This is a genomic window from Streptomyces cylindrosporus (assembly GCF_022698165.1).
GTDB classification, from domain to species: Bacteria; Actinomycetota; Actinomycetes; order Streptomycetales; family Streptomycetaceae; genus Streptomyces; species Streptomyces cylindrosporus.
Genome location: NZ_JALDAY010000017.1, coordinates 1 through 57007 on the forward strand (window position 1 = coordinate 1; position 57007 = coordinate 57007).

At 71.7% G+C, this 57007-nt stretch carries 52 protein-coding genes (1 of these 52 cut by a window edge); 26 read left to right on the forward strand and 26 right to left on the reverse strand.

Translation table 11 applies throughout. From position 1 onward, the window contains the following. Positions 1–175: 175 nt before the first annotated feature. From MQP27_RS43380 to MQP27_RS43410, 7 genes are read right to left on the reverse strand one after another with little or no spacing between them, the layout of a single operon-like run. The gene (locus MQP27_RS43380; protein WP_242775998.1) at positions 176–940 is read right to left on the reverse strand and encodes a crotonase/enoyl-CoA hydratase family protein; all 765 of its coding nucleotides are present in this window, start codon (positions 938–940) and stop codon (positions 176–178) included. Positions 941–942: 2 nt separating this feature from the next. Beyond that, positions 943–2208 (reverse strand): FAS1-like dehydratase domain-containing protein, encoded by a 1266-nt coding sequence (locus MQP27_RS43385; protein WP_242776001.1) that lies wholly within the window; start codon positions 2206–2208, stop codon positions 943–945. Beyond that, entirely contained in the window at positions 2205–3704 is a 1500-nt protein-coding gene (locus tag MQP27_RS43390; RefSeq protein WP_242776003.1) for a class I adenylate-forming enzyme family protein, read from the reverse strand. Before MQP27_RS43390 ends, MQP27_RS43385 begins: the two co-directional genes overlap by 4 nt. Before the next feature lie 4 nt (positions 3705–3708). Then, positions 3709–4848, reverse strand: coding sequence for an acyl-CoA dehydrogenase family protein (locus tag MQP27_RS43395; RefSeq protein WP_242776007.1), 1140 nt, complete (start codon positions 4846–4848; stop codon positions 3709–3711). Further along, positions 4839–5312: a VOC family protein gene (locus MQP27_RS43400; RefSeq protein WP_242776009.1), complete on the reverse strand. Its 474-nt coding sequence runs from the start codon at positions 5310–5312 to the stop codon at positions 4839–4841. The genes MQP27_RS43395 and MQP27_RS43400 overlap by 10 nt, the downstream gene beginning before the upstream one ends. Before the next feature lie 5 nt (positions 5313–5317). Further along, entirely contained in the window at positions 5318–6517 is a 1200-nt protein-coding gene (locus MQP27_RS43405) for a cytochrome P450 (RefSeq protein ID WP_242776012.1), read from the reverse strand. Positions 6518–6542: 25 nt separating this feature from the next. Continuing rightward, positions 6543–7775, reverse strand: coding sequence for a CaiB/BaiF CoA transferase family protein (locus tag MQP27_RS43410; protein WP_242776015.1), 1233 nt, complete (start codon positions 7773–7775; stop codon positions 6543–6545). 101 nt (positions 7776–7876) lie between these two features. Here MQP27_RS43410 and MQP27_RS43415 point away from each other — a divergent pair, with 101 nt between their 5' ends. Then, positions 7877–9196, forward strand: a complete 1320-nt coding sequence (locus MQP27_RS43415) for an acyl-CoA dehydrogenase family protein (RefSeq protein WP_242776018.1) — start codon at positions 7877–7879, stop codon at positions 9194–9196. Continuing rightward, on the forward strand, positions 9193–9987 hold the full coding sequence (locus tag MQP27_RS43420) for an SDR family NAD(P)-dependent oxidoreductase (RefSeq protein ID WP_242776020.1): 795 nt from the start codon (positions 9193–9195) through the stop codon (positions 9985–9987). Before MQP27_RS43415 ends, MQP27_RS43420 begins: the two co-directional genes overlap by 4 nt. Here MQP27_RS43420 and MQP27_RS43425 read toward each other — a convergent pair. Genes MQP27_RS43425 through MQP27_RS43435 form a run of 3 tightly spaced genes read right to left on the reverse strand, consistent with a single transcriptional unit; the run spans position 9962 to position 12856 of the window. Then, complete coding sequence (locus MQP27_RS43425) at positions 9962–11005, reverse strand: phosphotransferase family protein (RefSeq protein ID WP_242776023.1); 1044 nt, start codon at positions 11003–11005, stop codon at positions 9962–9964. The two genes, MQP27_RS43420 and MQP27_RS43425, sit on opposite strands and share 26 nt — an antisense overlap. A gap of 4 nt (positions 11006–11009) precedes the next feature. Then, complete coding sequence (locus MQP27_RS43430; protein ID WP_242776025.1) at positions 11010–12530, reverse strand: class I adenylate-forming enzyme family protein; 1521 nt, start codon at positions 12528–12530, stop codon at positions 11010–11012. 14 nt (positions 12531–12544) lie between these two features. After that, positions 12545–12856: a hypothetical protein gene (locus tag MQP27_RS43435; protein WP_242776028.1), complete on the reverse strand. Its 312-nt coding sequence runs from the start codon at positions 12854–12856 to the stop codon at positions 12545–12547. Between the two features lie 101 nt (positions 12857–12957). Here MQP27_RS43435 and MQP27_RS43440 point away from each other — a divergent pair, with 101 nt between their 5' ends. Both MQP27_RS43440 and MQP27_RS43445 read left to right on the forward strand, forming a co-directional pair. Next, positions 12958–13731 (forward strand): enoyl-CoA hydratase/isomerase family protein, encoded by a 774-nt coding sequence (locus MQP27_RS43440; protein ID WP_242776031.1) that lies wholly within the window; start codon positions 12958–12960, stop codon positions 13729–13731. 88 nt (positions 13732–13819) lie between these two features. Next, positions 13820–14836, forward strand: a complete 1017-nt coding sequence (locus tag MQP27_RS43445) for an LLM class flavin-dependent oxidoreductase (RefSeq protein ID WP_242776033.1) — start codon at positions 13820–13822, stop codon at positions 14834–14836. Positions 14837–14918: 82 nt separating this feature from the next. On the opposite strand, the gene MQP27_RS43450 is transcribed toward MQP27_RS43445, so the two are convergent. Continuing rightward, positions 14919–16175, reverse strand: coding sequence for an amidohydrolase family protein (locus MQP27_RS43450; protein ID WP_242776036.1), 1257 nt, complete (start codon positions 16173–16175; stop codon positions 14919–14921). A 267-nt stretch (positions 16176–16442) separates the two neighbouring features. Between MQP27_RS43450 and MQP27_RS43455 the strand changes: the two genes are divergently transcribed. Continuing rightward, positions 16443–17921 (forward strand): aldehyde dehydrogenase family protein, encoded by a 1479-nt coding sequence (locus tag MQP27_RS43455; RefSeq protein ID WP_242776039.1) that lies wholly within the window; start codon positions 16443–16445, stop codon positions 17919–17921. A gap of 45 nt (positions 17922–17966) precedes the next feature. Here MQP27_RS43455 and MQP27_RS43460 read toward each other — a convergent pair whose 3' ends face one another. After that, positions 17967–19139, reverse strand: a complete 1173-nt coding sequence (locus tag MQP27_RS43460) for a thiolase family protein (protein ID WP_242776042.1) — start codon at positions 19137–19139, stop codon at positions 17967–17969. A 98-nt stretch (positions 19140–19237) separates the two neighbouring features. On the opposite strand from MQP27_RS43460, the gene MQP27_RS43465 reads away from it, so the two are divergent. The 3 genes from MQP27_RS43465 to MQP27_RS43475 all read left to right on the forward strand — a co-directional run bounded on the left by MQP27_RS43465 (position 19238) and on the right by MQP27_RS43475 (position 21976). After that, on the forward strand, positions 19238–20362 hold the full coding sequence (locus MQP27_RS43465) for an acyl-CoA dehydrogenase family protein (RefSeq protein ID WP_242776045.1): 1125 nt from the start codon (positions 19238–19240) through the stop codon (positions 20360–20362). 83 nt (positions 20363–20445) lie between these two features. Then, positions 20446–21210 (forward strand): SDR family NAD(P)-dependent oxidoreductase, encoded by a 765-nt coding sequence (locus MQP27_RS43470; protein ID WP_242776048.1) that lies wholly within the window; start codon positions 20446–20448, stop codon positions 21208–21210. Positions 21211–21217: 7 nt separating this feature from the next. Beyond that, positions 21218–21976 (forward strand): SDR family NAD(P)-dependent oxidoreductase, encoded by a 759-nt coding sequence (locus MQP27_RS43475; RefSeq protein ID WP_242776051.1) that lies wholly within the window; start codon positions 21218–21220, stop codon positions 21974–21976. 67 nt (positions 21977–22043) lie between these two features. On the opposite strand, the gene MQP27_RS43480 is transcribed toward MQP27_RS43475, so the two are convergent. The 3 genes from MQP27_RS43480 to MQP27_RS43490 are packed head-to-tail and all read right to left on the reverse strand — an operon-like array spanning position 22044 to position 24509. Next, a complete protein-coding gene (locus MQP27_RS43480; RefSeq protein WP_242776053.1) occupies positions 22044–22781 on the reverse strand; it encodes a hypothetical protein in 738 nt (245 codons plus the stop codon). Positions 22782–22812: 31 nt separating this feature from the next. Beyond that, a complete protein-coding gene (locus MQP27_RS43485) occupies positions 22813–23334 on the reverse strand; it encodes a flavin reductase family protein (protein WP_242776056.1) in 522 nt (173 codons plus the stop codon). Continuing rightward, a complete protein-coding gene (locus MQP27_RS43490; RefSeq protein ID WP_242776059.1) occupies positions 23331–24509 on the reverse strand; it encodes an acyl-CoA dehydrogenase family protein in 1179 nt (392 codons plus the stop codon). The genes MQP27_RS43485 and MQP27_RS43490 overlap by 4 nt, the downstream gene beginning before the upstream one ends. A 217-nt stretch (positions 24510–24726) precedes the next feature. On the opposite strand from MQP27_RS43490, the gene MQP27_RS43495 reads away from it, so the two are divergent. After that, positions 24727–25767 (forward strand): LLM class F420-dependent oxidoreductase, encoded by a 1041-nt coding sequence (locus tag MQP27_RS43495; RefSeq protein ID WP_242776061.1) that lies wholly within the window; start codon positions 24727–24729, stop codon positions 25765–25767. Positions 25768–25785: 18 nt separating this feature from the next. Here the strand turns inward: MQP27_RS43495 and MQP27_RS43500 are convergent, their stop codons facing one another. From MQP27_RS43500 to MQP27_RS43520, 5 genes are all read right to left on the reverse strand, one after another. Then, positions 25786–26394, reverse strand: a complete 609-nt coding sequence (locus MQP27_RS43500) for a GTP-binding protein (RefSeq protein WP_242776064.1) — start codon at positions 26392–26394, stop codon at positions 25786–25788. Continuing rightward, positions 26375–26749 (reverse strand): DUF742 domain-containing protein, encoded by a 375-nt coding sequence (locus tag MQP27_RS43505; protein WP_242776067.1) that lies wholly within the window; start codon positions 26747–26749, stop codon positions 26375–26377. The genes MQP27_RS43500 and MQP27_RS43505 overlap by 20 nt, the downstream gene beginning before the upstream one ends. Beyond that, positions 26746–27183, reverse strand: coding sequence for a roadblock/LC7 domain-containing protein (locus MQP27_RS43510; protein WP_242776070.1), 438 nt, complete (start codon positions 27181–27183; stop codon positions 26746–26748). The genes MQP27_RS43505 and MQP27_RS43510 overlap by 4 nt, the downstream gene beginning before the upstream one ends. Beyond that, a complete protein-coding gene (locus MQP27_RS43515) occupies positions 27180–29966 on the reverse strand; it encodes a sensor histidine kinase (protein WP_242776074.1) in 2787 nt (928 codons plus the stop codon). The genes MQP27_RS43510 and MQP27_RS43515 overlap by 4 nt, the downstream gene beginning before the upstream one ends. Positions 29967–30278: 312 nt before the next feature. Beyond that, positions 30279–31103 carry an SDR family oxidoreductase gene (locus MQP27_RS43520; RefSeq protein WP_242776078.1) on the reverse strand — a complete coding sequence of 275 codons (825 nt, stop codon included), beginning with the start codon at positions 31101–31103 and terminating at the stop codon, positions 30279–30281. A 248-nt stretch (positions 31104–31351) separates the two neighbouring features. On the opposite strand from MQP27_RS43520, the gene MQP27_RS43525 reads away from it, so the two are divergent. Next, a complete protein-coding gene (locus tag MQP27_RS43525; RefSeq protein ID WP_242776081.1) occupies positions 31352–32053 on the forward strand; it encodes a TetR/AcrR family transcriptional regulator in 702 nt (233 codons plus the stop codon). A gap of 52 nt (positions 32054–32105) precedes the next feature. Here MQP27_RS43525 and MQP27_RS43530 read toward each other — a convergent pair whose 3' ends face one another. Then, positions 32106–33416 carry a DUF3500 domain-containing protein gene (locus tag MQP27_RS43530; protein WP_242776084.1) on the reverse strand — a complete coding sequence of 437 codons (1311 nt, stop codon included), beginning with the start codon at positions 33414–33416 and terminating at the stop codon, positions 32106–32108. Positions 33417–33860: 444 nt separating this feature from the next. On the opposite strand from MQP27_RS43530, the gene MQP27_RS43535 reads away from it, so the two are divergent. Further along, the gene (locus MQP27_RS43535; RefSeq protein WP_242776087.1) at positions 33861–35273 is read left to right on the forward strand and encodes an alpha/beta hydrolase-fold protein; all 1413 of its coding nucleotides are present in this window, start codon (positions 33861–33863) and stop codon (positions 35271–35273) included. Positions 35274–35296: 23 nt separating this feature from the next. Here the strand turns inward: MQP27_RS43535 and MQP27_RS43540 are convergent, their stop codons facing one another. Continuing rightward, positions 35297–35875 carry a TetR/AcrR family transcriptional regulator gene (locus MQP27_RS43540; protein WP_242776090.1) on the reverse strand — a complete coding sequence of 193 codons (579 nt, stop codon included), beginning with the start codon at positions 35873–35875 and terminating at the stop codon, positions 35297–35299. 106 nt (positions 35876–35981) lie between these two features. Between MQP27_RS43540 and MQP27_RS43545 the strand changes: the two genes are divergently transcribed. The 5 genes from MQP27_RS43545 (at position 35982) to MQP27_RS43565 (ending at position 42608) form a co-directional block, all read left to right on the forward strand. Next, positions 35982–36440, forward strand: a complete 459-nt coding sequence (locus tag MQP27_RS43545) for a hypothetical protein (RefSeq protein ID WP_242776093.1) — start codon at positions 35982–35984, stop codon at positions 36438–36440. Further along, positions 36440–37930 (forward strand): MFS transporter, encoded by a 1491-nt coding sequence (locus tag MQP27_RS43550; RefSeq protein ID WP_242776096.1) that lies wholly within the window; start codon positions 36440–36442, stop codon positions 37928–37930. The genes MQP27_RS43545 and MQP27_RS43550 overlap by 1 nt, the downstream gene beginning before the upstream one ends. Before the next feature lie 260 nt (positions 37931–38190). Next, on the forward strand, positions 38191–39933 hold the full coding sequence (locus MQP27_RS43555; RefSeq protein WP_242776099.1) for a SpoIIE family protein phosphatase: 1743 nt from the start codon (positions 38191–38193) through the stop codon (positions 39931–39933). A gap of 255 nt (positions 39934–40188) precedes the next feature. Beyond that, on the forward strand, positions 40189–41220 hold the full coding sequence (locus MQP27_RS43560; protein WP_242776102.1) for a DUF3500 domain-containing protein: 1032 nt from the start codon (positions 40189–40191) through the stop codon (positions 41218–41220). Next, positions 41220–42608, forward strand: coding sequence for a HupE/UreJ family protein (locus MQP27_RS43565; RefSeq protein ID WP_242776105.1), 1389 nt, complete (start codon positions 41220–41222; stop codon positions 42606–42608). The genes MQP27_RS43560 and MQP27_RS43565 overlap by 1 nt, the downstream gene beginning before the upstream one ends. Here the strand turns inward: MQP27_RS43565 and MQP27_RS43570 are convergent. Next, a complete protein-coding gene (locus tag MQP27_RS43570; protein WP_242776108.1) occupies positions 42538–43917 on the reverse strand; it encodes a glycoside hydrolase family 43 protein in 1380 nt (459 codons plus the stop codon). The two genes, MQP27_RS43565 and MQP27_RS43570, sit on opposite strands and share 71 nt — an antisense overlap. A 240-nt stretch (positions 43918–44157) precedes the next feature. Between MQP27_RS43570 and MQP27_RS43575 the strand changes: the two genes are divergently transcribed. The 4 genes from MQP27_RS43575 to MQP27_RS43590 all read left to right on the forward strand — a co-directional run bounded on the left by MQP27_RS43575 (position 44158) and on the right by MQP27_RS43590 (position 47471). Further along, positions 44158–45582, forward strand: a complete 1425-nt coding sequence (locus MQP27_RS43575; RefSeq protein WP_242776111.1) for an amidase — start codon at positions 44158–44160, stop codon at positions 45580–45582. A gap of 143 nt (positions 45583–45725) precedes the next feature. After that, entirely contained in the window at positions 45726–45935 is a 210-nt protein-coding gene (locus tag MQP27_RS43580; protein ID WP_242776114.1) for an antitoxin, read from the forward strand. A gap of 21 nt (positions 45936–45956) precedes the next feature. Next, on the forward strand, positions 45957–46403 hold the full coding sequence (locus MQP27_RS43585; protein ID WP_242776117.1) for a type II toxin-antitoxin system PemK/MazF family toxin: 447 nt from the start codon (positions 45957–45959) through the stop codon (positions 46401–46403). Positions 46404–46598: 195 nt separating this feature from the next. After that, on the forward strand, positions 46599–47471 hold the full coding sequence (locus tag MQP27_RS43590) for an alpha/beta fold hydrolase (RefSeq protein ID WP_242776119.1): 873 nt from the start codon (positions 46599–46601) through the stop codon (positions 47469–47471). Here the strand turns inward: MQP27_RS43590 and MQP27_RS43595 are convergent. After that, a complete protein-coding gene (locus MQP27_RS43595; protein WP_242776122.1) occupies positions 47468–48292 on the reverse strand; it encodes a TIGR02452 family protein in 825 nt (274 codons plus the stop codon). The genes MQP27_RS43590 and MQP27_RS43595 overlap by 4 nt on opposite strands. Positions 48293–48585: 293 nt before the next feature. Between MQP27_RS43595 and egtA the strand changes: the two genes are divergently transcribed. The 5 genes from egtA to MQP27_RS43620 all read left to right on the forward strand — a co-directional run bounded on the left by egtA (position 48586) and on the right by MQP27_RS43620 (position 53605). Then, complete coding sequence (egtA, locus tag MQP27_RS43600; RefSeq protein WP_242776125.1) at positions 48586–49896, forward strand: ergothioneine biosynthesis glutamate--cysteine ligase EgtA; 1311 nt, start codon at positions 48586–48588, stop codon at positions 49894–49896. Beyond that, positions 49893–51212, forward strand: coding sequence for an ergothioneine biosynthesis protein EgtB (egtB, locus tag MQP27_RS43605; RefSeq protein ID WP_242776128.1), 1320 nt, complete (start codon positions 49893–49895; stop codon positions 51210–51212). Before egtA ends, egtB begins: the two co-directional genes overlap by 4 nt. Further along, positions 51212–52003 carry an ergothioneine biosynthesis protein EgtC gene (gene egtC / locus MQP27_RS43610; RefSeq protein ID WP_242776130.1) on the forward strand — a complete coding sequence of 264 codons (792 nt, stop codon included), beginning with the start codon at positions 51212–51214 and terminating at the stop codon, positions 52001–52003. Before egtB ends, egtC begins: the two co-directional genes overlap by 1 nt. Then, complete coding sequence (gene egtD / locus MQP27_RS43615; RefSeq protein WP_242776133.1) at positions 52000–52962, forward strand: L-histidine N(alpha)-methyltransferase; 963 nt, start codon at positions 52000–52002, stop codon at positions 52960–52962. The genes egtC and egtD overlap by 4 nt, the downstream gene beginning before the upstream one ends. A gap of 166 nt (positions 52963–53128) precedes the next feature. After that, positions 53129–53605, forward strand: a complete 477-nt coding sequence (locus MQP27_RS43620; RefSeq protein WP_242776136.1) for an iron chaperone — start codon at positions 53129–53131, stop codon at positions 53603–53605. On the opposite strand, the gene MQP27_RS43625 is transcribed toward MQP27_RS43620, so the two are convergent. Next, positions 53586–54605, reverse strand: a complete 1020-nt coding sequence (locus MQP27_RS43625) for a LacI family DNA-binding transcriptional regulator (protein WP_242776139.1) — start codon at positions 54603–54605, stop codon at positions 53586–53588. The two genes, MQP27_RS43620 and MQP27_RS43625, sit on opposite strands and share 20 nt — an antisense overlap. Before the next feature lie 109 nt (positions 54606–54714). Between MQP27_RS43625 and MQP27_RS43630 the strand changes: the two genes are divergently transcribed. Then, positions 54715–55869: a Gfo/Idh/MocA family protein gene (locus MQP27_RS43630; protein ID WP_242776489.1), complete on the forward strand. Its 1155-nt coding sequence runs from the start codon at positions 54715–54717 to the stop codon at positions 55867–55869. Between the two features lie 360 nt (positions 55870–56229). On the opposite strand, the gene MQP27_RS43635 is transcribed toward MQP27_RS43630, so the two are convergent. After that, on the reverse strand, positions 56230–57007 hold the 3' portion of the coding sequence (locus tag MQP27_RS43635) for an extracellular solute-binding protein (RefSeq protein WP_242776141.1). The gene runs 479 nt beyond the window's last position; 778 of the gene's 1257 nt are visible here — the last part of the coding sequence; its start codon lies off the right edge, out of view; its stop codon occupies positions 56230–56232.

Here is a 57007-nt window from a genome sequence, read left to right on the forward strand (position 1 = left end):
GCCCCGACACCACCACCAACCGGGCCTCCCGCGGCCACACCCGAGGCCCCGACACCACCACCAGCCGACGCCCCCGCCACCAGACCCGAGGCCCCGACACCACCACCAGCCGACGCCCCCTTCGCCAGAACCGACGCGCCGTCCAGGTCCGCGCTCCCGCCTCCCGCCCCCATCCTCAGCGTCCCTTCCAGACCGGTGCCCGTTTCTCCGCGAACGCCGATGCGCCCTCCTTCGCGTCCTCGGAGCGGAACACCGGCTCGGCGATGTCGAACTGCCTGCCCCAGGCCTCGTCCAGCGTCCAGTCGGCGGTCGAGCGGGCGATCTCCTTGGTCGCCGCGACCGCCAGGGGACCGTTCGCCGCGATGGTCCCGGCGAGTTCCAACGCCTCTTCGAGCGCCCCTCCCTCGTCGGTTAGCCGGTTGATCAGGCCGTACGCGGCGGCCCGTTCGGCGTCGATCGGTTGGCCGGTGAGGAGCAGTTCCAGGGCTATCGCGTACGGGATCCGGCGCGGCAGGTGGAGAGCCGCGCCGGCGCGGGCGACGAGGGACCGCGTCACCTCGGGCACGCCCAGCCGTGCCGTGCGGGCGGCGACGACCAGGTCGCAGGCCAGCAGGAGCTCGAAGCCGCCGGCCAGGGCCCAGCCCTCGACCGCGGCGATCAGCGGCTTGCGGGGCGGGGTCATGCTGATCCCGCACAGGCCGCGCCCTTCGATCGCGGGCGTCTCGCCGCGCAGCCACGCCTTGAGGTCCATGCCGGCCGAGAAGGTCCCGCCCGCTCCGGTGAGCACGCCGACCCGCAGCTCGTCCGACTCGTCGAGCTCGTCCACCGCGGCCGCCACTCCGTCGGCCACCGCCCGGTCCAGCGCGTTCTTCACCGTCGGGCGGTTGATCGTGATGACCTGGACCGCGCCCCGGCGTTCCACCAGCACCTCGTCGGACACGCCTACCTCCTCGCTTCGTGCTGTTGATCGCCGGTCACGGCGAATCGGGTCAGTTCATGGGCGACCATGCCGTCGAGGTCCTCGGCGGGCGGCGCCGGGAGTTCGACCGGACGGTCGCGGGTCGGCAGCAGGACGACGGCCCGGCCCGGGGTGGTGACCTCGCCGCGCTGGTTCTCGCACCGCACGTCGACATCGACCTCGTACCGCCCGTCCGTCTCCCGCTTGCCGACGACCGTGCCGCGCACCCACGTGGTGTCGCCGAGGTAGTTGAACTTGCGGTGCTCGCAGCGGAGTTTCCACAGCCAGCCGTCGTCGCCCATCCAGTCGGTGAGGAGATGGCACAGCCAGGTCTCGCGCATACCGCCGTAGTCGTAGGGGTTCGGCAGGCCCAACTCCCTTGCCCGTTCCGGCTCCCAGTGCAGGCGCTGCACGGTGTCGGGGATGTTCATCGGGTTCGGCGGGTACAGGCCGGGCGCCTTGCGCCGGACCTTCGCGGCGATCCCGAACGCCCCGGGCGGGGTGAGCTGCATGCCCCAGCCCAGATGCCAGACGACCACGTCGGTGGTGGTCAACGGGCCCTTCACGCGGGGCTGGAGCTCCTGCCCGATCTCGACGTCCTCCCAGTACCGCGGCTCGGCACCGCGCCGGGTCTCGGCCGCGTACGCGGCGTCGATCGTGGCCAACTGCTCGGCCGTATAAGGCTGTTGGACGAGGGTTTCCTTGGCCTTCCGCTTCGAGGTGTGCCGCTCGGCGTTGATCCAGGTACCCCGCCGCAGCGCGTGCATCTCGCCGCGCCCGTTGGCGTAGAGGTAGTCGCGGACCACGTGCGCGGTGCGCCCGCCGAAGCTGCTGGGCTTGAGGTGCACTCCCACCTGGGTCTGCAACACCCGGCAGCGGTCGCCGAGTTGCAGCGGGCGCCACCACTCGAACTCCATCACCGCCTGGTAGGAGCCGAGCCCGGCGAAGGGGTCGCCCTTCAGCAGCGCCTTGGTCTCCGCGTCGGGCTTCGGGGCGGCGTCCTCCCCCATCGTGTAGAGGAAGGTGGGCGGGGCGACGAGCGAGCCCCAGCGGGTACCGGCCGCGTAGTCCGGGTCGCAGTAGAGGGGGTTGTCGTCGCCGTAGCCGTACGCGAAGTGGCGTACGCCGTCCCGGGTCACCTCGTAGTTGTGCGGCGGGTTGCGCTGGGGCTCGGGGATGCCGAGGCGGCGGCGGGAGCGCTCGACCGCCTCGTCGGTCAGGACGCCGAACTGCTCCTTCGTCCGCGTCACCGCTGTTCCTCCTTCTGTCCCAGCCGGTCACGGACCAGGCCCAGCAGTTCCACGCGGCTGACCTTGCTCGACGGGGTGCGGGGCAGGGCGTCCAGGACGACGATGTGCGCCGGGACCTCGTACGGGGTCAGCCGCGAGCGGCACAGGGCGGTCAACTCGGCTGGTTCCGGGGCGGGTTGGTGGGGCTCGATCTCGACGGCCGCGACCGGGACCTCGCCGAGGCGGGTGTCCGGGAGCCCCGCCACGGCCGCCTCCCGTACGGCCGGGTGCGACTCCAGTACGCGTTTGACCGTCTCCGGCTGCACCTTGAAGCCGCCCCGGATGATGGTGTCGTCCGCGCGCCCCTCGATCCAGACGAACCGGTCGGCGTCGATACGGGCGAGGTCGCTGGTCCGCGTCCACGCCCGACCGCCCCGGGTGCTCTGCTCGGTACGGACCTCCAGCCGGCCGGTCCTGCCGACCGGCAGCTCGGTCCCGTCGTCGCCGGTCACCCGCAGTTCGACCCCGTCGAAGGCCCGCCCGGCGCTGCCCGCCTTGCGCTGCCACCACCGGTCGTGCAGCGGCAGCGTCCAGCCGACCACCGCACCGGCGAACTCCGTTGCGCCGTAGGTCATCAGGACGGGGATGCCGTACGTCCGGAAGAACGCGTCGGCGAGTTCGGCCGGGCAGGGCGCGGTGCCGGAGGTGACGACCTGGAGGCTCGCCAGCCGCTCCTTCGGCACGCCCGCGTCGAGCACGGAGCGGATCGCCGCCGGTACCAGGCTCGCCGCCCGCAGCCGGTGCGTCTCCACGGCCCGCACCCAGGGTTCGACGGCGAACTTGGGCATCAGGATCATGCGCCGCCCGGTGGCGAGACAGCCGAGCGCCCGCCACAGTCCGCCGATGTGCACGAGCGGCGCGGCCACGAGCGAGGCCGAGGAGGACAGCAGCCGCTCGGACTTCGGGATCTGTCCGCCGGAGACCAGGGCCTGGTCGAGCTGTCGGGTGCGCAGATGGACGCGTTTCGGGGGGCCGGTGGTGCCGGAGGTGAGCATCTCCACGGCGACACCCGGGTTGGCCGGGGCGTCGGCGGGTGCCGTGCCGCCGACGTGCTCCAGGGTGCCGTCCGGGCCGAGTTCCAGGGCCGCCCCGTGCGCGGTGACCGCCGCCGACACGCCCTCGCGGGCGAGGGGTTCGGCTCCGGAGACGACGACGGGCGGCCGGCAGCGGGCGATGTCGGCGGCGAGGCGCGCGGCCGGCTGCAGCGGGCTGAGCATCACCAGGCAGCGTCCGGAGGCGATCACGGCGGCGACCACGGCGACGTGTTCGGGCCGGTTCTCCAGTACGACCCCGACGCGCGCGCCGGCGTCCAGGCCCGCCGCGTCCAGGGCGTCGGTGACCTGCCGGGCGGTCTTCTGGACCTGGCCCCAGGTCCACCACTCCCCCTGGTGCTCGATCGCCTCGGCGTCGGCGGCCGCTTCGCTCAGCAGCCGGGACAGGCGGTCGCGAATTCCCACGTACTCAGCCTTTCGTCGCGGTGGCCGGAGAGATTCCGACCAGCTCGGCCAGCCGCCCGCGGTGCGTCGCTGGGCTGCCGAAGAGCTGCTCGGAGGACTTCGCGCGCTTGAGGTGGAGGTGCGCGTCGTGCTCCCACGTGTAGCCGATGCCGCCGTGGATCTGGATGTTCTCCTTGGCGGCGTGGGTGTGGGCGTCCGCGCAGTAGGCGGCGGCGAGCGCGGCGGAGACCGGCAGTTCGTCCGGGGTGTCGGCGGCCACGGACAGCGCGTGGTACGCGGCCGACCGTGCGGCCTCCACCTTGAGCAGCATGTCGGCGCACTTGTGCTTGATCGCCTGGAACGACCCGATGGGCCGGCCGAACTGCACGCGGGTCTTCGCGTACTCGACGGACGCGTCCAGGCAGGCCTGCGCCCCGCCGACCTGTTCGGCGGCCAGCGCGACGGCCGCGAGGTCGGTCACCGTGCGCAGAAAGGCGGTGGCGTCGCCCTCGGGGCCGACCCGGGTGGCCGGAGCGCCGTCGAGGTCGACGCGGGCGAGCCGCCTCGTCGGGTCGAGCGTCTCCAGGCGGGCACGGGAGACGCCTGCCGCGGTGCCGTCGACCGCGTACAGTCCGGGGCCGTCGGCCGAGCGGGCCACGACCAGCAGCAGGTCCGCGCTGTGGCCGTCGATCACGAACATCTTGGTGCCCGACACCCGCCAGGCTGCGTCACCGTGGACGGCCTCGGCCGTGACGTCGTCGATGTTCCACGACCCGCTCTCCTCGGCCAGTGCGAGCGTGCCGGTGAGCGAGCCGTCGGCGATCGCGGGCAGCCAGCGGGCCTTCGCCGCCTCGTCGCCGGACGCGGCGAGGGCCTGTCCGGCGAGGGCCACGGTGGCGAAGTAGGGCGAGGGCAGCAGGGCCCGGCCCAGTTCCTCCAGGACGATGCCCAACTCGACCGGGCCGCCGCCGAAACCGCCGTACTCCTGGGGCAACGGGAGCCCGTGTAGGCCGAGTTGGCCGGCCATCTGCTGCCAGAGCCGCGGGTCGTGGCCCTCTTCGGACTCCATGGCCCGGCGTACCGCCTCGCTCGGTGCCTTGTCGGTGAGGAAGCGGCGCAGGGTGGAACGGAGTGCCGTGTGCTCCTCGGTGAACGTCAGTGCCACGTCGGCGCCTTCGAGCGGAGGTAGGCGTCGAGGTCCGGGATCCGGGCCCGGTCCACGATCTCGATCCGCACGCCGGAGGGGGCGAGGTGGTAGGCGAAGATCGACGGTTCGCCGTCGGCGATCGCGCAGGCCTCCAGGGCGAAGCCGGCCTCCTCCAGGCGTTTCGAGGTCGTCGTGACGTCGTCGCAGAAGTAGCCGAGGTGGTGTGTGGCGATGTGCTCGGTCGCCGTCCACGGGGTTCCGGGGATCTCCTGCACGAGTTCGATGTGCGGGGCGTCCAGGGAGTAGGCGTAGCGCAGTTCCAGCACGCGTTCGCCGTCGGCCAGCCGGACCGGCAGCCGTGCGGACAGGGTCTCGGTCCACCGGTGGCCGGCGACCTCGGTCATCCGGGCCTTCCAGACCTCCAGGTCCGGGACGACGATGCCGGTGTGGTAGAGATCCGTCGCGTCGAGGGGCGGAGTCATGTGCGTCACCACTCCAGTCGCAGCGACTTGATGCCGTACATGTTTCCGTGCTGCCACAGCTCCTGGCCTTCGGCGATGCGGTAGTGGGGGATGCGGCGGTGCCACTCCTCGACGGCCACGTTGAGTTCGAGGCGGGCCAGGTGCGAGCCGAGGCAGCGGTGCGGGCCGGAGCCGAAGGCGATGTGGTTGGTGGCCTTGCGGTGCAGGTCCACCTCCAGCGGGTTGTCGTAGCGCTCGGGGTCGCGGTTGGCGACGACGATCGGCAGCATCACCATCTCGCCCGCCTTCACCGGGCAGCCGCCGATCTCGACGTCCCGGGTGGCCTTGCGTGCCGGGACGACGGGTGAGTACACGCGCAGGATCTCCTCGACGCCGGTCGCGATGAGCGAGGGGTCGGCGACGATCTCCGCGCGCTGCTCGGGGTGCGCGGCGAAGTGGTAGAGCGCCCAGCCGACGGAGATCGGCACCGTGTCGAAGCCCGCCTGGAACATCAGGACGCAGAAGCCGAGCATGTCCCGGTCGTCGATCGGTTCGCCGTCGATCGTCCAGGCCATCGCGGTGGAGAGCAGGTCGTCGCGCGGTGCCTTGCGGCGCAGGGCGATCTGCTCCTCGAAGTAGGCCGACACCTCCGCCATGGCGGTCAACTGCCGGGCGCCGTCCGGGTCCTCGCGGTGCGAGAGGTGCAGCAGTTCGTGGGTCCACGCGAGGAACGTGCCGAGGTCCTCCTCCGGCAGGCCCATCAGGCGCATGAAGATCAGGGTGGGGAAGCAGCGCGCGAACTCGTCGAGCACCTCGGCGCCGTCGCGGGTCCGCAGTTCGTCGATCATCTCGCCCGCGACCTGGCGGACCTCGGGCTCCCGGGCGGCGACGGCGCCCGGGGAGAAGAAGCGGCCCAGCAGGCGCCGCCACACGGAGTGCGTGGGCGGGTCCAGCATCTCGGGGATCCACAGGAACTTGGGATCGGGTTCCAGCACGGTCACCGACGTGCTGGAGAAGGTCCGCCAGTCCTGGAGCGCCTCCTGCACGGCGGGGCCGTCCGTGACGACCCAGAAGCCGCGGGCGACGGTGGAGCGGAAGCCGCCGTGCGTGCCGGCCATCTCGTCCCAGCGCTCGTGGTGGCTGAGGACCGGGCCGCCGAGCCGGTTGTCGAAGCGATAGGCGGGCAGCCCCTCGTGGGTTCCGTCGGGTTCGAGCGTCGTACTCATCACGGCTCCTCTCGTCGTACGTCCGTCAGGTCGCCGCGCCGTCGATCTTCAGGGCGATGAGCTCCTCGTCGCCGAGGCCCAGGGAGCGCAGGACCTCGTCGGTGTGTTCCGCGAACTGGGGTGCCCGGGTGAGGTCGGCCGGGGTCTCGTCGAACTGGACGGGGTTGGCGACCAGTTCGCGGTCGACGCCGTCGGCGTCCACGACGGGGGCGATGAGACCGTTGGCCCGCAGGGCGGGGTCCTGGCCGACCTCCCAGGCGTTCTGCACGGCCGCCCACTGGCCCTCGCCCCGGGCGAGGATCGCGGCCCACTCCTCGTAGGGCCGGGACGCGATGATCCCGGCGACGAGCTCGGCCGCCTCGGCCGCGTTGGCCATCAGTTTCTCGGTGCTGTCGAAGCGTTCGTCGGCGGCGAGTTCCTCACGGCCGGCCAGCTTGCAGAACTCGCCCCAGTACCGGCCCGGTTGCAGCATGGACAGCTCGATCCAGCGGCCGTCGGCGGTGAGGTAGGCGCCGATCAGCGGGTTGGTGGCCGAGCCGTAGCGGGGCCCGGTGGACACGGGGAGCGGGCCGCCGTTCAGCAGGGCCAGGTTGACCGTGAACTGCGTCGCCCAGGCGCCGACGCCGATCAGCGACACGTCGACCACGGAGGGCTCGCCGGTGGTGGCCCGGGAGTACAGGGCGGCGGCGATGCCTCCGGCGATGGTCATGCCGCCCATCGAGTCGCCGTAGGCGCCGGCGGGCATCCGGGTCATCCGCTCCGCGCCGGGCGGGGTGACGCCGGCGGCGCTGCCGCCGCGCGCCCAGAAGGCCGTGCTGTCGTAGCCGCCCTTGCCGGCCTCCTCGCCGCGGGCGCCGAAGCCGCTGCCGCGGACGTAGATGATGTCGGGGTTGATCGCCCGGACGTCCTCCAGGTCGATGCGCAGCTTCGCCCGTGCCTCGGGCAAGAAGTTGGTCAGGAACACGTCGCTGCGGCGGATCAGCTCCTCCAGCACCGGCCGCGCGGACGGTTTTTCCAGGGCCAGGCCGACGCTGCGCTTGCCGCGGTTGGGCCCCTCCATGATCGGGAAGAAGGACGAGCCCTCGCTGGCGGTGGCGTAGCCGAGCACCCGGCTCAGCCCGCGCTGGCCGTCGCCCCGTTCGGCGTGCTCGATCTTGATCACGTCGGCACCCCAGTCGGCGAGCACGGCGCCCGCCGCCGGGACGAAGGTGAACTGGGCGACTTCGAGCACCCGCACGCCCTCCATCGGCCTCTGCATCAGACCTCCACCTCCACGGATCATGCTATTGCGCATACCCAATGCGCCGAGTCTGCCGTCAAGTATGGACCGGGAGCCTCAAAAAGTATACTGTTTTCGGCATGCTGGATTTCACGATCGAACCCGACTTCCAGGCGAAGCTGGACTGGGCGGCGACCTTCGTCCGTACGGAGGTCGAGCCGCTCGACCTGCTCTTCCCGCACGGCGGCGACCCGTACGACACCCGCAACGAGAAGGCCCGCGCGATCCTGCGGCCGTTGCAGGACCAGGTCCGCGAACAGGGCCTGTGGGCCTGCCACTTGGGCCCGGAGCTGGACGGGCCGGGCTACGGCCAGGTGAAGCTCGCGCTGCTCAACGAGATCCTCGGCCGCTCCTACTGGGCCCCGACCGTCTTCGGCACGGCCGCCCCGGACACCGGGAACGCGGAGATCCTGGCCATGTTCGGCACCGCCGAGCAGAAGGCCCGCTATCTCCGGCCGCTGCTGGACGGGGAGATCGTCTCGACGTTCTCGATGACCGAGCCGCAGGCGGGCGCCGACCCCAAGGAGTTCGTCTGCCGGGCCTGGCGGGACGGCGACGAATGGGTGATCGACGGGGAGAAGTGGTTCTCCTCCAACGCCCGTTACGCGGCCTTCCTGATCGTCATGGCCGTCACGGACCCGGACGCGCCCCCGCACAAGCGCATGTCGATGTTCATCGTCCCGTCCGAGACGCCCGGCATCGAGATCAAGCGCAATGTCGGCACGATGGACGAGCGGGAGAACCTCGACGAGGGCATCCACGCCTACATCCGCTACCACCAGGTCCGCGTCCCGCTGGACGCCATGCTCGGCGGCCCCGGCGAGGGCTTCAAGGTGGCCCAGGCCCGGCTCGGCGGCGGCCGGGTGCACCACGCCATGCGGACGGTCGGCAAGTGCACCCGTGCCTTCGACATGATGTGCGAGCGCGCGCTGTCCCGCCGTACCCAGGGCACCCTGCTGGCGGACAAGCAGGCGGTGCAGCAGTTCATCGCGGACTCCTGGGTGGAGTTGCAGCAGTTCCGGCTGCTGGTGCTGCACACCGCGTGGATCATCGACACCCAGCCGCACGGCGCGGCCCGCACCCAGATCGCGATGTGCAAGGTGCAGACGGCGAAGGTGCTGCACGACATCATCCAGCGGGCGGTCCATGTGCACGGCTCGCTCGGCACCACGGGCGAACTCCCGCTCGCGAAGTGGTGGATGGCCGCCCCGAACCTCGCCCTCGCCGACGGCCCCACCGAGGTGCACCGCACCACGATCGCCAAGCAGCTGCTGAAGAACTACCGCCCCGCGGAAGGGCTGTTCCCCAGCGAGCACATCCCGCCGAAGCTGGAGGCCGCCCGGAAGCGGTACGCGCACATCATCGACGACGACGCGCTGACCGGCCGGGTGGACGCATGAGCGGTGAGCGCGAGACGGGCGGTGGGCGCGACGACAAGTCGATCGCCCCGGCCGACCTGTTCGACCTGTCCGGCAAGGTCGCCCTCGTCACCGGCGGCAGCCGCGGGCTCGGCCGTGAGATGGTGCGGGCCTTCGCCACGGCGGGCGCGGACGTGGTGATCGCCAGCCGCAAGGCGGACGCGTGCGAGACGGCGGCGGCGGAGGTACGTGACCTGGGCCGCCGCGCGCTGCCGGTGGCGGCCCACGTGGGCCACTGGGACGACCTGTCCCGCCTCGCGGATGCGGCCTACGCCGAGTTCGGCAAGGTCGACGTCCTGGTCAACAACGCCGGCATGTCCCCGCTGGCCCCCTCCTCGGCCGAGACCAGCGAGGAACTGTTCGACAAGGTGATCGCGGTCAACTTCAAGGGCCCGTTCCGGCTGGCCTCGCTGATCGGGCAGCGGATGGCGGAGGGCGACGGCGGCTCGATCATCAACGTGTCGTCCTCCGGCGCCCTGTTCCCCCAGCCGCGCTTCGGACCGTACGCCGGCGCCAAGGCGGCCCTGAACACCCTGACCACCGTCTTCGCCCTGGAGTACGGCCCGAAGGTGCGCGTGAACACCATCTCGGCAGGCCCGTTCCTGACGGACATCTCCAAGGCGTGGACGGAGGAGAAACGGCACAGCGCACGCAGCGCGGTGGGCCGACCGGGGCGCCCCGAGGAGATCATCAGCACGGCGCTGTATCTGGCGAGCGACGCGTCCAGCTACACGACGGGCTCGCTGATCAGGGTCGACGGCGGCCTGTACTGAGCAGTTCCAACGCCTCTTCCAACAGCACCGGCAGTGCGGGGAGCATGCGCCGGTGCATGTCGGTCAACCGGCCCGCCTTTCGGCCCCGTTTGATCAGGAGTGCGGTCGCCGCGGCCTCCTTGTACTTCGTCAGCGCCTCGAACCACTCCAGGTCCGGCAGAGCCGAGCCCCGGGCCTCCTGGTAGGCGTCGATCAGTTCCGCCTTGCCCGGCATGCCCGTCGGCTCGTCCGACACGGACGCCGGGTGGCGGGCCTCGTCCGTGAAGAAGGTCAGCCAGGTGATGTCGACGCGCGGGTCGCCGAGCGACCAGATCTCCCAGTCGATGACCGCGTTGACCGAGACTCCGTCGCACAGCGTGTTGCCGAGGCGGTAGTCGCCGTGGGTGAACACCGGCATCATCGCCCCGGGGCGGGTCGCCCGCAGCCGTGCCTCGGCCTTCTCGCAGCCGGCCCGCAGATCCTCGGGAACGGTCGTGAAGGCCCGGGCCCAGCGGTCGATCTCGGCGTCGGGTGTGACGACCGGTTCCACCGCGAGCGGTGTCCGCTTGGGGTCCGCCCGGTGCAGCCGTGCCAGCATCCGCGCCGCGTCGAGGGCCCGGGCCCGGACCTGCTCGGCCGGTACCCGCCCGCGCGGCACGAGCACCGGCTCCACGCACTCCCCCGCGACCAGCTCCATGGCCATGAAGGGCTGGCGGGCGGGCGGCTCCCCCTCGTCCAGGAACAGCACCTTCGGCACCCGCACCCCGGGCACGCCCGCCAGCACCTGCATCAGCCGTGCCTGCCGCAGTACGTCCCGGTTGCGGACCGGAGCCAGACCGGGCGGCGCCACCTTGAGGACCACGCGCTCGTACGGCGCCGGGACACCCGCCAGCCGCGCCACGTAGGTGAGACTCGACGTGCCGCCGGTGAGCGGCTCGACCGACACCACGGTGGCCCCCGGAACCCAGCCGCGCACCGCGGTGGCCGTCCGCTCGGTCAACTCCACGATCGGATCGGCACTGTTGGCGACGATGCTCATGTCCTCACCCCTGTCGGCCGACGGCCTCGCGGCCTTCGGCGGTCAGCGCTTCGACGACGTCCCGGCGCACGAGCTTCCCGGTGGGCGTGCGCGGCAGTTCGGGCCAGCACTCGATCCGCTCCGGTGTCCGGGAGCCGCGCAGCGTGCCGCGCACCTGCGCGCGCAGGGCATCCGCGTCGACCGTCACGCCCTCGCGCAGCACGACCACCGCCTCGATCCGCTGGCCCCACTCCTCGTCCGGCACGCCGACGACGACCGCGTCGAGCACGTCCGGGTGTCCCAGGAGTACGTCCTCGATCTCGGCCGGCGCGATGTTCTCGGCGCCGCGGATGATCGTGTCGTCGGCCCTGCCCTCGATGTGGAGGTAGCCGTCGGCGTCGACGTGCCCCTGGTCGCGGGTGTGGAAGAAGCCGCGCTCGTCGACGACCGGTCCGCCGCCGGCGTACTCCCCCGAGACCTGCTCGCCCCGCACCCAGATCTGCCCGGTCTCCCCGGGCGCGACGACCTCGCCGAACGGGTCGCGCACCTCCAGCTCGATGCCCGGCACCGGCAGCCCCGCCGAGCCGAGCCGGGCCCGCACCACGGGATCGTCGCTGGCCAGGGCCCTCCGGTGCTCCTCCGGTCCGAGGACCGTGATGGTGGAGGAGGTCTCGGTGAGTCCGTAGGCGTTGACGAAGTCCACGTGCGGCCATGCGCCGAGCGCGGCCTCGATGACCCGAACCGGCATCCGGGCCCCGCCGTAGGCGAGCGTGCGCAGGGTCGGCACCGAGCGGTCCAGGCCGTCCGTGTCCATGATGCGGGCGAGCATCGTCGGTACGACCATCGCGTTGGTGATCCGTTCCCGCCGTACGAGGCCGAGCCAGCCGTCCGGGGTGAACTGCTCCAGCGTCAGCGCCCGGCGGCCCGCGTACAGGTTCGTCAGCACATTGGAGACGGCCGCGATGTGGTACGGCGGCACACTCACCAGCGCCGCCTCCTCGGGGTCGGCGGCCGCGAACTCCACCGTGCCGAGCACGTACGACACGAGGTTGCGGTGGCGCAGGACCACGCCCTTGGGGGCGGAGGTCGTCCCGCTGGTGTAGATGAGGGCGGCGGGCGCATCCGGCTGCGCCGGTTCGTCGTCGGCGGCGAGTCCGGCGTTCTCGGCGGCCTGGGCCAGCCATTCGGCCGGGGTGCGCACCGGCAGCCCGGCTCGGCGCAGCGCCCCGGCGTGCTCGGCGTCGGCGATGCCCAGCGCGCGGGGGTGGTTGGCCAGCAGCGCGTCCAGCTGTTCCTCGCCCAGGCGGTAGTTGACCGGGACCAGGGGTACGGCGGCGCGGGCGGCGGCGAACAGGGCGACCGGGAGGGCCGGGCCGTTCACCGCGAGGTACAGGATCGCGTCGGCCTCGGACGCGCGCGCCAAGTGCGCGCCGCCCACGGCCAGTTCACGCAGCCGCCGGGCGGACAGCCCCTCGTCCTTGTGCCCGATGACGATCCGGTCGCCGAAGCCGTCGGCGGCCATGTCCAACAGCATCCCTATGTTCACGGGCCGCCCGCCCCTCAGTCCGAGGCCGGGAGCGGCTTGGCGGTCTTCACCGGCAGCGGGACGCCGTTCACCGCCAGCGTGCCCGGTCCGGGCTTCGTGCACAGCAGCTCGACGCCGAGATCCTCGTCCGCGTACCGCTTGCCGAGCAGCGCGCCGCCCATCAGGCCGGGGTCGGGGGTGCCGCCGGCGGCGGGCCCCGGTCCGTTCCCCTCGGCCATGGCGGCTCCGCCGCAGGTGATCTCCAGGTCCTCGTCCGGGCACCGCACGACGATCACCGCCGTCGTGTCGACCGTACTGGCGAGCATCTGCCCCACGCGTGGCCTCATCGCAGTGTCCTCCGCGGCTCTCGTGGTACCGATCAGTGGCACCGAGTAACCAGAGAAAAGTATACTACTTTCCTCGATCGCGTCGAGAACGGAGCTGTCGGATGGAACTCACGACCGTGCTGTACGAGGTCACCGATCACGTCGCCACGATCACGCTCAACCGGCCCCAGGCGATGAACGGCTTCAACCAGCCGATGCTGGAGGAGTTCTCGACCCTCTGGGACACCGTCAAGGCCGACGACGACGTTCGGGTCGTCGTGCTGCGCGGGGCGGGCGACCGGGCCTTCTGCACGGGCATGGACGTGAAGGAGGGGATCGACCGGCACCCCAACGTCTGGTCGCAGACCGACCCCGGGGAGTTCCTCTCGCCGAAGCTCAACCAGGTGTGGAAACCCCTGGTCTGCGCGGTGCACGGGATGGCCGCCGGCGGCGCGTTCTACTGGCTCAACGAGGCCGACATCCTGATCTGCTCGGAGGAGGCCACCTTCTTCGATCCGCACGTCAGTTACGGCCTGACCGCGGCCCTCGAACCCATCGGCCTGGCCCGGCGGATCCCGCTCGGCGAGACGCTGCGCATCGCCCTGCTCGGCCTCGACGAGCGCGTCTCCGCCGCGCGCGCCCTGCAGATCGGCCTGGTCAGCGAGGTGCTGCCGCGCGAGCGGCTGTGGGAGCGGGCCGACGAGATCGCCCGCATCATCGCCGCCAAGCCGCCGGCCGCGATCCAGGGCACGGTCCGCGCGATCTGGGAGTCCCTCGACTCGACCCGTACCCAGGCGCTGCGCACGGGACTGTCGTACACCCAGATCGGCAACCCGATCGGGAAGGCCGAGGTGGACCGCTCGGCGGTGCCGCGCGCAGGGTGGACCCTGCGCTGAGGCGTCCCGTCACCCCTCTCCCCACCCCAACCAAATAAGTGTACTGTTTTACGGGATTCGACTTCAGGGTGACCATCGGGAGGCTCTCATGCGGTTCGGCATGCCCTGGCCCGGCCGGGACGTCGGGCGGGAGGCCGAGCAGGCCGGCGTCGGCGCCTTCTGCGCCGGGGAGTTCGCCGACCACGACTCCTACCTGACGGTGGCCGACATCGTGGCGAACACCGAACACGCCCTGGCGGGGCCCGCCATCGCGTACGCCTTCGCCCGCACGCCCTACGCGCACGCGACGGCCCTGCGCCATCTGCACGCCCAGGCGCCGGGCCGGCTCTTCCTCGGCCTCGGCAGCGCGGCCTTCCGGATCAACCGGGACTGGCTCGGCGTACCCCCGGAGCGGCCGGTGGCCCGTATCGCCGAGACCGTCGGCGCCGTACGGGCCTGGCTGCACGCGGAGAACGGCGACCGCGTCCGCTACCGGGGCGAGTACTACGCGCTCGACGCCGACGTGCGCGCTCCGGTGCTCGGCCGGCTGGACATCCCGATCCTGCTGGCCGGGTTCAACACGCGCATGGCCGCGACCGCGGGCCGGGTGGCCGACGGGGTGATCGGGCACGGGCTGTTCACGGACTCCTGGTGGAACGAGGTCGTACGGCCCGGGGTCGAGCGGGGCGCGGGCGAGCGGGAGACGGCGGCCGACGGCCGGCTGCTCGAACACGGCTGGATCATCACCGCGGTCGACGACTCCGCGCCGGAGCGGGCCGTCGCCGACGCCCGCCGGATGATCGCCTTCTACCTCACCGTGAAGACGTACGACCCCTTCGTCGCCCACCACGGATGGGAGGAGCCGGTGGCGCGGCTGCGTGCGGCGTTCAGGGCGGGCGACACGGATGCCATGGGCCGGGCGGTCACCGACGAGATGCTCGCGGAGATCGCCGTCTGCGGCACGACCGCGGACGCGAAGGACGCCCTCGGGCGCAGGGCGGGCTCGCTCCCGCGCGACGTCGGCTACTTCGCGCCCCCGAGCTTCATGGTGAGCCCCAGGCGCCGGTCCGCCTACGCCCGGGCCGCCCTCGCACTGATCGGCGCCGTACCGGCACAGGCGGACTGAGCAGAGCCGACTCGACGAACCGGCCCCGGAGCGGTGCGCGCTCCGGGGCCGGTCCTCGTTCCAGGGAGCCGGTACCGGCCCGTCAGACCCCTTCGGAGACCGGGGCCAGCTTCTTGCTCGTGTCGAAGCCGACCACCTTGGCGAGCGTGCCACCCAGGATGGCGGCGCGGTCCTCGTCGGACACCGAGTCGTCGATGTTCTCGGCGATGCACTCGGCGCTGCTGCGGAAGGTGCCCTCGGCGTGCGGGTAGTCGTTGCCCCACATGATCGTGGACAGGCCGGTGATGTGCCGGGCCTGGACCGCGATCGGGTCGTCCGCGAACTGCACGTGGATCTGCCGCCGGATGTACTCGCTGGGCTTGAGCGGGTAGGGCCACTTGTCGTTGACCAGGAACAGGCGTCCCATGGCGGGCTGGTCCTTGGGCCCGCGGCTGTCGTCCCAGAAGCCGAGCCACCAGTCGGCGTCCTGGCCGGTGCCGGTCCGCCAGGCCTTGTCGATGTAGCCCATGAAGGAGACCAGCCAGCCGGCGCCGTACTCGATGAGGTTGAAGTGGAGGTCGGGGAAGCGCTCGCAGACCCCGCCGCCGACGAGGCCCGCGACGATGCGGCGCGGGCCGCCGTCCCCGCCGCCGCCGGCCAGGAGCCGGCCCGAGACCATGTCGTCGGTCAGCTGGCCCTTGCCCATGTTGACGGCCGTCATCATGCCGCGGACGGTGACCGCGGTCTCGGACTCGGCCTCCTTGACGCGCACCCCGCCGGTCGCGACATGGATGAACACCGGCATCCCGTGCGCCTGCGCGGCGGCCCAGACCGGGTCGTACTCCCGGGAGTAGTACGGCAGCGGCGGAGTCTCCGGCAGCAGGATCGCGCCGAGCCCCATGCGTGAGCAGCGCTCGATCTCGGCGACCGCCTCGGGGACGTCGGTGAGCGGGATCGCCGCCGTCGGCCGCAGCCGGTCCTTGTACTTGAGGAAGCGCTCGGCGATGTAGTCGTTCCACACGCGCGCGTGCGCCATCGACAGTTCGTGGTCGTCGGTGAAGAGCACGAACAGCGACAGGTTGGGGAACATGACGGAGGCGTCGACGCCGTCGAGGTTCATGTCCCGGATGATGTGCTCGGGCTCGCCGTCCGGGGTCTCGCCCCCGAACTGCCGGTACTTGGAGATGGTCCAGCCGTCGAAACCGATGGTGTGCAGCTTCTTGAACTCGGTGTGCCCGCCCTCGACGATCGGCTCGTCGAGGGTGAACTCCTCCTCCCACAGAGCGCGGTCGCGCAGCCCCTTGGGAAGCCGGTCCCTGAACAGATCCGCCGGCTCGATGATGTGCGAATCGCCGGACACGACAAATTCCTTGAACACAGGCCGTACCTCTTTCGAACCTCGTCGTTCGTGGCAGAACGCCAACCCGCCGTCCAGGCCGAAGTTAGCTGTACCGACCGGTCGAGTCAATAATTACGCATACGGAATGACGGGGTGCTTTGCTACAGGAAGCTGACAGATCCCTGACCTGCCACTGACCCACCCGCCTCCCTTCCCCACCCCCTTCTGCGGCCGTCGTAATTCAGTACACTTAAATGGACGCATTGGCTGGCGATCAGGAGACGGCACATGACGACGGCGTACTCGTTCTCTGCGCGGCTCTACATCGACGGGCGTCGCACCGACGGCCGCGCGGACACCCCGGTCCTCGTCCGCAACCCCGCGACCGAGGAGACCATCGCCGAGGTCCCCGGCTCGTCGGCGGCGGACGTACGGCTGGCCGTCGAGGCGGCCCGGCGCGCCTTCGACGAGGGGCCGTGGCCGCGGATGCGGCCCGCCGAGCGGGCGGCCGTCCTGCTGCGCATGGCCGAGGAGATGGAGCGCCGGCTGCCGGAGCTGGTGGCCGTGAACATGGCCGAGGCGGGCTCGGTCCGGGCGCTGGCCGAGTCGCTGCAGACACGGGTTCCGGTGGCCCATCTGCGGGACATGGCCGAGCGGGTGATGCCGCGCTTCGACTGGGAGCGGCCGATGGATCCGACGATCACGCCGGGCCTGGGCATCACCCAGGGAGTGCTGCGCCGCGAGGCCTTCGGGGTGTGCGCGCTGATCTCGGCGTACAACTTCCCGTTCTTCCTCAGCATGATGAAGGTGATCCCGGCGCTCGCGGCGGGCTGCACCGCCGTACTCAAGCCCGCGCCCACGACTCCCCTGGAGTCCCTGCTGATCGGCGACTTCGCGGACGCGGCCGGGCTGCCGCCGGGTGTGCTGAACATCGTGACCGGTGACGTGGAGGCGGGCCGCGAGCTGACCACCCATCCCATGGTGGACCTCGTCAGTTTCACCGGCTCGGACACGGTCGGGCGCATGGTCTACACGCAGGCCGCGGCCTCCCTGAAGAAGGTCGTCCTCGAACTCGGCGGCAAGTCCGTCAACATCGTCCGTGCCGACGGCGACCTCGACGGCGCCGTGCGCGCGGCGTTCATGGGCATCACCGCCCATGCGGGGCAGGGCTGTTCCCTGCTGACCCGCACGCTGGTGCACGAGTCCGTCCACGACGAGCTGGTCGACCGGCTGACCGCGGCCCTCGCGAAGGTGAAGGTCGGCGATCCGGCCGACCCGGCCACCACCATGGGCCCGTTGATCAGCGAGGCGCAGCGGGACAAGGTCGAGAAGCTGATCCGCGTCGGCGAGGAGGAGGGAGCCCGTCTCGTCTGCGGCGGCCGCCGGCCTCCCGGTCTCGACCGCGGGTACTTCGTCGAACCCACGCTCTTCACCGGCGTCGACAACTCCATGACCGTCGCGCGCACGGAGTTCTTCGGCCCGGTCGGCGTCGTCATTCCGTTCGCCGACGACGAGGAGGCGGTACGGATCGCGAACGACAGCCCGTACGGCCTCGCCGGCGCCGTGTGGAGCGCCGACACGGTGGCCGCGTACGAAATGGCGTCCCGTGTCCGCACCGGCTCGGTCGCCGTCAACGCGAGCAGCGCCGGAGTGATCCCGCGGGCCGCGTTCGGCGGGTATAAGCAGAGCGGACTCGGCCGGGAGTGGGGCGAGTTCGGCCTGGACGAGTACCTCCAAACCAAGACGGTGAGCTGGGCCGCGCGCTGAGCGGGCGCCGCCCTCGCCCTCAACTCCGGCTTGCAACACCGCCGTTCACACGGTCAGGACCATCGCCGAGCCCATGCCGCCGCCCGCGCACATGGCCGCGACCGCGGTCCCGCCGCCCCGGCGGCGCAGTTCGTGGGCCAGGGTCACGACCATGCGGGTGCCGGTGGTCGCGATCGGGTGGCCGAGGCTGCACCCGCTGCCGAAGGGGTTGACCCGCTCGGGGTCGAGGCCCAGCTCACGCGTGGTGGCGACGGCGACCGCGGCGAAGGCCTCGTTGACCTCGAACAGGTCGACGTCGTCGATGCCCAGTTCGGCGCGGTCGAGGGCCTTGCAGATCGCGGCGATCGGCGCGAGCCCCGTCTCGACGGGGTCCACCCCGACGCTCGCCCAGGAGCGGATGGTCGCGATGGGCGTGAGACCGTGCGCGGCGGCCAGGTCCGCACCGGCGACGACGACCGCCGCCGCCCCGTCGTTGACGCCGCTGGAGTTGCCGGCCGTGATGGAGAACCCGTCGATCTCGGGGTGCAGCACCTTCAGCGCGCCCAGTTTCTCCGCGCTGGTGTCGCGGCGCGGATGCTCGTCGGTGTCGAAGACCGAGGTGGCTCCGTCCCGGCCGGTGACCTTGACCGGCACGATCTCGTCGGTGAACCGGCCCTCGTCGATGGCCCGTACCGCCCGCTCGTGCGAGCGCAGTGCCCAGCCGTCCATCTCCTCGCGGGTGAGGCCGGCCAGCCTGGCGGTGTTCCAGCCGACCAGGACCGCCATGTCGTTGTTCGGCGCCCCGGGCCTCGGGACATGGGTCGGGGCCATCCAGGGGTCCAGCCAGTCGTCGGTGCCGGGGATGCGCCGCCGGGCCACCGGCGCGGTGGACGAGGAGTGCGTCCCGCCCGCGACGACCGCCCGGTCCATCCCGGCCCGCACGCTCGCGGCGGCGGTGGCGACGCTCGCGAGCCCCGAGGCGCAGTGCCGGTTGTGGGCCAGGCCGGGGACGTGGGTCAGCCCCGCCTCCAGCGCCGCGTACCGGGCGATGTCACCGCCTCCGGCGAGGGATTCGCCGAGGACGACGTCGTCGATGGTCTCGGGCGGCAGCCCGCTGCGTTGCGCGGCCTCGCGCACGACGACGGTGGCGAGTTCGAAGGCGTCGGTGTCCCGCAGGGTTCCCCGGCGGGCGGTTCCGATCGCGGTACGGCACGCGGAGAGAAGAACGGCATCAACCATGTAATTCAGAGTACTTAAATGGGCTGGCGGCCGATAAAGGATCGGCCATATCGCGTCTGCTTCTCGACCTCACCGGTAAAAGAGGATACCTTGCTAGGGTGAACTTCGACCTCAGCGAGGAGCAGGACATGCTGCGCGAGGCCTCGCGCGACCTGCTGTCGGACCGGGCCCCGATCGAGCACGTACGGGCGTGGGCGGACCGTGACGAGGACGTCGATCCCGAGGTGTGGCGGCTGACCGCCGACCTCGGCTGGCCCGGTCTGGGTCTGCCCGAGGAGTACGGCGGCGCGGGGCAGGGCCTGGTGGAACTGGCGCTCGTCGCCGAGGAGATCGGGCGGGCGCTCGGGCGGGGCCCGTTCGCGCCCACCGGGATCGTCGGCCGGGCGCTTGCCGCGGCGGGCCCGCCCGAACTGCGGGCCGAGGTGCTGCCGGGGCTGGCCGCCGGATCGGACTGGGCCGCCTGGGCCTTCGCCGAACCGCGCGCCCCGTGGTCGCTCGACGGCATCCGTGCCACCGCCCGGACCGACGGGGACGCGATCGTCCTCGACGGGGTCAAGACGACCGTGCAGGACGCCGGCGGCGCCCGCTGGCTCCTGACCACCGCACTTCACGACGGGGTCCCGGCGTCGTTCCTCGTCGACCGGGCGGCCCCCGGGGTCACCGTGCGCAGGCAGCAGGTCCTGGACCTGACCCGCTCGTTCCACGAGGTCCGGTTCAAGGGCGTACGGATCCCGCGCACGCGTCGCCTGGGCGGAGGGCCCGCGGAGATCCAGCGGTGCCTCGACGAGGCCTCGGTGCTGCGGTGCGCCGACGCGCTCGGGGTGATGGAGCGCATGCTGGAGCTCACCGTCGAACACACCACGTCCCGCGTGCAGTTCGGGCGGCCCATCGGCACGTTCCAGGCCGTCAAGCACGCCTGCGCCGACATGGCGCTGCTGGTGCACGGTGCGCGAGCCGCCACGGCGTACGCCGCGATGGCCGTCGACGCGGACGCGGAGGACGCCGAGCGGGCCGTCTGCGCCGCGGCCTCCTACGTCGCGTCCGGGGCCCCCGAAACAGCCGCCCGCGCGCTCCAGTTGCACGGCGGCATCGGCTTCACCTGGGAGCACGACCTCCACCTCCACCTGCGCCGCGCACGGGCCGACAGCGTGCTGCACGGCGACGCGGCCGTACACCGCGACCGCCTGTGCGGGCTGCTGCGCGGGCCTTCCGCGAAGGCATGAGGGCTCGCTCGCGGCCCCGCGTCGGCGATCGATCCGACCCGAGCGAACGATCCGCCCCGAGCTGACGATCCGAAAGGTTCCCGATGGAGATCAAGGGCAAGAAGGCCGTGGTGTTCGGCGGCGCCTCCGGCATGGGCCGGGCCACCGCCGAGCTGCTCGCGGCCCGCGGCGCCGAGGTCGCCGTACTCGATCGTCCGGCGTCGGCGGGAGCCGAGGTCGCCGCCGTGTTCGGGGGGAGCTTCCATCCCGTCGACGTGACGGAGTTCGAAGCGACGGAGAACGCGCTGGCCGAGGCCGTGGACGCGCTCGGCGGACTGCACGTGTCGGTGACCACGGCGGGCGGCGGCAGCGTACGCCGCACGCTCGGCAAGGACGGCCCGCACGACCTGGAGACCTTCCGCCGGGTGCTCGACCTCAACGCCGTGGCGACCTTCAACATCAGCCGTCTCGCCGCCGCCCACATGAGCCGCAACGAACCCGAGGACCCCGACGGTGAACGCGGTGTCATCGTCAACACGTCCTCGATCGCCGCCTTCGAGGGGCAGATCGGGCAGGTCGCCTACTCGGCGGCCAAGGCGGCCATCGCCGGGATGAGCCTCACCATGGCCCGCGACCTCGGCTCGCTCGGCATCCGCGTGGTCGCCATCGCGCCGAGCCTGTTCGAGACGGGCGCCACCGAGAAGATCCCCGCCGAGACGCGGGCCGCGCTGGTGAAGGACGCCGCGTTCCCGCGGCGGCTCGGCCGGCCCGAGGAGTACGCGAGGCTCGCCCTGGCCGTCGTCGACAACCCGATGCTGAACGGCCAGTGCCTGCGCCTGGACGCGGGCCAGCGGTTCGGGCCCAGGTGAGGTACTGATGGCGGACGACACGGAACACCGGGGCAGGGTCGCGCTCGTCACCGGAGGCGGGCGGGGCTTCGGCAAGGCCTTCGGCCAGGCGCTGTCGGCACTCGGCGCGCATGTCGTGCTCGCCGACGTCGACGGCGAGGTCGCGGCGGAGGCGGCGGCGGAGATCACCGCAAAGGGCGGGAAGGCGACGGGGGTCGCCTGCGACGTGGCCGACGAGGGCCAGGTCGACGCCGTCGTGACCGGGATCGTCGAACAGCACGGCGGACTCGACGTCCTGGTCAACAACGCCGGCCTGCACGCCGCCTACAACAGGCCGTTCACCGAGCTCGGCCTGGCCAACGTGCGGCGGGTGCTCGACGTCAACGTCATGGGCGTCATCATCTGCTCGCTCGCCGCCCGGGAGGCCATGCGGGGCCGCCCCGGCGCCTCCATCGTCAACATCTCGTCCTCGGCGGCGTACGCGAACCGCAGCATCTACGGCGTGTCCAAGCTCGCGGTACGGGGGCTGACGGTGGCCCTCGCGCGGGAGTTCGCGGACGCCGGAATCCGGGTCAACGCGATCGCGCCGGGCCTCATCCTCACCGACACGGTGCGTGCGCAGCTGTCCGAGGCCGAGGCGGAACGTGTCCTCGGTGAGCAGATCCTGCGTCGGGCGGGGCGGGAGCAGGACATCGTCGAGGCGCTGCTGTACCTGGTCTCGTCGAAGGCGTCCTTCGTCACGGGCGAGACCCTGCGGGTGACGGGCGGGTTCGCGCTCTCGGTGTGAAACACATACGACGGTGGCCGTGACCTCTTGGCGAGGTCACGGCCACCGTCGTATGCGCCGCGGAAGGTCAGACGGTCGCGGGCGCGGCCTCCGCCTGCTCGGTCGGCTCCTGCTCCTCCGACTTGATCGCCTTGAGCAGCACATAGGGAGTGGCGATCTTCCACACGAAGTAGGTCAGCGAGGGGATGACGTTGGCGAGCAGGCCGTTCCAGGCGAACGGGCCGCTGTGGACGACGAAGACGAACGCTCCCGGGATGAGCAGCACGCCCAGCACGATGCTCAGCCAGCCGTACCACCTGGGGAACACCTGCTTCTCGCGGTGGTCGATGAACGCCGTGTAGCCGATCGACCAGACCTGGAGGACGAAGATGCACGCGTTGCCGACCAGCATGAGGTTGAAGGTGTCGGTCATCGCGGACAGCACGTCGGGCGAGTGGATCTCCGGCCGGTACGCGGCGGCGGAGAGGATGGCGAGGGGGAAGAAGAAGCCCAGCGGGGCGACGACACCGGTGGTCAGCTGGATCATGGACAGCAGTCCCCAGCCGCCCTCGACGCGCTTCATCTGAAGACTCGTCACGACGACGTAGGGGTACTCGAAGGGCACGGCCAGCACCATGATCACGGTGCACCACAGGATCCCTGTGCGGTGGTCGTGCAGGAAGGCGACGAGGTCCGTGGCACTCATGTCCGGATCCACCGGGGTGAGCAGGTGGCCCGCGCCGAAGGCGGCGATGAAGCCCACCAGCAGGACGACTCCGCACCACGCGGAGATGCGCTCGAGTCTTATGTAGCGGTCTTTGCTCACTGCGGCTCCCTATCTTTCCGCCGGCCGGTGTCTACCGGCCGATCTCGTGCCAGCCCACGAGGCTGTCGAGCAGCAGTCCCGCGCTCGACAGGTAGTCGCCGTAGCCGCCCCGGAAGAACAGCAGCGGGGTCTTCGGCGATTCGACGCGCAGGTCCTGGACCCGCCCGACGACCAACAGGTGATCGCCGATCTCGACGACCTGCTCGACCGTGCAGTCGACCCAGGCGACGATCCCGTCCAGCACGGGATTGCCCAGGTCGGACGCCTGCCAGGTGATGTCCGCGAACCGCTCCTTCGCCGGGCCCGCCATCCGCCTGGACAGCCGTTCCTGGTTGCCGGCGAGCGCGTTGGCGCAGAACCGGCCCGCCGCCGTGATGGTCGGCAGCGTCGAGGAGGAGCGGTCGGCGAGGAAGGACACCAGGGGCGGGTCCAGCGAGACGGAGGTGAAGGTGCCGACGATCATGCCCTGCGGCCGGCCCTCGGTGTCCGTGGTGGTGATCGCGACGACGCTCGTGGGGAAGTTGCCGAGCACGTCGCGGAACTGCCGGCTCATATCACGGCGCGCATCGACTCGGGCACCTCAAGTCCCATCTTGGCCAGGACGTTGGCGTGATAGGCGGTGCCGGGCACGTGGATCATGTGCTGGAGCCCGACGTGGGCGTCCCGCCAGTACCGCTGGATCGGGTTGGAGCGGCGGATCGCGTTGCCGCCGGAGCGGGCGAAGATCTCGTCCAGCGCGGAGACGGCACGCCAGGCACAGCGGACCTGGTTGCGCCGTACGTCGGCGCGGTCCTCGATGGTGACCGGCTTGCCGGCCTCCACCTTGTCGTACAGCCGGCTGATGCCGTCGATGAGCTGGACGCGCGAGGCGGCGATCTCGGCGGCCGCCTCGCCCGCGGCGTAGAGGACGTACGGGTCGTCGCGGACCTGGACGCCGGTGACGGCGACGCGGTCCTTCTGCTGGGCGAGGTGGACGGCGAGGGCGCCCTCGCAGATGCCGATGACCGCGGCGGTGATGCCGAGCGGGAACATGGAGGTGAACGGCAGCCGGTAGAGCGTGTCGAGCCCGGCCGCTCCCGCCGCGGCCCCGTCCTGGACGGCCTCCTGACGGATCGTGCGGTACTCGGGGACGAACGCCTTGTCGACGACGACGTCCTTGCTGCCGGTGCCCGCGAGGCCCACGACGTCCCAGGTGCCGTCGATGATCTCGTAGTCGTCACGAGGCAGCACGACGTGCATCACGGTGATGGGCCCGGCGGGCCTGCCCTTGCCGTCTCCGAGGAGGGCGCCCAGGAAGTCCCAGCGGCAGTGGTCGCTGCCGGAGGAGAACGGCCAGCGTCCGCTGAGGACGTAGCCGCCGTCCACCGGGTCGGCGACGCCGTTGGGCATGTAGGGCGAGGCGATCCAGGTGTCCGGGTCCTCGTCCCACACCTCGTGGGCGAGGCGCGGGTCCATCTGGGCCAGCTCCCAGGGGTGCACGCCGACCACACCGCACACCCAGCCGGCGGCGCCGTCGTGCCGGGCGACCGCCATCACCGCTTCGGCGAAGTCCCGGGGGTGGGCGCCGAAGCCGCCGAACTCCTTGGGCTGCAGGAGCCGTATGACACCCGCGGAACGGAGCAGTTCGACGGTCCGGTCGCTCAGCTTGCCGAGTGACTCGTTCTCGTCGGCGAGCCCGGCCAGTTCGGCACCCAGTTCCTCGACACGGCCGACCACTTCATGCGTCACTCCGCACACCTCCCGGTCACTGTTCCCACGCTGTGCCGCACGTCGCCGGCGGCCAGACGGCCTCAGTGTCGGGGCGTACGAGGGGCCCTCGCCGAGCGCTTTCCGCTGACCGGGACTGAGCGAGGGCCGCGAGGGCATCCCTGCCAATCCGCGACCAATAGAGTGTACTTTATTGCCACTATGTTGACGCTATCGCGGCGAGAAGGGTGGGGTCTGGATGCGAATCGGTATGCCCTTGAGCTACAGCGGCGGCTTCAAGGATGCCGTCGCCGAACTCGGTGACTACGAGAAGGCCGGGCTGGACATCGTCTTCGTGCCGGAGGCGTACTCCTTCGACGCGATCAGTCAGCTCGGGTTCATCGCGGCGCGCACCGAGCGGCTGGAGATCGCCTCCGGGATCCTGCAGATCTACACCCGCACGCCCACGCTGACCGCGATGACGGCGGCCGGGCTCGACCATGTCTCCGACGGCCGGTTCACGCTGGGCATCGGCGCCTCCGGGCCGCAGGTGATCGAGGGCTTCCACGGGCAGCCGTACACCGCTCCGCTGGCCCGGACCCGCGAGATCGTGGAGATCTGCCGGTCGGTGTGGCGCCGGGAGAAGGTCGTGCACGAGGGCCGCCACTACCGGATCCCGCTGCCGCCCGGGGAGGGCACGGGGCTCGGCCGGCCGCTCCGGCTGATCAACCACCCGGTGCGCGAACGCATCCCGGTCGTCCTGGCCGCCATCGGGCCGAAGAACGTGGCGCTGGCCGCCGAGATCGCCGAGGGCTGGATGCCGATGTTCTTCCACCCCGAGCGGGCGGCCGAGGTGTGGGGCCCGGCGCTGGCCGAGGGCTCGGCCCGGCGGGACCCCGCGCTCGGCGCCCTGGACGTGGTGGTCTCGCCGCCGCTGGCCATCGGCGAGGACGCCGACGACCTGATCGACCTGACCCGGCCCCAACTCGCCCTGTACATCGGCGGGATGGGGGCGCGCGGCCACAACTTCTACAACGACCTCGCCCGCCGTTACGGCTACGAGTCCGCCGCTGCCACCATCCAGGACCTGTACCTCTCCGGCCGCAAGGACGAGGCCGCGGCCGCCGTGCCCGCCGACCTGCTGCGGGCGATCTCGCTGGTCGGGCCCGCCTCCCACGTCGCCGAACGGGTCGCGGCCTTCCGCGCCGCCGGGGTCACCACCCTCCAGGTCCGCCCGCTGGCCCCCACCACGGCCCGGCGGCTGGCCGACGTCGAACGGCTCAGGGCGATGGTGTCCTGAACCGTCCCCTCCGCGCGGTCACCAGGTCGCCGAGGCCTCGACCGCCAGCCCCCGCATGACGTGTTCGAGCAGCGCCAGCACCACCGACTTCACCGACTCCCGGTCGCGGGCGTCGCAGAGCACCAGCGGTACGTCCGGGCCGAGGTCGAGCGCCGCGCGGATCTCGTCCTCGTCCTCCTCGCAGCGGCCGTCGAAGCAGTTGACGCCGATGGCGAAGGGGATCCCGCGGTGCTCGAAGAAGTCGACGGACGGGAAGCAGCTCTCCAGCCGCCGGGTGTCCGCCAGGACGACCGCGCCGAGCGCCCCGCGCGAGAGGTCGTCCCACATGAACCAGAAGCGGTCCTGGCCGGGGGCGCCGAAGAGGTAGACGATCAGGGCCGGGCTGAGGGTGATCCGGCCGAAGTCCATGGCGACCGTGGTCGTGGTCTTGCGCTCCACGCCGGCCAGGTCGTCGATGCCGACGCTGGCCTCGGTGATGAGCTCCTCGGTGCGCAGGGGCTCCGTCTCGCTGATCGCGCCGACCAGGGTGGTCTTGCCGACCCCGAAGCCGCCGGCGACGAGGATCTTGGCCGTGGCCGCGTCGGGCGCGAGCGCGGTGCGGCCGGGGTCAGAGTCTGCGTATGCCATCGATCACTGCCTGGATGAAACGGGCGTCGGTGGAACCGACCGCGGAGGGCGGGGAGACGGAGACGAGCTGATGGTCCAGGAGGTCGTCGAGGAGGACCCGGACGACCGCGACGGGCAGGTCGAGCCGGGCGGCGACCTCCACCAGTGCGGTCGGGGTGCGGCACAGGGCGAGCAGGCGGTTCTGCTCCGGTTGCAGCCGCTGGTCGCGGGTCGGCGGCCGGACGGTGCTGATCAGTGAGATCAGTTCGAGGCCGGGGCGGGCGGACGAGGTCCGGCCGCGCGTGACGGTGTACGGGCGGACGAGCGGACCGGGGTCGTCGTCCGCCCAGGGGTCTTCCTCCGACCAGTGCCTCATTCATGCTCACCCGCGAAGGCCGCGCCGTCGTAGTCGGGGAACCGTGGGGCGGCGCTGAGGAACTGGCCGACCTGGCGCACCAGCATGGTCATCTCGTAGCCGACGTTGCCGACGTCCACCGCGGAGGTGGCCAGCACGGCGAGCCGGGCGCCGCCGCCCGCGGTGGTGACGAAGAGGAAGAGGTCGTCCATCTCGATGACGGTCTGCTGCACCCGTCCCCCGCCGAAGTGCCTGCTGGTGCCCTGCGCCAGCGAGTGCACACCCGAGGCGATGGCGGCGAGCTGCTCGGCGTCGGCCCGTTCAAGGTCCGCGGAGCCGCCGACGAGCAGGCCGTCCTCCGACAGGACGATCGCGTGCAGCGTCTCCGGGATCCGTTCGATCAGGCTGTCCAGAAGCCAGGCCAGTCCGCCGTGCGTGGTGTTGGTCGCTGTCATGGGGTGTTCCTTGTCGGGCGGTTACGGGTGGGCAGCGGACGCCGCTCGGACGGGGCCGAGGGCCAGACGGGTGCGGGGACTTCCTCCTGGGCCCGGGCCCGGCGGGTGCCGTCCCGCAGGGCGGCGAGCATCGAGCGCGCCTGCTCGGGCCGGCGCTCGGGGGCGGGCCGCCCGGCCTCCGAGCCACCGTCCGGATCCCGGGGCCGCTCCCTGAGCTGCGGCGCGAGGCTCGCCTGCCGCACCCGGCGCGGGAGACGGCTGGGGCGAGCACCACCAGGGGCGGCTGGACGCCCGGCCGGGTCGGTGGACGCGTACTCCCGGACCGACGGTGTGGCCGGGAACCGGCCGTCGGCCATGAAGGCGCCGCCGGGAGCCGCGGGGGCGGGGCCGCCGGGCGTGGGCATGCCGTGACGGACCGACGATGCGGCATCGGGGCGATCGAAGCCGCGCACGCCCTGGTGAACCGGCGACGTGGCGTCGGCGCCACCGAGCGTCCGCGTGCCCTCGTGAACGGGCGATGGGGTGCCGGGGCCGCCGAGCGTCCGCGTGCCCTCGTGAACAGGCGGTGCGGGTACGGCGTCGCGGACTCGGCGTGCGGCGGTGGCGCGGTCGCCGGGTGCGGTGCCTTGGCGGGCGGGTGGGCCGGAGGAAGCGGGGCCGTCGGCCACGCCGGTCGGCGTCGGGGCGGAAGTGGGTTCCCAGTCGGTGGGCACGGGCTGCGGGCGTCCCGTGGTGCGGGTGCGTCTCGGCAAGCCGCCGGTCGTCGCGGACACGTCGTCCGACGGGTCGGTGACCGACGCCAGATGGCGTTCCGCCCGGGGGTCCAGCGGCTCCATCGTCTCGGCGGCCGGCTCGGTCAGCGCGTGCGGGAGCACGACGACGGCCAGCGTTCCGCCGTACGACGAGGCCTGCAGCCCGGCCGTGATCGCGTGCCGATGGGCGAGGTGGCCGACGGTGAACAGGCCCAGGCGCGGGTCCTGGCCGAGCGCGGTGAAGCTGAAGTCCTTGGGTTCGTGCAGCAGTTCGTTGGCCGCCTCGTACTCCTCGGCCGACAGGCCCAGGCCCCGGTCCTCCACCTCGACGGCGTACCCCTGCGCCACCGGCAGCGCCCGGACCCGCACTTCGGTGTGCGGGGGCGAGAAGGTGACGCCGTTCTCGATGAGTTCGGCCATCAGGTGGATCACGTCGCCGACCGCAGGCGCCGCCACCGCGACCGGCGGCATCGGCTCGACCACGACCCGGGCGTAACCCTCGATCTCGGAGACCGCGCTGCGCAGGACGTCCCCGAGGGGCACCGCCTGCTTCCAGCGCCGCCGCGGCGGTGCGCCGGACAGCACGGTCAGGCTCTCGGCGTTGCGGCGCATCCGCGTGGCGAGGTGGTCGACGCGGTACAGGTCGGCCAGCTGCTGCGGGTTCTGCTCCTTGCGCTCCATGCCGTCGATGACCGTGAGCTGACGGTGCACCAGGATCTGGATGCGCCGGGACATGTTGTGGAACACCAGGCGGGCGCCCTCGCGCAGCGAGGCCTGTTCCAGTGCGACGCTCACCGCGGTCCGCTGGGCGCTGTTGAAGGCCTCGGCGACCTTGCCCAACTCGTCGGTGCCGTAGTCGAGTTCGGGCAGCTCGCCGATGTCGGCGCGGCTGCCCTCGGTGCGCAGCCTGGTGATGAGTTCGGGCAGCCGGTCCTGGGCGAGTTCGAGCGTCTGGGCGCGCAGGCCCGCCATGCGGCCGATGAGCGAGCGGGTGATGCGCCAGGACATGAAGCCGACCGCGAGGACCGCGACCAGGGCGAGGGCGCTGCCGCCCAGCACCCGGGCGAGCAGCTCGTCGGTCCGCGCCTCGGCCTCCTCGGTGACCTTGGGCAGATACCGGCCCTGCACGCTCTGCACCGCGTCGGACACACGCCCTGGCGCGGCTGCCCGTTCGGTGGCGGCACGTGGGACGTCGACGGTGCCGTCCGTCGCCACGGCCGCCTCGGCCACCGCCTTCTCGGCGGCCGTCATGGCGGCCCAGTCCGGTCCGCCCATGGCCTTGTCCAGCGCCGTCCGCAGGTCCGAGGGCAGGTAGGGCACCACCTCGTTGGCGAAGACGGAGCCCCGGACGGCGGCCGCGGCCGACAGGTCCGTGCGTTCGCGGACACTCAACCGCCCGGTGGCGACGGCGCCGTCGAGGATCGTCCCTTCCTGCGAGAGCGCCTCCGTCCCGCGCATGAACGCCAGCGCGTGGGCGGCGTCGGACGCGGTGGCCGCGTTGCCGTTGTCGGAGCTGAGCGTGCCGAAGAGGTTCAGCGCGGAGGCCACGGCGTCGGAGTAGACGTCGTAGGCGCGCTGACGGGTGGTCTTCCCCTTGTCGACGGCGGTGCGCTCGGCGGTCAGCGCGGTGAGCTGCTTGCGCACGACCTTCAACTGGGCCCGGTACTGCGCCGATCCCTGGCCGGCCGCGGCGGCGTCCGCCTTGTGGAAGGCGGCGAGTACGGCGTCGGTCCGGCGCCGCTGCGCCTCCAGCGCGTCGTCACCGCCCGGTGCGGACAGCCGGCGGATCGTCAGCCGTCGCTCCTCCTGGAAGGCGCTGACACCGGGGATCAGGGCGTAGGTCGTCCTCGCCGCGTCGCCCTCGTTCGACGCCTTGTGCCACTGGTCGAGCTGGAGAGCCGAACCGCTGGCCCACAGCAGGGCCATGCCGGCCGCCGGGACCACCGCGAGGGCGATGAGGGAGGCCCGGATGCTGCGGCCGCGACCGGCGTTCGACCTGGTCCGCGCGGCTCCGACCCGGTGTCGGCTCACCTCGCCCACCCGCGTCGAAGGGTACGGCCGAGGGCATGAACGGGCGCGATGAACGGGGGCACCGGGGTGTTTCCTTTCGGGGTGGCGCGTGGCACGGCGAAGCGTCCGGGCATGCGGGAACGCGCCAGGAAGAGCTGGGGATGTGACAGACGGTTAGGTACTAAACCGAGCCCTGTGACCCCGGTCAAGAGATCGCGTAAGCGGACCGACCCCTTCGATTAGGACGATCAGTCCACTACGCGCGTAGAACCCCTGATGGCATCAAACCGGAGGCTTTCAATGTGAACTAGATCACACGCACCGGAGAGGGCGTCACTCGTCCCGGACGGCGGCGTACAGGCCGCCGTCGACGACGATGTCGACACCGCTCACGAAACTCGCCTCGTCCGACAGCAGGAACGCGACGACGGCCGCGACCTCCTCGTACCGGCCGACACGGCCCAGCGGTGTGCGCCCGATGAGCTGCTGCACCGACGGGTTCCGGGCCGCCTCCAGCCGGATCTGCGGGGTGTCGATGGCGCCGGGCGACACCGAGCAGGCGCGGGCGCCCGCCGGACCGAGCCGCACCGCCTCGGCGCGGGCGAAGCGGTGCACGCCGTAGGTGGCCCACGGGTAGGCCCACGCCGGGTCCTCCAGGGCGGGGCCGATCGCCTCGCGGATCCGGTCGACGAAGTCCTCCTCCGCCGGTCCGTCCAGGACGGCCGCGACCTCCGGGTCGGGGTCGATGTGGGCGATCAGGGGCGACACCGAGGCGCAGTACACGAAGGCGGTGCCGGCCGTGGCCAGCGGGCGCAGCGCCTCGGCGAGCAGGACGGTGCCGACGAAGTCGACCTCGATGATCCCGCGCCAGTCGGCGTCCTCGGGCTCCACGTTGTCGGCGTGCGCGACGGCGCGCAGCGTGCCGAGGCCGGCGACCCGGTCGGCCAGGCGCGCGAGGTCCTCCCGGTCGGTGACGTCCATGCCGAACGGCTCGGCGACGGCTCTGCGGCCGGAGCCGGTCAGGTCCTTGGCGAGCGCGGCGACCGCCGCCTCGTTCCGGTCGGCGAGCAGGAGCACGTCCACCAGGTCGGCCAGGCGCCGCGCGCATGCCTCCCCGGTCCCGCGACCGGCACCGGTGGCGATCCCTACCGTGGTCATGCGCCGCTCCTCACTCGAGACACCCGTGGCAGGAAGAGTGTCTCGCGACTGTCGGTGTCCGGACCCCTGTTCGCACGGGCAGCGCGCCCATGTCCCGCCCGGTCATCATCCTTTAACGTACCGTTGGGTCCAGCAAACCAGGTGACGTTCCCGGAGACCGCTTCCCCCGGATGTGCGCAAGCCGTCCGACGCGGTGCCGGGAGTCGGTTTCCGTCGATAGCTCGTCACAGCGAGCGGGGAGAGGACCCATGCCACGACCGCCGGGCCACGGACCGGGCTTCGAGGTCAGACGACAGAAGATCATCGACGTCGCGGCGGAGCTGTTCGCCAGGCAGGGGTACGCCGCGACGTCCATCAACGACCTGGGCCGCGCGGTCGGTCTCGCCAAGGGAGCCCTGTACTACTACATCGGCTCCAAGGAGAACCTCCTCGTCGAGATCCAGGGGCGGGTGATGGGCCCGCTGCTGACCCGTACCCGGCAGATCACGGAGCTCGACGCGGATCCGCTGCTGCGGCTGCGGCTGCTGTCGGAGTCGCTGCTGACGATCATCTTCCGTCGGCTGGACCACATCTGGGTCTACGAGCACGACTACCGCAGCCTGAGCGGGCCCGAGCTGAAGACGCTGCTGGGCCAGCGCTCCGACTTCGAGCAGCTGATCTCCGACCTGCTCGCGGAGGCCGTCGACCAGGGCACGTTCCGTGCGCTGCCGCCCCGGCTGGCCACGCTGCAGTTCCTCAACCTCCACAACCACACCTACCAGTGGGTCAAACCGGACGGGCAGTGGGACGCGGCGTTTCTGGCCCGGGAGTACTGCACGACCCTGTTCCGCGGATTCGGCGCGCCCGAGCACGCGCTGCCCAAGGTCGAGGAGCAGGCGGAGGAGTTCAAGCGGGACCGCCCCGAGCTGCCGCTGGACCCCGAGGCGGAGTGGGGGTCCGCGGCCGGCTGACGGCACACGGCCCGGACGCACCTGCGCGTCCGGGCCGTACCCGATGCGGGTGTCAGCGGTGGTGCGGCGACGTCAGGTAGTGCTGCCGCAGCAGCTCGCTGCCGTAGTCGTTGCCGTTCGGGGTGCGGACGACGGAGTGGATGTGCAGCTGGCTCGGGCCGTCGGCCCGGGTCTTGCCGTACGCGCCGCCCAGCGGGCCGGCCGCCTGGCAGTCGACCTCGATCCACACGACGGGGCTGTGCACCCGCAGGTAGAAGGGGTCGTCGTCGCCGGTGCCGCCGATCCAGGCGGCATACGTGTCGTCCAGGTGGGCGCGGATCTCGGCCATACGCGCCCTCGCGACGTCCGCCTTCGCGCGGTCCACGAACGCCTCGGCGACCGCGAGGAGCTTCTTCCGCTGCGCCGCGGTCAGCGCGGTCGCGCGGATGCCGGCGTACGCCTCGACCGCGTTGTCGGCGAAGGCGCCCGCCTTCATGTCCTCGTCCGCCTTGGTGGCCGAGACGATCGCGGTCTGCTGCTGGGCGGCGGTGAGCGACTGGATGAACGCCAGGCTCGCCGCGACCTCCTCCTGGCAGACCGAGACGGTCTCGCCGTCAATCTCCATCGAGGTGGGCTCGGAGCCCCAGAAGCAGGGGCTCATCACGACCTGGTCGCCGAGCACGAAGTAGTTGACGACCAGGTGGTGTCCGTCGAGCTGGAAGCCCCAGGGCTCGGTCGTGGACGGGGTGCCCATCACGGTCCAGTAGAAGAGCACGTCGTTGAAGTCGTCGCTCTTGCCGAGGAGTTCACCGGCGGCGTTGTTGATACGGCGGATCTTCTCGGTGGTCTCCAGCCCGTCGGCGCTCAGCGCGGCCTTCAACAGGGCCGTACCGAGCACGTTCTGATCAGCCGTCAGATCGGCGAAGGAGACGCCCTTGCGGGGGAACTCCCCCGGGTCGAGGTTGCTCCACGTCCGCCACTCGGTGGAGCGCAGGGTGAACTGCGTCGCCGTCTTCTGGGTGTCGGTGAGGCCGGCCAGGAACGCGTTCGCGGCCGCGACGACCGGGGCGGTGTCGACGCCCTGGGAGTGGATCGTGAACAGGTCGTCGAGCCGGCGGCCGTCGGTGGTCAGGCCGAAGAAGTCCTCCGTGATGGTCTGCGCACCCGGCCCGCCACCACCGGGCGCGCGAGTGGGGCTCGCGCTCGGGGAGGGGCTCGCGCTGTCGGTGGGCGTGGCGGAGGGGGTGGAGCCGTCGTCGGCGAAGGCCAGCGCGCCCGCGCCGCCCATGGCGGTGAACGCCGTGGCGCCCCCGGCCAGGAACACCCGGCGCATGAAGCCGCGCCGATCCGCCTCTCTGTTTCCGTTCGTCTCGCTGTCGGCCATCCTGTCGTACCTCGCAATTCTCGATGACGGACGGTTCATGTCAGCGGCTGCGGACGACTGTGGCCGACAAAAATGAGAGACCCATGAATCGCCGCCGGTGCGGTGAGATGTGAGGCCGAAAATCTTGCGGTCACTTTGTGCTGTCCGCCCGAATGAACCGATTCTTTGGACTTCCTGTGTTTCTGTGGGATTCCTCGGCGTCTTCGCGCGGTACGGGGCTGCCCCGCAGGTGGGGGCCAGTGTCGTCAACCTGCGCAACCATAGATCCCGCACCGCCGTCGTTGACCGCCCGGCACACCGGTGCCACGCTCACGGAACGCCGGCTCGCCATTCCCTTTTCCACTTCCCTTCGCCGGGAAAAGTGGCTTGTTATCGCCCGCCATATACCGAGGGATCGAATCCGGCCAGCCAGTCTCATTCCCCCCACCGATGAAGGAGTTTGTTTTGGTCACCAGGCGTACTGTCATCGCCGGATCGGCCGGGATCGGCACCGCGGCCGTGTTCGGCGGCGGAGCCGTCGCGGTCGCCTCCGGCTCGGACGCCCCGGCGTCGCGGAGCGGGCACATCGTCGGCGCCACGGCGATCACCAGGGTCTACGGCGAGGGGCAGAAGCTCATCGCCGTGGCGGTCGAGTACGACCACGACATCGCCGACTCGTCGCTCTCGACCTCGTCGTTCGCGGTCGCGGACCGTACGGTCACCAAGGTCTACGCGAACCGGACCGCCGCACTCGCCGACCGGGGCCGGGACGGCCGGTATGTCGTCGTCGAGCTGTCGCCCGACGACAAGGCGGCCCTGCTGTGGGGCAAGGACGCGGTCGGTGCGTCGCCGAGCCCGACCGCGTCCACGTCCGCCTCCGCCTCTGCCTCCGCCGAGCCCAGCCCGTCGGGCAGCTCCGGCACCAACCCCGGCACCGGTGGACCGACGGCCGGCGACACCACCCCGGGCGGCCCGATCGTGCCCGCGCAGGCCACCGTCACCCAGACGGGCACGATCAGCACCAGCCGCGGCGCACGTTTCCCGGCGAGCGGAACCGCGGTGGCCACGAGCGCGGTGGTGAACCTGATCGTCGACGACTTCCGGCAGTTCACCTTCGAGGACCCGGCGACCGGCCGCACCCTCAAGTACAACCTGTTCGTCCCCAAGGGCTACGACCCGCGCAGGAAGTACCCGCTGGTGCTCTTCATGCACGACGCGAGCGTCGTCAACGTCGACACCGTGGGCCCGCTGGTCCAGGGGCTGGGCGCGGTCTGCTGGGCCAGTCCCGAGGACCAGGCCAGGCACGAGTCGTTCGTGCTCGCGCCCGAGTACGGCGAGGTGGTGATCGACGACAACTACAAGCCCACCACGCTCTTCGAGACCACCGCCCATCTCGTCGAGGCGGTGACGGAGAAGTACGCCATCGATCCCAAGCGGCGGTACACCACCGGTCAGTCGATGGGCGCGATGCTCTCCCTAGGGCTGAACATCCGGTACCCGGACCTCTTCGCGGCGGCCTACATCGTCGCCGGGCAGTGGCCGGACAGCGAGGCCGCGCCCCTGGCGCAGAAGAAGCTGTGGATCCTCGTGGCGCAGGACGACACCAAGGCCTACCCCGGTGAGAACGCCATCACCAAGGTCATCGAGGCGGCAGGCACCAAGGTCGGTACGGCGGTGTGGGACGCGGGGTCCACCGCCACCCAGTTCGCGGCGGACGTACGCAACCTGAAGAAGCAGCAGGCGCCGGTGAACTACGCCGCCTTCCAGACCGGGACGGTCACCGCCACCACCGGCGCCACGAGCCCGCACATGGGCACCTGGCAGATCGCGTACTCGATCCCCGGCATCCGCGAGTGGCTGATGAAGCAGTCCCTGTGAGCACTCTCGCCCGCACCGGACGGCTACGCCGGAGGTCGCGGACGGCCGGGTGACGGGCGGACCGGCAGGCCGCGCAGCAGTACGTCGAGGAAGAGGTCGAAGCGCGGCGCCAGGCCGTGGAGTTCACCGGCGGACTCCACGGCGCCGACCCACTGCACCACGCTCAGTCCGTAGACGGTCCAGCTCTGCTCGGCCGCCGTCTCGTCGCAGCCGGCGACCCGGAACGCCCCGACGACCCGGTCGCGCAGCCGCGCGAACGAGGCCGCGTTGTGCCGATGCGGGCGTGCGACGTGTGTGGCGTATCCGGGGACGGCCAGGAACTGGTCGTGCATGGACCAGGCCAGCTCGGCGAGCCAGTCCCGCCAGGAGTCCTCGGTCGGCTCGCCCTCCGGCAGGATCCGCTCGACCATGGTCTCGCTGATCAGGTCGAGGAGCTGGTCGCGGTCGGCGACCCAGCGGTACAGCGCCGAGTGCGAGACACCGAGGCGCCCGGCGAGCTCCCGCATGGTGAGCGTGGCCAGGTCGCTCTGCATGGCGGTGGCCACGATCAGCTCGTGACTCAGGCGGGCGGGACGCCCGATCTTGGGGGTGCGGGGCTGCATGATCCGACCCTAACGGCCAGGAGGGGATGCTTGCCGAACCACTTAGTGACCAATGGTCACTATTCTGTTAGGGTCACCTAACCACGCGAGTGATGGAGGTGGACGGGTGACCCTTGAACCGGCGTTCCCCACATGGCCGTTGGTGGTCGTGGACGTATCGGAACGGACCGGCGACGAAGCGCCGGCCGCGGTGGCGGGCGCGCTTGGCGCCGCCGTGGAGACGGCGCGGGCCCGGCGTGAGGGCTTCGCAGCCGTCGTACAAATGCCCTCGACGGTGCGGCGTGGCCCCCGCCCGGCGGCCGCGACGGAACGGGTGCGCATGCTCAGGCGGTTGCGTCCCGGGCTTGCCGAGTCCTGCCGCGGACTGGCGTTCGTGGTCTCCGCCGAGGTGCAGCGGGCCAACGCGAAGGCGATCCGGGCGGGCGCGAGGCTGTGGGGCTGCCCCACGTACACGGTCGACACCGTGGTGGCCGCACAGGCGTGGGCGCGGGAACAGCTGAAGCCCAGTGGGGATCCGGGGGACGGGCGGGACGCGCGTCGTGCGCGGGGCGGGAGCGGCGCCTGATGTGGATCCTTGTCGCCGTGGGCGGTCTGGTCCTGTCCGCACGCCGTTCGCTCCGGCGCTCCGGTACGGTTCGCGCGCCGCGGGAAGCGGCCGGACACAGGCAGGCCGGCGGTCAACCGGCCGTAGCGGTACTGCTGTTGGCCGCCTTCGGAGTCGCCGCTTGCCAGACGATCGTGCTCGCCGCGCTGCCCGTGCTGGCCCGCGACTTCGAGGTGACCACACCGTCGGCCACTTGGCTGCTCACCGCCTTCATGCTGGCCTCCGCGGTGGCCACGCCGATCGCCGGCCGTCTCGGAGACCAGTACGGGCACCGGACCGTGCTGGCCGCCGGACTCGGCTGTCTGGCCGCCGGCAGCGCGCTGGCCGCGGTCGGCGCGGACGCCGGCTGGTTCGCCGGGGCGCTGGCGGGCCGCGCGGTCCAGGGGTTGTCCGGCGGGGTGTTCCCGGCCGCCTTCGGGCTGGCCCGGGCGACGGTGCCGCCGGAGCGGCTCGGGAGAGTCGTCGCGGGTCTGAGCGCGATGTTCGGTGTGGGCGGCGCGGTCGGCATGGTCGCCGCCGGCCCGGTCGTCGGCGTCGCCGCGCCGGCCTGGCTGTTCTTGGGCTGTCTGGCCGTCGCGCTGCTCGCGCTCGCCGGAACGGCTCGACTGCCCGCGCCAGGCGCGCGGGGCGACCGTGCGCGCATCGACGTACCCGGCGCTCTGCTGCTGACCGCCGCCGTGGCCGGCCTGCTCCTGACGATCAGTCAAGGTCGGCTGTGGGGATGGTCGTCGGCGGCGATCCTCCTGACGGCTTCCGTGACCCTGGTGTCCGCGGTCGCGTTCGTGGTGACGGAGACTCGAACCCGCGAACCGCTGGTGGACCTCCGCGTGCTGGCGGGGCGCCGGCTCGCCCCGGTCAGCATCGCCACGCTGGTCGTGAGCGTGGGCATGTTCGCCGCCGTCACGCTGCTGCCGGCGCTGGCCCAGACGCCCAGCGCCGCGGGCTACGGCTTCGGCTACTCCGCCGCCCGGACCGCCCTGCTCATCGCGCCGATCGCGGCCTTCATGGTCCTGGCGGCGCCGCTCGCGGCCCGGCTCACGTCGACGGTCGGGGCGCGACGGGTGTTCCAGTCCGGCGCCGCCCTGGGCTCCGTGTCCCTGCTGGCTCTGGCGCTCGCCCACGACCACCCGTGGCAGCTCGCGTCGGCCGGGGCGGTGCTCGGCATCGCCTACGGGCTGGCCTTCGCCTCCGTCGGGAACCTGGTCGTGGGCGCCGTCGACGCGGGGCGCACCGGGGTCGCCACGGGGATGAACACGATCCTGCGCACCATCGGCGGGGCGCTCGGCGCACAGATCGCCGCCGCGATCGTGGCGGGAGCCACCCCGGCGCACGCCGCGGTACCGTCCGAGTCCGGCTACCGCGCCGCGTTCCTCGTCGCCGCCGTGATCGTCTTCCTCGCGCTGCCGGCGGTCGCGGAGCTTCCTCGCCGCGCCGAGCCGACGCGGACGTGATGGAGCCCAGCCCGCCAGCCGGGGTTCCGCAGTCGGGCAGGACCGGAGATCATTGGTCCAGGAGGTTTGACGTACCGCGGATGCGTGAACGACCGAACTGGCGTCGGCGGGCGGGGAGTTCACGCCCGGCATGGCCGTTCTTCGGGTGGCGGATCCGCGCCGCGCCGGGTAAACGGACGGCAAAAAGGGAACTCGGTCCCTGCGCGCGGGCCGTACAGGCGGGGCGGCCCCATCGGCGAAGGAGGAGGCGAGGCGAGGACATGGTCGTGCCGGAGAACCCGGAGACCACCCGGAGGCGGTCCGCGCCCACGGTCTCCGACGACCTCGGCCGTGCCCTGGAGGCCATCGGCACCGGGGCGTACGTCGTCGACGCGGAGGGCTGCATCGTCGCCGTCAACAGCCGCGCCGAGGAACTCCTGGCCCGGTCCGCCGACCAGCTGCTCGGCCACGACGCCCACGACCTGCTGCACCGCGGGCCGCAGGGCCGGCCGATGCCGAGGACGCGGTGCAGCATGCGGCAGGCCTTCCACGCCGGGCACGCGGCCCAGGGCGAGGGGGAGCACTTCGCCCGCCCGGACGGCTCGCTGCTGCGCGTGTCCTGGCTGGTCAGCCCGTACGACCTCGGCGCCGACGACACCGGGACCCTGGTCGTCTTCCACACCGCCCGGCACGAGCCGGACACCGCTCCCCCGCCCGAGCCCACCGCATCGCTCACGGAGCTGGAACGGCTGACCCTGCTGGCCGAGACCACGACCCGGCTCACCTCCACCCTCGACGCCGACGAGACACTGCGCCGGCTGGTCGGCCTGGTCGTGCCCCGGCTCGCGGACTGGGCGATCGTCGACCTGATCACGGAGCGCGACGAGGTGTGGCGCTCGGTCGTGATGCACGCCGACGGCGACAGCGTGGTGCGCCGCGAGGATCTCCAGGGGCCGATGCCGCCGGTCCCCGAGGCGTCCCCGATGCCGCTGTCCCGGGCCCTGCGCGGCGTGGCCTCCACGCTGGCCGGGCCCCAGACCTACCGACGCACCCCGGACTCCGGCATCGCCGTCGAGCAACGCCATCTGTTCGAGGCCACCGGCATGCACTCCGCGGCCATCGCCCCCATCCGCAGCACCCGCGCCGTCCTGGGCGCCCTCACCCTGGGCCGCGCCGAGAACCCGGTCCCCTTCACCCCGGCCGAACTCCCGCTGATCGAGGACATCGCGCGCCGGGCCGGCCTCGCCCTCGACAACGCCCGTCTCTACCAGCGCCAGCGCAAGGTCGCCGAGACCATGCAGAACCATCTGCTGCCGCAGATGCCCGGCGCACCGGATCTGCAGATGACCGCCCGCTACCTGCCCGCGCCCGACGCGTCACAGGTCGGCGGGGACTGGTACGACGCCTTCCGGCTGTCCGACGGCTCCACCGCCCTGGCCATCGGCGACGTCGTCGGCCACGACCTGGAGGCCGCGGCCGGTATGGCCCAGGTGCGCAACATGCTGCGCGCCTACGCCTGGTCCCAGCAGGAGCCGCCCAGCCGGATCGTCGAGCGGCTCGACCAGGCGGTCCAGCACATCACCGACGTCACCATGGCCACCATGGTCTTCGGCAGGCTCGAGGAGACCGACACCGGGGACTGGCGGCTGTCGTGGACCAACGCGGGCCATCCGCCGCCGCTGCTGATCACCCACGACGGCCTGGCCCAGTACCTCACCGACGGCCACGGCATCCTTCTGGGCGTCGGCGCCACCGCCCCGCGTCCCGACGCGACGGCCGCCGTGCCGCCCGGCGCCACCCTGGTGCTGTACACCGACGGCCTCATCGAAGCGCCCGGCCACAGCCTCGACACGGGTCTGAACCGGTTGCGCCGCCATGCCGCCGCCCTCGTCCACCGTCCTCTGTCCTCGTTCACCGACCTGCTTCTGCAGCGCGTCCGCCCGACCACGAACGACGACGACGTCGCTCTCCTGGCTCTGCGGACGCCTGCCCGGGACGACAGCCTGAAATCCACGGGCAGCTGACACAGCATCACACAGCGAAATCTGTGGGTTGTTCGATTCGGTCCACAGGGCCGGCTGGTCGAATTTATCTCGCCCAGACAACGGTGCAGGGCCCCACAAAAGCCCCGTTTGTTCTGGTTGCGCGAAATCATTCTCAGCCTACCCGAAGAAGGGACCTTCAAGGTGCCGGAAAACAATACTCATCGCCGGTTACGGAATCGGTGGAAGCGGGCCGGTGTGGCCTTCGCAGCAGGTACTGCCCTTCTTTTCGGGGCGGTGTACGTCAATGCCAACGCGGCGACCACTTCGAGCAATTCGAGCGATTCAAGTGATTCGAGCGAGGCGGCGACCACCACGGCGGCGTCCTCTTCCGTCTCGGACGTCGTCGACGCGGCCAACGCCTTCCTGGACACCCTGGACGACGACCAGCAGTCCGAGGTGCTCCTCGACTTCACCGAGGCGAACGCCACCGCCTGGTCCAACCTGCCGTGCGGTTCGACCTGCCGCGTCGGCATCGAGTTCAGCACGCTCAGCGACACCCAGCTGACCGCGGCCAAGGCCGTGATCGAGGCGGCCACCGGCACCGGCAGCGGTACCGGGTACGACCAGATCACGCAGATCCTGGCGGCCGACGACTACCTCGGCGAGACCGCCAGCGGCTACGGCAGCGGCAACTACTACCTGGCGTTCCTCGGCACCCCGAGCACCAGCGGCACCTGGCAGCTGCACTTCGGCGGCCATCACCTCGCGCTCAACCTCACCTACAAGGACGGCGAGGTCGAGGGCACCACGCCGTACTTCGTCGGGGTGGAGCCGACCAGCTGGACGGAGGACGGCACCTCGTACGAGCCGTTGGCCGCGCAGAGCGACGCCATGCAGTCCATGCTGAGCAGCCTGAGCACCAGCGAGTTGTCGGAGGCGAAGCTCTCGGAGTCGTTCAGCGACGTGCTGCTCGGCCCGGGTGACGACGGCGACTTCCCGACCACCAAGGAGGGCCTCGCGGTCAGCGAACTCACGTCCGCACAGCAGAAGTTGGTGCTGGCAGCCATCACCCCGTGGGTGGAGGTGGCGGACGACACGACCGCCGAGTCGGTGCTGAGCACCTATGAGTCGGAGCTCGACGAGACCTACATCGCGTACTCCGGCGGGACCGACTTCGACACCCAGGGTGACTACGTCCGCATCGACGGACCCGGCGTCTGGATCGAGTTCGTCTGCCAGGACGGCGTGGTCTACACGAGCAAGATCCACTACCACACCGTCTACCGGGACCACAACACCGACTACGGGGGAGAGTTCTCGTTCTGATGAACCGCCTGCCGATCTCCCCCTCGCGTGCGCTGCGCACGCTGGCCGGGATCGTGCTGACGGTGACGGCGGCGCTGCTTCTGGCAGCGCCGCCCGCCGCCGCGCATCCCATGCCCCACTCGGTGCTGCTGCTCGATGTGCACGAGACGTCGGTCTCCGCCGAACTGGAACTGCCGGCCGGTGACTTCTCCCGGGCCTCCGGCATCACCCTGGACGACTCGACCACGGCCGAGGAACTGTCGGAGCGGACCCCCGCGATCCGCCGCTACCTGGCCGCCCACGTCCACCTCACGACCCGTCAGGGCAAGGCCTGGTCCGTGGCGTTCGGAGCCATGGCGCTGGGCCGGACGTCGCAGACCTCCACCGGCACCTATCGCGAACTGACCGTGCGGGCCACGCTCACGCCGCCCGCCGGCGGGGACCCGCGCCGCTTCCTCCTCGACTACGACGCCGTCGTCCACCAGGTCGTCACCCACACCGTCCTGGTCTCCGTGCGCCAGGACTGGGCCGCGGGGAAGGTGGCCGACTCCGCGACCCAGGTCGGCGTCATCCGCATCGACCCGCGCACGATGACCATCGCCCCGCTCACGGTGAACCTGGAGAGCGGAAGCTTCTGGAGCGGGACCTACGCGATGTTCCGGCTCGGTGCCCACCACATCCTCGAAGGCACCGACCACCTGCTGTTCCTGCTCATCCTGCTGCTGCCCGCGCCCCTGCAAGCGGCCGGGAGGCGCTGGAGCGGGCTCGTGACCGGTTCGGTCGCCGTCCGCCGCATCGCCAGGACCACGCTCGCATTCACCCTCGGGCATTCCGCCGCGCTCGCCGTGAGCGCTTTCGGCCGTCTCGACATTCCGGCCCAGCCGGTCGAGGTTTTCATCGCCCTGAGCATTCTTGTCGGGGCCGTTCATGCCATGCGTCCGCTTTTCCCCGGTCACGAGGCCGTCGTCGCCGGTGTTTTCGGCCTCGGGCACGGACTGGCCTTTTCGCTCACTCTCGCCGAAATGAACCTTTCCACCCCGCAGTTGGCCCTCAGCCTCGCGGGATTCAATCTCGGCATCGAATGCGTGCAACTGCTTCTGGTCCTTCTCGCCCTGCCGAGCCTGATCCTCCTCAGCCGGCTGCGCAGGCACTCCGTGGTGCGCAGTGCCTGCGCGGCGCTGACCGCCTGCGCGGCCCTCGGCTGGCTGCTGGACCGCCTCGGGCTGGCCAACCCGGTGGCCCGGGCGGCGGACGGCGCCGGCACGCACACGTCCCAGCTGCTCGCCGTCCTCGCCACCGCCGCTCTGCTCGCCACCGCCTGGATGACCACCGCCTGGGTCAGCTCCAGGCAGTCACCGGTACGAACGAGCCGTCCTGCCGGAACAGATCCGTCCCGTCCGTCAGGTTGAGGACCAGCTGGTAGTTGTAGTGGCGCAGGTAGTAGCCGGGATAGTTGTACGACTCCCAGCGGATCGAGCCGGACGAGGAGCCCGTGCGGGCGATGAACGTCGCGTCCTTGGCGAAGGTCGACGTCCCGTCGTCGGCGTCGAAGCGGGCCCGGTAGTTGTAGTGGCGCAGGTAGTTGCCGGAGGCGTCACGGAAGGAGAAGCCGTTCGAGTCGGCGAGGCCCGCCACCACGGTGAAGGTGGACGCCGACTTCTCCGCACTGGTGCTGGAGCTCGTCACCACGGGGAGGTTGAGGAGCGAGGACTGCTCCTGCCAGTAGCGGGTGGTGTAGTTGGCCGACCGGAAGGAGCGCGTGACGTTCTTCGCGAGGCTCGGGCCGCCCGACACGGTCTCCTTGATGACCGTGAAGTGGCGGGCCGTGCCGGAGATGGCGGGCAGGGCCTTCGGGGTGCTCCAGGTGGCGAAGGTGTCGTAGCTGTCGCTGTAGTAGTAGTTGCCGTCGCCGTAGCCGTCGAAGAAGATCCGCCAGCCGCCGTTGTCGAGCTGGATCACGGACGGGCCCTCGCGGTAGCTGCCCCAGCCGGCCCAGTCGCCGGTCCTGGAGATCGTGTACGGGCCGGCGAGGCTGGACGCCGTGCCGTACTCGATGTACTTCGCCGTCTCGTTCTTGGTGAACGCGTGGTAGGTCGAGCCGGTCCGCACGATGTAGGTGTCGATGTGGTTCGAGCCGATGCCGGACAGCGCGACCGGTGAAGTCCACGCCGTGAGCGCGGAGTTGGTCGCGGTGAGCAGATACGGCGTGAAGATCCACTCGTCGCTGGTGAGCGAGCAGGACACGATGATGTTGACGCTGCCGTCGCTGTCGACGAACCACTCCGGCGCCCACGCCCGGGACAGGTTCGTGATCGGGACCGTGTAGTCGTACAGGAAGGTCCAGTTGACGCGGTCCGGGCTGCGGGCGAAGCCGATGGTCGTGCTGACGTCCTGCCAGGTGTGCGTGGTGTAGGTGATGTAGTAGTAGCCGTCCGTGTGCTTGAAGACGCTCGCGTCGCGGATGCGGTTGCTCGGCGGGGTGTACGCGGAGGACTGCACGAGGCGGAAGTCGGTGGCGTCGTCGGACTGGTAGACGTTGACCGTGCCGTCGTCGCTGTTGAGGAACGGCACGATCGTGTACCGGGTGGCGGAGCCGCTCGCCGGTGCGGCGGCGAAGGCGCCGCCGGGCAGTTCGCCCAGCAGCACGGCCGAGGCGGGCAGGGCGGCCATCGCTCGCAGCAGGGTACGGCGGGACAGGCTGGGGGGACGTGTGGTCACGGCGGCTCTCCCTGGTACGAAAACATCACTCCAATGTCCGACATGCCGAACAAGGTTCGGAAAGTCGATCAGAAGGTAAGGGTGAGGTTTCTGGGACGTCAATGCTTCGCACACGACTCGCCGAGCCCTGTGTGCACGCTGTGGCGCGCACGTCCAACTGCCGGTCCCCGCAAGGCGTTCCGGCGAAGCGCTTTCGGACGTTACCGTTCGGTAGACAGTGTCGTCCCGGAGGTGTGCCGCATGACGCCAGACCGTTCCGCAGGCTTGCTGGAGACCGCGCGTGCGCTGGCCGACGGCGCCTGCACCTCCCGGGCGCTCGTCGAGCGGACTCTCGCGCGGATCGAGGCGACCCAGCCCTCCCTCAACGCCTTCCGGATCGTTCGCACCGAGGCCGCGCTCGCCGAAGCGGAGGCCGCGGACAAGGAGTTGGCCGCCGGAGTGCGCAAGCCGCTGCTGGGGGTGCCCGTCGCCGTCAAGGACGACATGGACGTCGCGGGCGAGCCGACGGCCTTCGGCTGCGAAGGCGAGTGGCCGGCCGTCGCCGAGGACGGGGAGGCGGTACGGCGGCTGCGCGCGGCCGGGGCCGTGATCGTCGGGAAGACCAACACCTGCGAGTTCGGGCAGTGGCCGTTCACGGAGGGACCGGCGTTCGGCGCGACCCGCAACCCCTGGAACCCCGAGCACACGCCGGGCGGTTCCTCGGGAGGTTCAGCCGCCGCCGTGGCCGCCGGACTCGTGCCCGCCGCGCTCGGCTCGGACGGCGCCGGGTCCGTGCGCATCCCCGCCTCCTGGACGCACCTCATCGGCATCAAGCCGCAGCGCGGCCGCATCTCGACCTGGCCGCGCGGCGAGTCCTTCCAGGGCATCACCGTCAACGGCACCCTCGCCCGCACGGTCGCCGACGCCGCCCTGCTCCTCGACGCGGCCGCCGGCAACCACGAGCGGGACCCGCACCGGCCGCCGGCCATCGACGCCTCCGGGGCCGTCGGCCGCGAGCCAGGGCGGCTGCGCATCGCGCTCTCCCTCAAGCCGCCGTTCACCGCCCTGCCCGCCCGCCTCCAGCCGGAGGTGCGCCGCCAGGTCCTTCAACTCGCCGAGACGATCAGCGGGTTGGGGCACGCGGTCGAGGAGGCCGACCCGCCCTACGGCCAGATCGGGCTCACCTTCATCCCCCGCGCCACCGTCGGCCTCGCCGAGCGCGTCGGCGACGCCCCCTTCCCCGCGCTCCTCGACCGCCGCACCCGCGACGCCGCCCGGCTGGGCCGGCTCCTGGGCGGGGCACCCCTGCGGGCGGCACGGCGGGCGGAGGCGGTGCTGCACCGTCGTATCGGCGGATTCTTCGAGTCGTACGACGTGGTCCTCGCGCCCACCACGGCCGCTCCCCCACCGCGCATCGGGGCGATGCTGCCGCTGAGCGGCTTCGCGACCGACCGGGCGATGATCGCCGCGTGCCCCTACGCCTGGCCGTGGAACGTGCTGGGCTGGCCCGGTGTCAACGTGCCCGCCGGGTTCGTGGGCGGCGGGCTGCCGGTCGGTGCGCAGCTGCTCGGTCCGGCCGGCAGCGAGCCGCTGCTGATCTCGCTCGCCGCGCAACTGGAGGCGGAACTGCGCTGGCACGAGGCGTGGCCGCCGGGGCGGGCCGTGACGGATTCCCCGGCGGCGTAAGGGGGTTGGGCCCGTGGTCCCGTCTTTTCGTGCCCCCGCTTTCGTGCCCCCGGTGCTTCGAGCGCCCTCTTGTCCGCTCGCTTTCCGCGCCAGGAGCATCGCCATGTGCACGGTCACGGGCGCAACCGGAGGAGGACACCCCGATGTTCGAGTCCCTGAAGAACCTCAAGGACAAGGCCGAGGACGTCGCCGAGGCCCATGGCGAGGCCATCGGTGACGGGCTGGAGAAGGCGGGCGACCTGATCGACGAGAAGACGGACGGCAAGTACGGCGACCAGATCGACACCGGCGTGGACAAGGCCCAGGCCCTGGTCGAGCGCCTGGGCGAACAGGCCCGGGAATCCGGCAACTGACCTGTCCTCTAAGGTGCGTGCGTGACTGCGTCTACCGAAGAGAACGTTCCGGGCCGCTTCGGGCCCACCGCCACCACCGAGGCCGATCCGCGCGAGGTCGGCACGGTGCGCACCGAGTACGCGCCCGCACACGACGGCGACCCCGACCCCGGCGAGATCGTGTGGACCTGGGTCCCCTTCGAGGAGAACGACGGCCGCGGCAAGGACCGGCCGGTCCTGGTCGTCGCCCGGGAGCCGGCCGGCACGCTGCTCGCGGTGCAGCTGTCCAGCAAGCGGCACGACGGCGACCGCGAGTGGGTGGCGATCGGCAGCGGACCGTGGGACAGGTCGGGGCGCGACTCCTGGGTCGACGTGGACCGGGTACTGCGCCTGCACGAGGCCGGGATGCGCCGCGAGGCGTGCGCCCTGGACCGGGGCCGGTTCAACCTGGTCCGGCACCGGCTGCACGAGCGCTACGGCTGGAACTGAACAACGCGCGGGACGGGAACCCGACCCGTCCCTTCGCCATCTTCCTGGGTGAGTCCCCCGCAGCCATCCCCCGTCTGCGGGGGACTCGCCTTGCCCGCCTAACTCTCTAATTCCCCTTGACTGGTTAGCCCGGGGGTGCTTGACTCCACTCGTAACCACTGAATGCAAGATCAACGGTTAGACAGGGAGTCGGGCATGGCGACCATCCACCACCGTTACGCGACCGTTCGCGGCCGGCGGCTGTTCTACCGGGAGGCGGGCCCCGTCGACGCTCCCGCCATCGTGCTGCTGCACGGCTTCCCCACCAGCTCGTTCATGTTCCGCAACCTCATCCCGCTGCTCGCCGACCGCTACCACGTGATCGCCCCCGACCACCTGGGCTTCGGCCTGTCCGACGCGCCGTCCGTCGACGAGTTCGACTACACCTTCGACGCCCTGGCCGACCTGACCAGGGACCTGCTGGCACAGATCGGGGTGGACAGGTACGCCCTGTACGTGCAGGACTACGGCGCGCCCGTCGGCTGGCGGCTCGCGCTGGCGGACCCGGACGCGGTCACGGCGATCGTCAGCCAGAACGGCAACGGCTACGAGGCGGGGTTCGCGGAGAAGTTCTGGACGCCGATACGCGCGTACTGGCAGGCCCGGACCCCCGAGACCGAGGCGTCGATGCGCGAGGCGCTGACCCTGGAGGTCACCAAGTGGCAGTACCTGCACGGGGTGCCCGACGAGAGCCTGGTCAGCCCCGACACCTGGGAGCACGACTTCGCCCTGCTGTCCCGACCCGGCAACGACCTGGTGCAGTTGCAGCTGTTCGCCGACTACGCCGGCAACCTGCCGCTCTACCCGAAGCTGCACGCCTATCTGCGCGACAGCCGTGTGCCCCTGCTCGCGGTGTGGGGCCGCAACGACGAGATCTTCCAGGCCCCGGGCGCGCTCGCCTTCGCCGAGGACTCCCCCGACGCCGAGATCTGCCTCCTCAACGGCGGGCACTTCCTGCTGGAGAGCCACCTCGACGCAGTCGCGGGGATCATCCGGAGCTTCCTGGAGCGGTCTCTGCCGGAACGCTAGGGCTGCAACTGGCGCTCCGGGAACGCCCGTACGAAGGCGGCTCGGGTCGTGCTGCCCGGCGTACGGTCCAGAATCCCGAACGCCACGTGCTCGAAGGTGCGGGCGAAGCGGCCGTCGGCGAGGAGCAGCGCGCGGAAGGCGTCGGCCACCTGCGCCGGCTCGTTCTGGAACACCCCGCAGCCCCAGGCGCCCAGCACCAGTCTCCGGTAGCCGTTCGCCGCGGCCGTCTCCAGCACCCGCTCGGCGCGGACGGCAAGGGCTCCCGGGAGGTCCGCGGCCCGCTCCGGGGTCGTACGGCGTACAACTCCCGCGTTCGGTGCCGCGGCCGTCAGGAAGCCCGCCGTGTACGGCTCGTCCAGCAGACGGCCGCGGTCGTCGCGGAAGACGGGGACGGACGGCGAGTGGATGACGCGGTCCGTGTAGAAGGCGTCGCGGTGGGAGCGGTGGTGGTCGTAGAACTCCGGGGCCCGCAGCAGGCAGGTGTACAGCGCGGAGGCGCGGCACAGGGCCTCTTCCTGGGCCTGGGCGCCGTTGAGGAAACCGCCGCCGGGGTTGCGGGCCGAGGCGAAGTTCAGAACGGCGACCTCGCCGCCGAGCCGGCGGGCGGCCTCCAGGCTGCTCTCGCCCGTGACCTCGAAGAACGTGTCGACGGGAACGACCTCGGGGACGGGCACGGGCTCCGGGCCGTACATGCGCGTACCGGCTCGCGCCGCCTCCACCGCCGTACCGATGGACACCTCACGGCCGTCGGAGGAGCGATACGTCCCCGCCGCGACGATCTGCTCCGTCTCGCGCGCGATGCCGCGCAGGCGCGCGCTCATGGCGCCACCCCCGTGTGCGCCACGCTCGCACGCCCTGCGCGCTCCCCCGTCGTGCTCATGCAGGCATCGTGGGCGATGCTGGACATGCGGTGCAACGGAGTTTTTTCCGCGTCCGCGAACAGCTGGGAAAGCCGCAGGAAACGTCGGGAACGAGGAGATTACCGAGCCGGAACGTGCCGGTACGCACCCTTGTGCGAATCGACATCAGGGTTTTGGGTGGGACGAGTGCCGCCGTCCGGGCACCTGACGGGCCGGGTCGGCGGCATGGTGGAACCTCAGAAAGGGATCCCGACATGTCCGATTCCGCCACCGACTGCAGCGACTGTACGGAGCCTCGCACCGCCCTGACCGAAGCCGAGGTGGAGGCGCTGGTCAGGGGCATCTGCTTCAAGACCGGCCCGCCTCGCGGCCTCGGGGTCGAAGTCGAATGGCTCGTCCACGAGCTGCGGATGCCGCAGCTCCCCGTGACACCCGAACGACTCGCAGCGGCCTACGCCGCACTGCGCACCGTGCCCCTGAGGTCGGCGCTCACCGTTGAGCCCGGCGGCCAGCTGGAGCTGAGCTCGCCGCCCGCCACCTCCCTGATGGAGTGCATCGGTACCGTCTCCGCCGACCTCGACGCCGTCCGCACGGCGCTCGCCGAGCACGGTCTCGGCCTCGTCGGCATCGGCCACGACCCCTGGCACCAGCCCCGCCGGTTCCTGCACGAACCGCGCTACGACGCCATGGAGACCTGCCTCGACCGGACCGGACCGGCCGGTCGCCGCATGATGTGCACCTCGGCCTCCGTCCAGGTCTGCCTGGACGCCGGGTACGAGGAGCCCGGCCCGCTCGGCCACGGGCGGCGCTGGTGGCTGGCGCACCAGCTGGGGGCGGTCCTGGTGGCCGCCTTCGCCAACTCCCCGCTGGCCGGGCACGAGCCCACGGGCTGGCGCTCCACCCGGCAGCTGACATGGATGGAGATCGGCGCGGGCCGGGCGGGCGCGCCCGAGCTCGACGGCGACCCGCGCACGGCCTGGGCCCGGCACGTCCTGGACGCCCCGGTGATGTGCGTACGCCAGGAGGGCGGACCCTGGGACGTGCCCGAGGGCCTGACCTTCCGGGAGTGGACCAGGTCGGGGGCGCCGCGGCCGCCGACCCGGGAGGACCTCGACTACCACATCACGACACTGTTCCCGCCGGTCAGACCGCGCGGTTTCCTCGAACTGCGGATGATCGACGCACAGCCCGGCGACGACGGGTGGATCGTGCCGCTGGCCGTGACGGCGGCGCTGTTCGAGGACGCGGAGGCCGCCGAGACCGCCTACCGGACCGTGAAGCCGCTGGCCGAGCGCTCCGTCGGGCTGCCGGCCCCGCACAACCCGCTGTGGACCGACGCCGCCCGGCACGCCCTCGCCGATCCGGAGCTGCAGGAGGCGGCCGTCGCCTGCTTCGAGGCGGCACTGGACGCGCTGCCCCGGCTCGGCGCGACCACCTCCGTCACCGACGCCGTGACGGCGTACCTGGACCGCTATGTCGTCCAGGGCCGCACCCCCGCCGACGACCTGCTGGACCGACTGCGCGGCACGGACGACCGCGCCCATGGGAAGGACACCCGCACATGACCGACCCCGCCATCGACGCCGAAGCGCTCCGGGAGCGGGCCCTGACCACCCTCACCACCGCCCGTGCCCGCACCACGCTGCTGACCAGCTGCGTCGAGGACCCCGACCTCACCGCCCAGCACTCGCCGCTGATGTCCCCGCTGGTCTGGGACCTCGCCCACATCGGCAACCAGGAGGAGCTGTGGCTGCTGCGGGCCGTCGCCGGCCGGGACGCGATGCGCCCCGAGATCGACGGCCTGTACGACGCCTTCGAGCACCCGCGTTCCGAACGCCCGTCGCTGCCGCTGCTGCCGCCCGGCGAGGCCCGCGCTTACGCGGCCGAGGTGCGCGGCCGGGTGATGGACGTGCTGGAGAGCGCCGACTTCCACGGGACGCGGCTGACGGAGGCGGGCTTCGCCTTCGGGATGATCGCTCAGCACGAACAGCAGCACGACGAAACGATGCTGATCACCCATCAGCTGCGGAAGGGCCCGCAGGCCCTGACCGCCCCGGATCCGGAGCCGGTCCCGCTGTTCACCGGCCCGTCCGAAGTCCTCGTCCCCGGCGGCCCGTTCACCATGGGCACCTCCACCGAGCCGTGGGCGCTGGACAACGAACGCCCGGCGCACCGGCGCGAGGTGGCCCCCTTCCACATCGACACGACACCGGTCACCAACGGCGCCTACCAGGCGTTCATCGAGGACGGCGGCTACGACAACGAGCGCTGGTGGACCGCGGCCGGCTGGGCGCACATCCGCGAACACTCCATCCACGCACCGCTGTTCTGGAAGCGCGACGGCAAGCAGTGGCTGCGGCGCCGCTTCGGCGTCACCGAGGTGGTGCCGGCCGACGAGCCCGTGCTGCACGTGAGCTGGTACGAGGCCGACGCCTACGCCCGCTGGGCCGGCCGGCGGCTGCCCACCGAGGCCGAGTGGGAGAAGGCCGCCCGGCACGACCCGGCGACCGGCCGTTCGATGCGCTACCCGTGGGGCGACGCCGACCCGGCGCCGGAGCACGCCAACCTCGGCCAGCGCCATCTGCGCCCGGCCCCGGCGGGCAGCTACCCGGCCGGTGAATCGCCGCTCGGCGTACGGCAGTTGATCGGCGACGTGTGGGAGTGGACCGCCAGCGACCTCACGCCCTACCCGGGCTTCCAGGCCTTCCCCTACAAGGAGTACTCGGAGGTGTTCTTCGGGCCGGAGTACAAGGTGCTGCGCGGCGGTTCGTTCGCCGTGGACCCGGTGGCCTGCCGGGGGACGTTCCGCAACTGGGACTACCCGATCCGGCGGCAGATCTTCTCAGGGTTCCGCACCGCCCGGTCCGCGGGGGCCGTCTGATGTGCCGTCACCTGGCCTATCTGGGACCCGAGGAGCCGCTCGGCAGACTCCTCGTGGAGCCCGCGCACAGCCTGTACCGGCAGTCGTGGGAACCCCGGCGACAGCGGTACGGGACGGTCAACGCCGATGGTTTCGGGGTGGGTTGGTACGCCGAGGGCGACCCGGTGCCGGCCCGCTACCGCCGGGCCGGGCCCATCTGGGCGGACCTGTCCTTCGCCGACCTGGCGCGGGTGATCCGCACCGGGGCGCTGCTGGCCGCCGTACGCGACGCGACCCTGTCGGGTGCCGACGCCGAGGCCGCGGCGGCGCCCTATGCGAGCGGGCCGTGGCTGTTCAGCCACAACGGTGCGGTCAAGGGGTGGCCGCGTTCGCTGTCCCCGCTCGTGCCGAGCCTGCCCGCGGCGGATGTGCTCTCACTGGAGGCGCGAAACGACTCCGCGCTGGTGTGGGCGCTGGTCCTGGCGCGGCTGCGGGGCGGTGACGAGGAAGGGCAGGCGCTGGCCGACACGGTGCTGGAGGTCGCCGAGGCGGCCCCCGGCTCCCGGCTGAACCTGCTGCTCACCAACGGCGAGAGCATCACCGCCACCACCTGGGGCGACACCCTCTGGTACCTCCACCGACCCGGCCGCGGCACCGTCGTGGCCTCCGAGCCCTACGACGACGACCCGCACTGGCAGGAGGTCCCCGACCGCACCCTCCTCGCGGCGAGCCGCACCGACGTACTGCTGACGCCTCTGAAAGAGCCGAGCGACACCTTGGCCACCGCACTGCCGAAGGAGCCCCGTACGTGAGTCCGTTCCTTCTCACCCGCACCCTGCCCGAGGACGCCACGGACGCGGCGCTGCGCGCCGACGTCCACCACGGCCTCACGGGCACCCCCAAGACGCTGCCGCCGAAATGGTTCTACGACGCCCACGGCAGCGAGCTGTTCGAGCAGATCACCGAACTGCCCGAGTACTACCCCACCCGCGCCGAGCGGGAGATCCTCATCGCCCGCTCCGGCGAGATCGCCGCGGCGACGCACGCCCGCACCCTGGTCGAGCTCGGCTCCGGATCCTCGGAGAAGACGCGGTACCTGCTCGACGCGCTGACCGGGCTGCACACGTACGTGCCCGTCGACGTCAGCGAGAGCGCGCTCACGCAGGCCGGACAGGCGCTCGTCGCGGAGCGTCCCGGGCTCCAGGTGCACGCCCTGATCGCCGACTTCACGGCGGGCCTCACCCTGCCGGACACGCCGGGCCCCCGGCTGCTCGCCTTCCTCGGCGGCACGATCGGCAACCTGCTGCCGGCCGAACGCGCCGCCTTCTTCGCCGCCGTCCGCTCACTCCTGTCCCCCGGTGACGCGCTGCTGCTCGGCACCGACCTGGTGAAGGACGAGAAGGTGCTCGTCGAGGCGTACGACGACGCGGCCGGGGTGACGGCGGCGTTCAACAAGAACGTGCTCACCGTCGTCAACCGCGAGCTGCACGCCGACTTCGATCCCGGCGCCTTCGACCATGTCGCCCTGTGGGACGCCGCGAACGAGTGGATCGAGATGCGGCTGCGCTCCCGCACCGCACAGACGGTGAAGATCCCCGCGCTGGACCTCGCCGTCGACTTCGCCGAGGGCGAGGAGCTGCGCACCGAGGTGTCGGCGAAGTTCCGCAAGGAGGGCGTGCGGGCCGAGCTGGCCGCGGCGGGACTGGATCTCGCGCACTGGTGGACGGACCAGGAGGGCCGCTTCGCGCTGTCGCTGAGCGTGGCGCGCTGAGCGTGGCGCGCTGACCTCTCCATACGGCGGGGCGGGTGGACCGGACGGACACCCACCCCGCCGTCGTGCCCCCGCGCGAATGACGGTCAGTTTTCGAGAAGCCTCCGCCCGTTGCCGGTTCCTAGCATGGGATCGTCCCCATCCGGACCGGCCCAGGAGGCACCCCATGAAGCGCACGCAGACGCCCGCCGAGACCACCTCCGCGACCGAGAAGTCGTACGACGGATTCACGGACGAGGAGCGCGGCGCCATGAAGGAGCGCGCGCAGGAGCTGAAGGCGGCCGCGCGGCGTGGGTCGCGGGCGGGCAAGGCCGATCCCGAGGCCGAGGTGCTCGCGAAGATCGCCGAGATGACGGACGCGGACCGGGTGCTCGCCGAGCGGATCCACGCGATCGTCAGGGAGAGCGCGCCGGAACTGTCGCCGAAGCTCTGGTATGGGATGCCCGCGTACGCCAGGAACGGCAAGGTCGTCTGCTTCTTCCAGGCCGCGCAGAAGTTCAAGGCGCGGTACGCCACGCTCGGCTTCAACGACGAGGCGCGGCTCGACGAGGGCTCCGTGTGGCCGACCGCGTTCGCGGTACGGGAGTTGACTGCCGAGGACGAGGCGCTGGTCGCCGCGCTGGTCAAGAGGGCGGTGGGCTGAGGCCGGGCGGCGGTGCCGTGCTGCCGCGCACCTCGAGGGACGGGGCCGCGAGGTCGACCCGGGCCGGGCGGCCCGGGTCCGCGATCCGGTCGAGGAGGTGCTGGGCGGCGCGTCGGCCGACGTCGTGGCCGGCGTTGTCCACGGTGGTGAGCCACAGGTGGCGCAGCTGGGAGAGGTACGTGTTGTCGTAGCCGACCAGGGACAGGTCCCGGGGCACGACCAGTCCGGTCTCCTCGGCCGCCGACAGGGCGCCGACGCAGGTCACGTCGTTGACGGCGAAGACGGCGGTCGGGCGCTGGGGGCGGTTCAGGAGGCGGACGGTGGCCCGGTAGCCGCCCTCCTCCGTGAGGTCGCCCTGTTCCACCACGGCCGATCCGGCCAGGCCGTGCTCCCGCATCGTGGTCTCGAAGCTGCGGCGGCGCAGCTCGCCGATGGCGCCCCGGCCCGCGATGTGGGCGATGCGCCGGTGGCCGAGGGCGATGAGGTGTTCGGTGGCCAGGCGGGCGCCGAGTCCGTCGTCGCCCGCGACGATGTCGACCGCGGGCAGGTCGGGTTCCCGGGTGCCCGCGACGACGGTGGGGACACGGGCGGCCGCGGTGCGCAGCACGCCGGGGTCCTGCAGGGTGCCGACGGCGACCAGGCCGTCGACGCGCAGCTCGGTGAAGGTGTGGGTGAGGTCCTCGCCGAGGCGCCGGTTGAGGTGGCCGTCGGCGAGCAGCACGTGCAGCCCGCTGTCGTACAGGCGGGCGTGGAGTCCGTCGAGGAGGTCCACGAACCAGGGGTTGCGCATGTCGTTGAGGAGCACGCCCACGGTGCGGGTGCGGCGCTCGCTGAGGCTGCGGGCGGCGGCGTTGGGCCGGTAGCCGAGCTCCTCGACGGCCGTGAGGACGGCCTGCCGTTTCTCGGGCCGGACCTGCTCCGAGCCGCGCAGCACCAGCGAGACCAGCGACTTCGAGACACCGGCGCGCTCGGCGACGTCGCGGATCGTGGGCGGCTTCATCCTTGGACCGTTCCATAGTCCTTGCGGCCTTGTAAAGACCTTGACACGTGGAGCTATGCGCTCCATCGTGTGGCTTCAAGATTCTGGACCGGTCCAATGAAGGGCAGTCATCGTGAGTACGCTCGGCGTCGCCGTCGTGGGATTCGGCTGGATGGGACGGGTGCACACCCAGGCGTACGCCCGTGTCCTGCACCATTTCCCGCAGCTGTCCGTCCGTCCGGAGCTGGTCTCCGTGGCCGACGAGGTGCCAGGCCGTCCCGAGGAGGCCGTGGCGCAGTACGGCTTCGCCTCCGGGGTGCGTGACTGGCGGGAGGTGGCGGCCGATCCGCGGGTGCGGGCGGTCAGCATCACCGCGCCGAACTTCCTGCACCGGGAGATCGGCGTCGCGATGGCCGAGGCCGGCAAGCACATCTGGATCGAGAAGCCGGTCGGCCTGACCGCACAGGACGCCCGCGCGGTCGCCGACGCGGTCACCAAGTCGGGCGTCCAGGGCACGGTCGGCTTCAACTACCGCAACGCTCCAGCGGTTTCGTACGCCCGCGAGCTGATCGCCTCCGGCGGGATCGGCACCGTCACGCACGTCCGCATCCGGCTGTTCAGCGATTACGCGGCGCACCCGGAGTCCGCACTGACCTGGCGTTACGAGCGTGAGCGCGGCGGCAGCGGGGTGCTGGGCGACCTGGCCTCGCACGGCGTGGACCTGGCCCGCTTCCTGCTCGGCGACATCGCCTCGCTGGCCGCCGACACGGCCGTGTTCATCCCGGAGCGGGCCCGGCCCACCGGCGCGACCGCGGGCCACACGCGGGCCGCGGGCGGCGAGTTGGGCCCGGTGGAGAACGAGGACTACGTCAACTGCCTGCTCCGCTTCGCCTCCGGCGCCCGCGGTGTCCTGGAGGCCTGCCGGGTCTCGGTCGGCGAGCAGAACAACTACGGCTTCGAGGTGCACGGCACCAAGGGCGCGGTCTTCTGGGACTTCCGCCGGATGGGCGAGATCGCCGTCAGCCGCGGCACCGCCTACCAGGACCAGCCCGTCAGCACGGTCTTCGTCGGGCCCGGGCAGGGCGAGTACGCGGCCTTCCAGCCCGGCGCGGCCAATCCCATGGGCTACGACGACCTCAAGGTGATCGAGGCGCACAACTTCCTGCGGTCCGTCGCCGAGAACTCCCCGCACGGGGCGACCCTCGCCGACGCCGTGCACAGCGCGACCGCCCTGGACGCCATGGTCCGGTCGGCCGAGCAGGGCAGCTGGGTGAGCCTGGCATGAGCGCCGTGCGCATCGGGGTCGTAGGTGTGAGCACGCCGCACCGGTGGGTGTCCGGAGCCGAGGTCACGTATGTCGCCGACGTCGGCAACGCCCCGTGTGAGGGTCTCGTCCGACCAGGTGGGCGCCGCTGCGCGGAGGCCCTTGGGCGGTAACGCCTCCACCGTCGAGGCCCCGGGGTCGGGCCGCGTCGTCACCACCGGCCTCAAGCCCCCCCACCCTCTGCGGAGGCACCGCGACCTCGAAGGCCCGCTGATGAACAGCGAGTTCAACGGCCGTCCGGAGCGCGCCGCCGAGAGGGAGGCCGCTTGCCGGCGCTCGTCGCGGCCTGCGTCTTCGTCTGGGAGGGGCGCGGCCGGCGCGTCAGTCCAGGCGGTTCAGGATCTCCGTGATCCGCTTTGAGGCACGGCGTGCCTCGGTCGCCGGGTCGGCCCCCAGCAGGACCTTGGTCATGTACGGCTTGATCGGGTTGTCGGCCTCGACGGCGCCCCACTGAGGCGTGCTCGGAGTAGCCCGGCCCCGCGCGGCCCCGGCCGCCATGGCCGCGACCCCCTCCTCGTCGGCGACGGACTCGGCGAGCTTCTTCTTGTTCGGGACGTAGTTCATGGTCCGGGCGAGCTCGGTGTCCCACTTGGCGCCGGTGAGCGCGGCCACCACCGCGACGGCGCCCTCCCGTTCGCCGGTGTTGTTCGGTACGACGAGGTCGGAGCCGCCGGTGAAGACCGCGCCGGGCGCCGCCGCGGTCCTGCCCGGTACCGGGAAGAAGCCCAACTTCCCTTCCAGGTCCGGGTTCTGCTGCACGACCGTACGGGCGAGTCCGGGTACCGCCACGATCTGCGCGACCCGCCCCTTGGCGAACACGCCCGCCTGGGGCGGGTGTTCCTCGTCCGCGCGGGCCGGGCCGTCACCGAGGGCGTGCAGGCGCCGGTAGTGGTCCATGCCGCGCAGGGCGGCCGGGGTGTCCAGCGTGCCGCGCCAGCCACCGCCGTTGCCGCCGTCGTCCGCGAGGTCGCCGCCCTCGTCCCAGATGAAGCCCGCGAGGGTGTACCAGTCCTGCCCGGCGAGGTAAATGCCCTGGTTGCCGCCGGAGTTGAGCCGCTCGGTGACGGTGAGCCACTCGTCGCGGGTGCGCGGCGGGGTC

Coding starts and splice junctions, on each gene's coding strand:
- MQP27_RS43625 (WP_242776139.1), bottom strand. CDS start 54,605: ATGAAGCCGCCCACGATCCGCGACGTCGCCGAGCGCGCCGGTGTCTCG.
- MQP27_RS43485 (WP_242776056.1), bottom strand. CDS start 23,334: ATGAGCCGGCAGTTCCGCGACGTGCTCGGCAACTTCCCCACGAGCGTC.
- MQP27_RS43565 (WP_242776105.1), top strand. CDS start 41,220: ATGAACCGCCTGCCGATCTCCCCCTCGCGTGCGCTGCGCACGCTGGCC.
- MQP27_RS43400 (WP_242776009.1), bottom strand. CDS start 5,312: ATGACTCCGCCCCTCGACGCGACGGATCTCTACCACACCGGCATCGTC.
- MQP27_RS43445 (WP_242776033.1), top strand. CDS start 13,820: ATGCGGTTCGGCATGCCCTGGCCCGGCCGGGACGTCGGGCGGGAGGCC.
- MQP27_RS43420 (WP_242776020.1), top strand. CDS start 9,193: ATGAGCGGTGAGCGCGAGACGGGCGGTGGGCGCGACGACAAGTCGATC.
- MQP27_RS43555 (WP_242776099.1), top strand. CDS start 38,191: ATGGTCGTGCCGGAGAACCCGGAGACCACCCGGAGGCGGTCCGCGCCC.
- MQP27_RS43410 (WP_242776015.1), bottom strand. CDS start 7,775: ATGCAGAGGCCGATGGAGGGCGTGCGGGTGCTCGAAGTCGCCCAGTTC.
- MQP27_RS43595 (WP_242776122.1), bottom strand. CDS start 48,292: ATGAGCGCGCGCCTGCGCGGCATCGCGCGCGAGACGGAGCAGATCGTC.
- MQP27_RS43540 (WP_242776090.1), bottom strand. CDS start 35,875: ATGCAGCCCCGCACCCCCAAGATCGGGCGTCCCGCCCGCCTGAGTCAC.
- MQP27_RS43575 (WP_242776111.1), top strand. CDS start 44,158: ATGACGCCAGACCGTTCCGCAGGCTTGCTGGAGACCGCGCGTGCGCTG.
- MQP27_RS43415 (WP_242776018.1), top strand. CDS start 7,877: ATGCTGGATTTCACGATCGAACCCGACTTCCAGGCGAAGCTGGACTGG.
- MQP27_RS43435 (WP_242776028.1), bottom strand. CDS start 12,856: ATGAGGCCACGCGTGGGGCAGATGCTCGCCAGTACGGTCGACACGACG.
- MQP27_RS43525 (WP_242776081.1), top strand. CDS start 31,352: ATGCCACGACCGCCGGGCCACGGACCGGGCTTCGAGGTCAGACGACAG.
- egtA (WP_242776125.1), top strand. CDS start 48,586: ATGTCCGATTCCGCCACCGACTGCAGCGACTGTACGGAGCCTCGCACC.
- MQP27_RS43550 (WP_242776096.1), top strand. CDS start 36,440: ATGTGGATCCTTGTCGCCGTGGGCGGTCTGGTCCTGTCCGCACGCCGT.
- MQP27_RS43475 (WP_242776051.1), top strand. CDS start 21,218: ATGGCGGACGACACGGAACACCGGGGCAGGGTCGCGCTCGTCACCGGA.
- MQP27_RS43405 (WP_242776012.1), bottom strand. CDS start 6,517: ATGAGTACGACGCTCGAACCCGACGGAACCCACGAGGGGCTGCCCGCC.
- MQP27_RS43590 (WP_242776119.1), top strand. CDS start 46,599: ATGGCGACCATCCACCACCGTTACGCGACCGTTCGCGGCCGGCGGCTG.
- MQP27_RS43530 (WP_242776084.1), bottom strand. CDS start 33,416: ATGGCCGACAGCGAGACGAACGGAAACAGAGAGGCGGATCGGCGCGGC.
- MQP27_RS43495 (WP_242776061.1), top strand. CDS start 24,727: ATGCGAATCGGTATGCCCTTGAGCTACAGCGGCGGCTTCAAGGATGCC.
- MQP27_RS43500 (WP_242776064.1), bottom strand. CDS start 26,394: ATGGCATACGCAGACTCTGACCCCGGCCGCACCGCGCTCGCGCCCGAC.
- MQP27_RS43505 (WP_242776067.1), bottom strand. CDS start 26,749: ATGAGGCACTGGTCGGAGGAAGACCCCTGGGCGGACGACGACCCCGGT.
- egtB (WP_242776128.1), top strand. CDS start 49,893: ATGACCGACCCCGCCATCGACGCCGAAGCGCTCCGGGAGCGGGCCCTG.
- MQP27_RS43460 (WP_242776042.1), bottom strand. CDS start 19,139: ATGGTTGATGCCGTTCTTCTCTCCGCGTGCCGTACCGCGATCGGAACC.
- egtC (WP_242776130.1), top strand. CDS start 51,212: ATGTGCCGTCACCTGGCCTATCTGGGACCCGAGGAGCCGCTCGGCAGA.
- MQP27_RS43470 (WP_242776048.1), top strand. CDS start 20,446: ATGGAGATCAAGGGCAAGAAGGCCGTGGTGTTCGGCGGCGCCTCCGGC.
- MQP27_RS43520 (WP_242776078.1), bottom strand. CDS start 31,103: ATGACCACGGTAGGGATCGCCACCGGTGCCGGTCGCGGGACCGGGGAG.
- MQP27_RS43580 (WP_242776114.1), top strand. CDS start 45,726: ATGTTCGAGTCCCTGAAGAACCTCAAGGACAAGGCCGAGGACGTCGCC.
- MQP27_RS43440 (WP_242776031.1), top strand. CDS start 12,958: ATGGAACTCACGACCGTGCTGTACGAGGTCACCGATCACGTCGCCACG.
- MQP27_RS43455 (WP_242776039.1), top strand. CDS start 16,443: ATGACGACGGCGTACTCGTTCTCTGCGCGGCTCTACATCGACGGGCGT.
- MQP27_RS43510 (WP_242776070.1), bottom strand. CDS start 27,183: ATGACAGCGACCAACACCACGCACGGCGGACTGGCCTGGCTTCTGGAC.
- MQP27_RS43425 (WP_242776023.1), bottom strand. CDS start 11,005: ATGAGCATCGTCGCCAACAGTGCCGATCCGATCGTGGAGTTGACCGAG.
- MQP27_RS43620 (WP_242776136.1), top strand. CDS start 53,129: ATGAAGCGCACGCAGACGCCCGCCGAGACCACCTCCGCGACCGAGAAG.